This is a genomic window from Sporosalibacterium faouarense (assembly GCF_016765695.1).
Lineage (GTDB): Bacteria > Bacillota > Clostridia > Tissierellales > VENL01 > Sporosalibacterium > Sporosalibacterium faouarense.
Window position 1 is genome coordinate 1 of record NZ_JAETGO010000075.1, and the last position, 57,671, is coordinate 57,671.

Genomic DNA, 57,671 nt, shown 5'->3' on the forward strand with positions numbered 1-57,671 from the left:
TCTCTTCAGGTGGAGTGGAGTCTCCATCTGAAGTCCCGATGTTCTGCTTGAGCAGAACGAGTTCACTAGAGTTTATGGGAGAGCATTTAATCATAAAAGAAATTAAGTGATAAGTATTATCTATCACGTTAGGTGTTCATCATTTTAATTGCAAATATTAAATATATATGTTATTATTTATATTAAATTAGATGAAAAGAGGGTTGCTCAAAGATGTGTGGAATATTTAGATTTCGATTTTATACTTTATAATATAATAAAATTAATAGTATTTAAAACCTCTGCCTGTGTGTAGAGTAATCGGGATTGATCTGCCTATTTTTGAGAAGAGCTCATTAACGTATATAAAAGGGAATTGTTCAAGAGGGAAGGATAAATCTACCCTCTTTTTGTATGTCTTTAAAATAGAATAGCTATAAAGAATATTCTCAATAGATTTTAGAACTATGAATTTGTTAGCTAGGTATTTTCTTTTTATAAATTTAAAAAGAAAACCATGGAGAATAATTCTATTTTTTGCTATGATTTTTCCTTTACTTAAACACAGGCAATTTGCCTGTGTTTTTGTTTTTTATAAATTTAAACTCAGGTTAGCAATTGGTAAGAAGATGAATACTGGTTTAGGAGGCGATTGTATGATGTTTAATGGCGGTATTTTTTATATAAGATTAAGAGGTTAAGGCACGGTTCACGACGTTGTCTTTCCGAAAAAAGAAATTAATAACGTGAAAGTGAATAGTCATGATCCGTGCTATTTAGAAATTAAAATAGCTGAATTAAGGAGAATGATTAATGAACAATAAACTAAAAAATTCACAGAATTTCTTAAGGAATAACCTTTTAGTAAAAAAACTTATAGAAGCAAGTAATATAGATTCAAAGGATATAGTTTTTGAAATAGGTCCAGGAAAAGGTATAATTACAAAACACTTATCTAAAAACTGCTCAAAAGTAATTGCAATAGAATACGATAAGGAACTATATAAAAGTTTAAAGGATGAATTAAATGGATATACAAATATTGAATTGTATTTTGGAGATTTTTTAAATTTTCAATTACCATCAGAAGGTAAATATAAGATATTTTCTAGTATACCTTATAATATAACTGCTCAAATATTATCAAAAATTTTTTCAGCTGGTAATCCACCAGCGGAAGCATATTTGATTATTCAGAAGGAAGCTGCACAAAAGTATGCAGGCTTTCCATACAGTTGTGAGTGTTTTCGGTCCCTTAGTATAAAGCCATATTTTGAACTATCAATTATTTATGAGCTTGAGAGAAGGGAGTTTACTCCTGTACCAAATGTAGATAGCGTGTTTTTAAGGATAAAAAAGAGGAAAGAGTGCTTGCTAGAGAAAAAAGATGCTATAAAGTATTCGGACTTCATTTCCTATGCATTTAGTCGTCATGGGAAAGAGCTCCAGAAGAGATTTAAGAAAATATTTACCTACAAGCAATTTAGAATATTATCACAACAGTTAAAATTTGATATTTCTTCAGGTCCAACAGAAATAAAATTTAAACAGTGGATAGAATTGTTTAGGTATTATGGTAGAGGAGTATCTATAGAAAAGCAGCAATTAGTAGAAGGAGCTACAGACAAACTAATTTTTCAACAAAGTAAAATTAAGAAGAGACATCGAACCAGCAGTATTAAAAGGTAAGGTCAAAGCTAATTTTTATTCCCCTTGTATATACAGGGGGAATATCCTTACTATACTAAATTTATCTGCTTTGTTGTTTGTAAAATTTGAAAATGATAGAATAAAAGAAGAAGGAGGAAAATATATGAGAATTATTATTTCACCTGCAAAGAAGATGAGAGTAGATACAGATACTTTAGATTATTATCAACTTCCCCAATTTGTAGAGAATACAGAAATCCTTCTAGCATATTTAAAGAGACTAAGTTATGAAAAGCTAAAATCAATATGGAAATGCAGTGATAAAATAGCTACTCTGAATTATGATCGAATTCAGAAGATAGATTTATATAGCAACTTGACACCAGCTATACTTTCGTTTGAAGGCATTCAATATCAATACATGGGCTCAGAAGTGTTTGATATTAATGAATTTGAATACCTACAGACGCATTTGCGCATTTTTTCTGGATTTTATGGGATGTTACGCCCATTTGATGGTGTTGTTCCCTATAGATTAGAAATGCAATCAAAACTGAGAGGTAAGGAGTTAAACTCATTATATGAATTTTGGGATAGAAGTCTAGCAGATAGTCTTTTTTCAGAAAGTAATTGCATTATAAACTTGGCTTCCAAAGAGTATAGTAGATGTATTTCTAATTATTTAGATAAAAGTATAAGATTTATTACTTGTATTTTTGGAGAAATGATTAAAGGAAAGATAGTTGAAAAGGGTACATTAGTAAAAATGGCAAGAGGTGAAATGGTAAGGTTTATGGCAGAAAATCAAATTAAAGATATAGAGGAAATTAAAACTTTCAATAGACTAAATTATACTTTTAGAGATAAACTATCAGATGAAAACACATATGTATTTTTAAAAAAGAAAAATAACTAGATTGAAGATATTGCTTTAGTTAATAACTTAATAGATACAATTAAGATAAGAATAAAATGCAATTATAAAACACAAAATCAAAGGGGGATTATGAAATGAGATACGAAGTAAGACAAAAGGTATTTAGTTTTGGGGATGATTTTACGATTAAGGATAGTAATGAATATGACCAGTTTATAGTTAAGGGTAAAGTATTTTCATTAGGAGATAAATTAAAGGTCACAGATATGGAAGGAAATGAAGTGACAAGTATTGAACAGCAATTAATGAGCTTTTTACCAAAATACCATATATATACTAATGGTCAGCTAAGAGCTACTGTAAAGAAAGAATTGTCATTCTTTAAACCTAAGTTTTATATAGAAAGTAGCACAGGCAATTACTCTATGGAAGGGAATATTCTTGCTTATGATTTTAATATATTAAAAAATGGTGAGATTATTGCAATAGTAAACAAAGGGTGGTTTACATTCTCTGATACTTATGGAGTTGATATTGTGGATAATGAAGACCAAGGATTTATATTATCTCTAGTTATAGTCATAGATCAAGTTTTACATGATAAGAAGAGCAACTAAACTTATGACTAAAAGATCAAATACAAAGCATGATGACTAAGCTTCACATATGTACTATTTTATTGTGAATTACTAGTATAAAAACATATAAAATATAAGTTTTAATGTGTATAACCCTTCTATCTTTTAAGATAGAGGGGTTTCGTCTTTGCGAAAAACATATAATAATGTCAAAAAAGAAGGAATTATATATATGAATATGGAATATTTATTTTTAAAGGTACTACCAATGACGATATTGTCTTTATAAAATTTAAGTTAGATTAGATATAAGTAATTCTTATTGCAATAAAATAAGTATAAGACAAAATCTGATGATTGGAGGGATGAAGAATTGAAAATCACTCAGATGCGTTACTTTCAAAAAGTATGTGAATTTAATAATATAACTCGAGCAGCAAAGGAATTATATGTTTCTCAACCTGCAATATCTGCAAATATTAAAGAGTTAGAAAAAGATCTTAATGTTAAATTATTTGTTAGAAAAAATAATAAATTGATAATAACAGAGGAAGGCAAATTTTTATTACAGAAAGTAGACCATTTACTGAAAGAAATAGATGATCTAGTGCAAGAAATGCATAATCTAAAAAGCTATCGCACAATCAATGTAGGAGTACCACCTATGATTGGTGAACTAATATTTCCCCACATATTTTATGAATTCAGAGAGAAATATCCAAGTGTTAATTTAAATATTGTTGAATGTGGATCGAAACAATTAATCGATTTAGTTAAAAATAATGAGATAAATGTAGGATTTGGAATAGTTGGGGATAGTATTGATGATCATTTAAAAACTTTCAAATTATGTACAACTGAACTAGTTTTTGCCGTTAATAAGGAACATCATATGAAAGATTTTAATAGTATTAGTGTGGAATCATTAAGAGATGAATTGTTAGTTGTTATGAAAGAAGATTCATATCAGAATAAGAAAATTAAGAACATTTTTACAAGTCTTGGTTCAGAACCTAATATAGTATTATATTCAAATCAGCTCAACACAATAAAAAAAATATTATCTAATGGTGAAGTTGGGGCATTTATAATTAAAGAAATAGCAGAAAATGATTCGGAGATTATAGGTATTCCATTGGAAAAACCTATTGAGCTAGATATAAGGTTAATTTGGAGAAAAAGAAATGATAACAATAGGGATGTGAGTAATTTTATCAAGTTTATAAAAAATAACGATATTATATAAAAACCATTTATTTGAAAGTGCTTTCAAATAAATGGTTTTTTTTAAATGATGAAATTGCATACTTACAAATTTAATATACTTATGCAAGCTTTCATACTAGGTGAAAATGACTTATTTAGTCACCTTTTCCTTAAATCAGACAGTAAAGTAGATGAATACTGGAGTTACGAGGGTATAACTTTGCATAAAATTTTAAATTACAATTTCCTTAAATAATTAGCTTTAAATAGATATACCATAAGCAAAACTTATGCTTTGATAAATAAGTATTAGTGTAAACGTTTTCAAGATTGGAGTATAATTACTTTAAGAAATAGGCCTAAATTATAAATCAAATTGAGGGGGAAGAGTATAGTATGAAAAGTGATATAGCTTTAGAAAACAAAAGAAGTATTTCTCAAAAATTATTATTAATTTCATTAGCATTAATACTACTTAGTACTATTTTCGCATCCATCATTCAGACTGATGGTGGTAAGGTTACTATAACTGGTTTAACCATTCCTACACAGAATGGGCAATATGTTTCAGCTGATTTGTACAAACCTAAAAGTGCTACAAAAGATAGTAAAAAACCACTAGTTATTTTAGTTCCTGGTTTTCAAAGAAGTAAGGAAACTATGACTTCATATGCTATTGAATTAGCACGTAGAGATGTTGTTGCTATTGTAATTGACCCATATGCACAAGGGAGTTCAAGCTCATCCATGAGTAGAACACCGGCAACAGATGAAGGATATGGACTGATACCTTTGGTGGATTATGTTTATAATACTCCAAACTTAAATTACATTGATAAAACAAAAATTGGAGCTGCAGGACATTCAGCAGGAGGAAATGCTGCAATAAGAGCAGCTAACCACTTTGGAACAGAAGCCATTGCTTCTGGTCAACCAAGTAAATTGGCGGCTGTATATGTCTCAGGGTATGTTTTAACTCTAACTGATGAGGTATTATCGTCTGTGAGGTCCAATGTAGGAATTAGTTATGCCCTTCATGATGAAGGAGCTTACCGTAATGAAAAAGGCAATGGAGATATGAGGACTGCACCAGAAGCACTTCGTTTAGTTAATTCTGGTCTTCCAGTGGATGGACAAGTTAATAAAGTTGAAATAGGAAAGCTTTATGGACAAGTTTATAATAAAACTTTGAGAGTTGTTTATAATGAAAAGATTAATCATGCATTCCAACCATATACAATAGAAAATAATGCACATATCTTAGAGTTTTTTGGAATTACATTTAATTTAGATAGAAAGTTAAAAATATCTGATCAGATTTGGTATCTTAGAGAAATATTAACTTTGATTGCGCTTATTGGAGCTTTCTTATTCATAGTTCCATTTGCTAAATTGTTGCTCAAGACACCACTATTCAAATCATTGGTGCATAAAGTTCCAGATGCACTACCAAAGCAAGATAAAAAAGGAAAAATAATTTATTGGTCAGTTTTTGCATTGGGGGCTCTCATCGCATGTTTTAGCTTTATGCCATTAGCTGATTTATCGAAGACTTTGTTTACTAAAGCATCTGGCTCACAGCAAACATGGTTTTTCCCAGAACGTATGAATAATTCAGTACTATTATGGGCTGTGTTTAATGGGACTATAGGGATAATTATTTTCTATTTAACTTATAAACTATATGGTAAAAAGAATGGTATTAAGCCTGATATGTGGGGAATGAAAACAAATGTAAAAGAAATTCTAAAGACCATATTACTTGCATTAACAGTATTTACAGGGTTTTATGGGTTAGTATTTACTTGTTATAAATTATTCCATGTTGATTTTAGGTTCTTATTTATTGCAGCTAGGGCGTTTTCTCCTAAGATTTTGGTTGTTTCATTAATGTACATTCCATTTTTCTTTATATTCTATATTTCTAATTCTATAAGAGTAAATGGATCAATGAGAATTGAAGGACAAAAAGAATGGGTGAGCATGTTAATATCTGGATTGGCTAATACTGTAGGTTTAATGTTGATAATGGCCACTCAATATGTAGTCTTTGTTAGTACTGGAACAGTATTTTGGACTACTAACTGGTTATATGTAAACATTTTATTTGGATTAATCCCTATGATGTTTATTTTACCGATTTTCAATAGAATATTTTTCAAAATGACTGGTAGGGTATATTTAGGGGCAATGGTCACATGTTTTATATTTATAATGATGCTATTGAGTAATAGTGTGGCTTACATTCCACTCTAAGATAATATTATTTTCCTACTGGAATAACTAATATACACCTAGTACTAATTCTGTATTCATACTAAATAATTGTAAAGGAGAAAAAGACTATGAATTATTTTGAAGAGTCGTTGAAATTACACCAGAAGATGAAGGGCAAATTAGAAGTCGCTTCTAGAATACCTAAATTTGATAAAGATATGCTTTCTCTAGCATATACACCTGGAGTAGCACAGCCATGTTTAGAAATTCAAAAGGATATAAATAAAAGTTTTGAATTAACTAGACGTTGGAACACTGTAGCAGTAGTTACAGATGGAACAGCCATATTAGGGTTAGGAGATATAGGTCCTGAGGCTGGTATGCCAGTTCTAGAGGGGAAAGCAATACTTTTTAAGAAGTTTGGTAATATTGATGCGATTCCTTTATGTATACGCTCAAAGGACCCTGATGAAATAGTTCGTACTATTGAACTTTTAGCGGGAACATTTGGTGGCATTAATTTAGAAGATATATCTGCCCCACGTTGTTTTGAGATAGAAAAAAGATTAAAAGAAAAATGTGAAATACCAGTTTTTCATGATGATCAACATGGGACTGCAATAGCAGTTGGGGCTGCATTAATCAATTCACTCAAGTTAGCTAATAAAAAAATTGATGAAATAAGAGTTGTAATAAATGGTGCCGGTTCTGCAGGTATAGCCATAGCTAAATATATATTGAAACTAGGTGTGAAAGACCTAATTGTCTGTGATAAATTTGGAATTATTGATGAAGGTATGCAAGAACTAAATGAAGCACAAAGAGAAATAAGTTTGAAGACAAATAGATCTCATAAAAAAGGAGATTTAGCTGATGCACTTAAAAATTCAGATGTATTTATAGGTGTATCTGTAGGCAATATTGTGTCAAAGAACATGATAGAGTCTATGGCTGAAAAAGCTATTGCTTTTACATTAGCTAATCCAACTCCTGAGATCCCTAGAGATGAGGCAATAGAAGCTGGAGCATATATTGTTGGTACAGGACGTTCTGATCTTCCAAATCAAATAAATAATTTGTTAGTATTTCCTGGAGTTTTTAGAGGAGCACTTGATGTTAGATCCAAAAGTATAAATGATGAAATGTTACTGGCAGCGGGTTATGCTATTGCTAACTCTATTTCAGAGGATGATCTAAATGAAAATAATATAATTCCTTCTGCTTTAGATGAAAGGGTTCATAAAAAAGTATCAGATGCAGTGGCAAAGGCTGCTGTTGAAAGTAAAGCTGCAAAAATAAATGAGTAGTGAGAGTAAACGATGGGAGGAGTAGAGATGAGAAAAGAAATAAAGTTAGTTAGTTTTATTTTTTTAATTGTATTTCTATCTTTAAGTATAAGTGCATGTTCATATAATACACCATCTTATACTGTTAGTTTTGACAGTAATGGGGGAAGTTCAGTAGAAAGTACTTTAGTAGAAAAAGGACGACTAATAACTTCAGAGGATTTAAAACCTTCTAAAGATGATGGATCCATGTTCTTAGGTTGGTACTCAGATAAAGACCTTACAGAGAAATGGCAATTTGATAAGTATATTGTTACAGGGGATATGACACTTTATGCCAAATGGAGACTATTAGCTGATTATCCGTCAGAGCTTGCTATGGCTAATAAAGCATTTAGTAGCTCAATTAAATGGATTCAAAGTGATGTAATACCACAAAAGACAAAATTCACTGTTTTATTAGCTAAAGGTTCAGAAAAAACAGATGAAAATGGTAATATAACTTATAGTTATGGAAAAGCAGTTCCTGTAGATGGACTATTCACTGTAGCAGATGATCAATATACTGTTATTTGGACTCCAAATGAAATTCCACAATCAGGTGTATATAGAGCTACTATTAAAACAACTCAACCAAATAATAGTATAGAAATAAAAGATGTTACTTTAGAAGGAGCTGTTTTTAAAGGGGCAGGAACTTTGGATAATCCATATATAGTATCTAGTGCTACTGATCTTGATACTATAACCAAAGGTGGAGGAACTATAGGAAATGGCAAATACTATCTTCAAACAAAAGATATTATGGATGCTACTGGAAATATAGGCGATGAAACCATATTTGATGGTAACTATGATGGAAATAATAGAACAATTACAATAGTTGGAGATTCAACTGCTGGATTATTCTATCATATTAGTGGTAAGGTCAAAAACCTTAAATTATCTGGTTCAATTGTTTCAACAAATATTTCAAGTATTGGATTATTATCGAATTATAACTCAGGGATAATTGAAAATGTTTTAACATGTGAAAGAGGAGATTCAGTTAAAAGTAAGGCTGGTACTGTCGGCGATATTGATTCCAAGGATTTAGGCGGTGCAGGTGGTATAGTTGGCACTAATCTAAAGAGTGGGATTATTTTAGATAGTGAGAATAATGCCAGAGTGATGGCAAACATTGGCGCTGGTGGAATCGCAGGACAAAATTTCGGAACTATCGAAAATTCTATAAATTATGGAAGAATCGGTGCTGGTAATACTCTTGAAAGTGGAAAAAGTAAGGCTAAGGCTTTATATAGTTATATGGGAGGAATTGCTGGATTTAATTATGGTACTATTTCACGTAGTGGCAATTCAGTTAAATCAGATGCAAATAATTCTGGTAATGTTTTTACTCAGAGAAATGATGTAGATGCTGAAAGTAATTTTAATATCTCACTAGGAGGAATTGCGGGATATAATAGCGATTCAGGAATAATTAAAGAATCTTATAACACAGCAGAACGAATACATGGAGATTCTATTGCTGGTGGATTGGTTGGAACAAATGCTGGTGTGGTTGAATATAGCTATAGTACAACAGCCGTTGCAGCCAGAGAAAAAGTTGGTGGAATTGTTGGTACATTGATAGATAATGGTGTTGTTAATAATTGTTATAGTACTGGTACCGTATCAGTATTTAATACAGGAGCTAAAGCTTATGCAATTAGTGAAATAGCTAATGATTCTGTATATATTTCTGGAGATGATTATGGGTCACCTCCAAATGGAGATAATAACGTCACTGGGAATCCCACTGTTAAAGATATGATTAATACATTAGGAGATAAATTTACAAACACTGGTAAATTTACTTGGCAAAACTAAAACTTGTTTTAACTAAGGTGATATAAATTATACACATAAAAGGATAGGTTCTACTCGAGTAGAACCTATCCTTTTATATTTACGGCTAATGTTTAATAATTTCACCTGGCTTAGAAACATTTATTAATATTAAAGCAATTATTAATATAGTTATCATTAGAAGTTAAAATAGAATATTGCTATTACTATTCTGTTAGTCATATATATACTACTAGATTTAATCATTTTTAGCAGACTCAATTATCTTAAGATTATTCTTTAATCTTTCATTATCTGGAGCATAACTAAGTGCAGCTCTAGCATGTTCATAAGATTTATCCAGAAGATTCAAGTGGTATGCAGAAATAGCACATAAATCATTAGGGGTGAAATCCCAGGCATATCCCATATTGACATATGTTTTAGTCTTTTGTTTAATTCTCAAAGCATTTTCAGACAAAAAGAATGTCATTGGCCAGTCTTTTAACTTATAACACATTTTTGAGAACTCAACATAAGGTTCGCGCATATGAGGAGCTTCAGCAATCGCTCTATAAAACCAGCTGTAAGCATCTTTAATCAGATCAAGTTTCCAATAGCAATTTGCTATCCAACGCATAGCTGCACATCGCTCTTCATTCCATGTTGCAGATGGCATGTCAAGATAAGATTTGAGGGTATCAATACATTTTTGCCATTCACCCTTATACATATATTCTCTACCAAGATAATAGCGCATTCGGTCATCATCTGGCTCTTCCTTTACTGCAAACTCAAGAAGAGTTAAATAAGAACTGCGAGATTTCGAATTATCAGGATAATGATTGAGTACCATACCTTCAATGTATACCTTTTCAACAGGCTTATTACCCTCATATTTTATATATTCATGAACTGGACATTTCCAGCGAAAACCGTGTCGTTCATGAACCTTAAAGTAGTTAATCTGGATACCAGGAGTTCCATCTGGTTTGAGACTTCGATTATAAAGATATTTCCCTGATTTTGCTATTGGACCTTTATGCCTAGGCTTATGGTTTCCCCATGCTGTTTCTAACTTTTCACGCCATCCAGGATTAAACACTTCATCAAGGTCGGTACAAACACATATATCCACATCTTTTGGGACATTATCAAGAGAAATATTACGTGCTACGTCAAACCTCCATGGTTTTACTTCAGTAGTATAGACAATTGCACCTCTTTTCTGAAGTTTATCTGGAGTTCCATCGGTAGAGCCAGTATCGGTCACTACTACAAGATCGGCTTCATCCATTGAATCCATCCATTTTTCAACAAAACTTACTTCATTTTTACATATTGCATAAACACATATTTTGTATTTACTCATGACAGCACCCCATTTTCTGACTTTTCATTGAGTCTTTCTCTATCAATTCTAAATTGGATTTTAGACGTTGATTTAAGGGATTCAACTCATATGCCTTTTTAGCATAATTTAATGATTCATCATATAATCCAAGTCTATAAGCACCAATGGCACCATAATCGTAGAGGGCAAAGTCCCAACATGCTTCTTCAACAAGATAACTACCCGATTTTTTTGTGATAGATAGCCCTTTTTTAATCATTGCATAGACCATAGACCAATTTCTTTCCTTATAACCTAACTTAGCCATGTAGAGGTATGGCTCACGTACATTTGGACATTCAGCTATAGCTCTAAAGAGCCAAGCTTTTGCTTTTCTTAGATTTCCTTTCGACTCATAGCATTGAGAAATAAAACGCATAGATGCACTGCGCTCTTCATTCCATGTTGCAGTGGAAAGAGTTAGGTACTTTTTTAATACTTCAATGCATTGGTCGTACATCTCATAATACATGTACTCACGACCAAGCCAAAAAATAGTTCTATCATCTTGAGGGTTTTCCTTTGCTGAAAGTTCTAGTAGGGGTAGGTATTGACTTCGAGATTTAGTTTTATCTGGATAATGATTAAGGACTAGTCCATTCACCCATACGGTTTTATCATCTTTAGTTCCACTGTATTCTAAAATTTCATGAACAGGATGAATCCAATGGAAATTATGGCGACAGTGTATTTTTTCCATAGGATATTGTTTTTTTGGTGTTTTATCAGAATTATAGCTACTAGTGAATAGGTATCTTGCACGGGTATACTTTGAACTCCATGCTGATTCTAGTTTTTGTCTCCATCCAGACTCAAAAACTTCGTCAAGATCATTACAAACGCAGATATCTACATCTTCAGGTACGTGACTTAACGCAATATTTCGAGCTTTATCAAAACGCCAAGGTGATATAATCTTTTCATAAACGATGGCTCCCTTTTGGCGTAGCTTCTCAACAGTATTATCTTCTGAGCCTGTATCTAATACAACAACCATATCCGCTTCGCTAACAGAATCCATCCAGCGATCCACAAATTGTTCTTCATTTTTACTGATTGCATATACACAAATTTTATACTTTGACAAAACTATTCACTCCTATATTAAAAACAATAATATTTGATTCATAATAATATATGCACTACTAAAGATTCGAGTTCATAAAAGGCAAAGCTTTAAAATGTGAATCAATGAATTAAGATATTATATAACTGTTTCTTTGTGTTATCTATGATAAAAAAGAAAGTTTATATAAATGACTATGAAGACAGTGATTTTGAAAATACATGAAACATTTTTTTGATATTCTCCGTCAAAAGAATATAGATGAGAAAATTGCATATAAAAATCTTTTAAAAATATATTTGATTTGTAAATATGCAATTTCCATAGATAATAAAAATATGAAAAGTGAGGGAATAAAATGGATTTAAAATCAAGAATCTTTACAATAAGTACAGCTGCTTTATTAACAATGTCCTTTACAGTTGGAAGTTTTGCTGACAGTCCAAAGTTTACTGATTTGTCAGATATAAAGGGAAAAGATAAAATATTAGAACTTCAAGATAAAGGTTATGTAAAAGGTGTTGGCAATGATTTATTTGAGCCTAATAAGGCCATTACAACTGCAGAAAGTATACAGCTTATGGTCAATGCTTTTGAATTTAACATCGATTTAGTAAGGTTCATAAAAGCACCTAAGGCAACAGATTATTTCACTAATGCAGATGATGATGCTTGGTATGCAGATGCATTAATTATTGCTTCTGTTAATGGATTAAGCTTTGAAAATGATATTGAATTATCTCATGAAATGACAAGGGAAGAATTCACATTTCAGCTTATAAAAGCAATGGAACAAAAAGGTGATTTACCAATGATAAATATTGTGCCAATTGAAATTACAGATGAAGACCAAATGGCAATAGAATATTCAGGTGCAATTCAAAGAGCAATTATTTATGGTGTAGTAGAACTAGATTCAGATGGTAAATTTGATCCAAAGACTGAAATAAGCCGTGAAGAAGCTGCAGTGCAAATATACAATGCTTTAGAGTATTTAAAGGCACATCCAGCTCCTGTTATAGAGCCAGAAAAATAATTATTGTCTTTTTTAATATAGTAGCTTTAAAAAAACTATAAACATGAAAAAAGGATTGAACTCTGTATTATACAGTGGGATATCCTTTCTTTTTTTAAAAGTTTTATTATATAAGGTAAATTCTCTAAAAGAAACGCAAAAATATAGAATAGTAGAGACTTTTACATAAAGTACTAATTTAATAAGAATACAAAATATAACTATTAAAATAATTTTAGCTATTTTTATATTGACAATTAAAAACCTTTCTCCTATAATGAAATTATAGAAGCTTCTAGTATAACGCTGTATATGGTTTTGTGGCGTTTTGTTTATATAACTGTATAATCATATTATATGAGGAGTGATAAGATGAACGACACAATATTGAACGGTCTTAATGAAACAATAAAAAATGCAATGACTGAATTGAATGTACCTGGTGCTCAGGTAGCCATTGTAAAGGATGGAGAAGTCATTTACTCAGAAGCGTTTGGGTATGCGAATTTAGACAAAAAAATTCTAATGACAAAAGAACACATCTTACCTATAGGTTCTTCTAGCAAGTCGTTTACGGCTACAGCTGCTGTTATGCTAGCAAATGATGGGAAATTAGATCTAGATGAACCAATACGTACTTATATGCCAGAATTTAAACTGTATGACTCTATAGCTACTTATCAGGCTACACCAAGAGACTTACTTTGTCACAGGACGGGAATTCCAAGGCATGATTTAATGTGGTTTAATTGGAATGATTTAGAACGTAAGGATCTAGCTCTAAATAGAATTTCACATCTGAAAAATAGTATTCCATTTAGAAGTGGGTGGCAATATCAAAATCAAATGTTTGCTATGATAGGATACTTAATTGAAAAAATAAGTGGCAAAACATGGGAAGAGTTTGTAGAAGAGAAGATTTTTGAACCTTTAGGAATTAAAGAGTATAGTTTCCAAATTCCATATCCAGATAATAGTGGAAAATATGCAAGATTATACACACCAAATAAGGATGGTGTTAATGAGGAAAACGAACCATTAGTTATAGATGCTTTAGGACCAGCAGGTTCTATTAATACAACAATCGATGAATTAGCAAAATGGATTATTTTTAATCTTAATATTGGAAAAGTAGGAGAGAAATCATTAATAGAGGAAAATCAATTTAAAGAATTATACAAACCTAATATTCCATATCAGATACTACCATTTGAATTCCAAGAGCGTACAACAGTAGGATATGGACTAGGATGGACTATCGATTCTTTCCGTGGGCATAAAGTTGTTGACCATGGGGGTAATGTGAATGGAGGTTCTGCATTAATTTCCTTTATGCCAGATGATAGTATTGGATGTGCCATTCTTACAAATGCCAACAGCAATCTATTTGGTGATGCATTGTCCATGGAAATATATGATAGATATCTTGGATATGAAGGGGAAAAGAATTGGTTTACTGAATATCAGGATGGAATGAATGCTCTACTATCAGCCATGAAAGGACAACTCTATGCTATTTATGATACAAAGATTGAAGATAAGCCTTACAGTCATAAATTAGAAGAATATGCAGGAGAATATACTAATTCTGGTTATGGTGATATCAGCATTACAGTTAAAGGAAATGTACTGCATATGCAGTATCATAATAATTCGATGGAAGTTAAACATCTTCATTATGATATTTTTACTTTTGAATTGTTTGGAGGACCTCACTCTATTTCATTTGCTACAGGAGTAGATGGAAGTATTTCATCACTAAGTATACCCTTTGAACCTTCTGTAGAACCAATATTATTTACTAAGAAATAAATTATTAAAAGGACTGTTAGAAAGTATAGCTCTCTTTGAAAATTACTAATTTAACTTATTCTGTAAATGAAAAAAATAGTATGGTATACTATGGATGAGGCGTAGTTTGACACGCCTAAATAGTGATAGAAGAGGGAAAATTTATGTTAGGAGATATATTAAGAGAAGCTAGAAAAAATAAAAAACTTACATTAGCAGAAGTAGCAAATCAAATTGGAGTAACAACAGGTTATCTTTCAAATCTAGAAAAAAACAGACAAGAACCTTCACTCTCAGTGTTAAGAGATCTTTCTGAAAAACTGGATATAGCAACATCTATGTTGTTCATGGAAGATACAGCTGAGGATGCTATTGTACTACGCAAGGGAGAAAGGTCCAATATTAAGTTTCAAAATCTTGTTAGTGAAAGTGAAATTTTGACTCCTATGACATGGAGAAGTACAGATCCTACAGAAATAGAAGCGCTACGATTAGAGATTCCTCCCCGAAAACGTATTTGTTCAGAGGACTTATCTACTAGTTCAGGTGAATGCATTTATGTACTAGAAGGAGAACTTGAATACAGGTATGGAAATGACAGTAAGAAGATAGAGAAGGGTGGAAGCATTTATATTCCACGGAAAACTGGACACTACATTTTTAATCCAGGAGAAGCTCCAGCTACTATTATATGGATTACAAAATCCACTATAGGAGGTCAGGGCAATGGGTAAGAAAGAAGTTTCCTTTAAGCTTATGGGAGATAAAATTCGGGATTTAAGACGAGAAAAGAAGATATCTTCTACTATTTTAGCAGAGTCGATAGGAGTGACACCTGCGTATATTTCACAGATTGAACGTAATATAGTGGAGCCATCTCTTCCTGTTCTTAGAAATCTTGCAAAGGCTTTAAATGTTGAACTGTTATTTCTTTTTGAGTATGAAGCACCTACAGATGTACTTATTACATCTACTGGAAATGTTATGGAAAAGACAATTTCACAGGCAAATGCAAAATATCAGATACTTACCCCCATGAGACTTTATAATGGAGTTAAACCAGACATGTCTGTTATGATAGTGAAAATTGCAGGAGAAAAGACCGACTATGATGAAATGGTAACCCACGACTTTGTAGAGTTTTGTTATGTTCTAGAAGGGTGTATAGAATATAGAACAGATAAAAAGAATTATCATCTTTCAGAAGGAGATAGTATTTATATTAAGAGAAATGTTCCACATTTACTTTATAATCCTAGTAGGAAAGAGGCGAAGCTTTTAGCTGTGTTAGGAAATATTCACCCTCATTTACAAACAAGATAAAGAGATTTTTGGTTCTTAAAACTAACAGCATCAAAGTATGATACTTACTATCTATCTGCTAATGAAATTATCAATAAACAGTCCTTTCTTTTAATGTAATGTAGAGAAAGAGAGGAAAACAAAATGATAATAAAGGAAATTGTAGCTAAAAAAATCAAGTTGGAGTTAACGAATCCAATTTCCATCGCCATTGGTTCAATTGATTATTGTGAAACTGTTATTGTTAAGATTGAAACTGACGAAGGTCTTATAGGATATGGAGAAGGAGCCGGTATCACATTTGTGACAGGAGAAACAATTGATACAGTTATTAATGCAGTTGAAATATTAAAGAATAAACTAAAAGGTCTAAATCCATTTAGTATAGAATATATTCATAAAATAATGGATAAGACTCTTGTTAATAATACATCTGCAAAGGCAGCCATTGATATTGCCCTATATGATATTATGAGTAAATATACCAAAATGCCTTTGTATCGTTTACTTGGTGGAATTGCTAATAAAATAGAAACTGATATGACGATTGGAATTAGCACTCCAGAAGAAATGGCTAAAGAAGCGCTTCAAATTGTAAAGAGAGGATTTCGCTATATTAAGATCAAGGCGGGACTGAATTCAAATGATGATATTGAGGCAATACGACAAATAAGGCAAGCAGTTGGAAAGTCAATCCATTTGAAAGTTGATGCAAATCAAGGCTGGAGCGTAGGGGATTCTATTCGCGTAATTCGGAGATTTGACGAATATGGTGTTGATGCTGTAGAACAACCAATTCCTTATTGGGATATTGATGGACTTGCATATATTAGATCAAAGTCACCTTTAAAAATAATGGCTGATGAAAGCTGTTTTTCTCCTCAAGATGCATTAAAATTAGTGAAAAAAGATGCAGTTGATATAATTAATATCAAATTAATGAAATGTGGAGGCATATATAAAGCTTTACAAATAAATACTATAGCGGAGGCAAGCGGAGTCCAATGTATGCTTGGTTGTATGATGGAGAGCAGAATCGGTATTTCAGCGGGGATAGCTTTAGTGACTTCTAGACAAAATTTTGTTTATGGAGATTTAGATAGCTTTATGTATTTTAAAGAAGACGATATATTTCGAGGTGGATTTACCTATAAAGGACCTGATATTACATTATCAGATGATTATGGATTAGGAATTGAGATAGATTTTTAGGATTAATAAAAGGACAATCAGTAATTTGTTGATTGTCCTTTTATGGTGTTCTTGATTTATTAATATTTACATTACTTATCAAGTATAAAGCATATACAGAAAATAGGAAATAACTTTAATAATGTAATAAATAAGGAATAAAATTCTACATAGGTGATGACTAAAATTTTTAAAAAAGACATATAAGTTTTTAGATAATAATATTAAATTATCAAAAAACTATTGTATTGGCAAAATATTTATGATATATTATAGAATGTAATGAGAATCATTATCAAAAGTTAAATATAATCAAAATATATTTATTTACATCTAATAGAATTTTATAATATGAGAAAATTTAACTGAATGATAAAGTGAATAACAACAAACCAATAGAAATGTATTTTAAACGGTACATATATAGAAAAAAGTTTTGGTGTAAATATTTATAAGTAATACAAACTTTGGAGGGATAGATATGGAAAATATCATGAGCAATAAATCTATGACTGGGGCTTTAAATAAAACAGAAGGATTGGGTGGTCTAATGAAGAATCTAGCACAAGGAAGAATTAATACAGAATACACTATAAAAGATATTGATACTAATGACGAAGAACTTAAAAACTTCTTGTTTACATTAGGCTGTTACGAAGGTGAACTAATAACTGTAATTTCTGTACTTGCTGAAAATTTTGTTATTAATGTAAAAGATGCAAGATACAGTATTGATAAGGACCTGGCTAAAGCTATTATTATATAGTTTTCATTTGTTAACAAAGTTAACTTAGTTTAACATTTGCTTATAAGTTACAAATTTCATAATATTTTTATTCCAAAAAAGTTAGATAAGACTAACAATTTTTCAAAAAAATATAAGGAGGTAAATTTTGATGAATATGGAGGGAAAGATGAGAGTAGCACTAACGGGGAATCCCAATAGTGGGAAAACAACGCTATTCAATGCAATAACGGGGAGAATTGAGCATGTAGGTAACTGGGCAGGTGTAACAGTTGAGAAAAAAGAAGGGGATATTAAGAAAAATCTTAATAAAACAAATGTTGAAATCACAGCTGTAGATCTTCCGGGAGCATATTCAATGTCTCCATTCACTTCTGAAGAAAGCATCACAAGTGGTTTTGTAAAAAATGAAAATCCAGACGTTATTATTAATATCGTTGATGCTACTAACTTAAGTAGAAGTTTATTTTTCACAACACAGCTTCTTGAATTAGATATACCAGTTGTTGTTGCTCTAAATAAGAGCGATTTAACCAAGAAGAAAAAGACAGCAATAGATGTGAGTAAATTATCTAAATCATTAGGTTGTCCTGTTGTTGAAACAGTATCAACAAAAGGAAATAACAATGGCTTAGAAAAGCTTATTTCTAAAGTTGTAGAGGTGAAAGATAAAGCTCAAACTGCACCATTTGATAGTAAAGGTGTAAATATGTCAGATAAAAACTCTGTTGAAGCTTATGATAAGAAACGCTACGATTTTGTTAAGGGAATAGTTTCAAAAGTAGAGGCTAGGGAGGTAAGTAGTAATACTCAAACTAAGCAAGATGCTGCTGACAGAGTTTTGGCACATAAATGGTTAGGTATTCCTATCTTTGCAGTGATTATGTGGGCAGTTTTCTCAATTTCACAAACACATTTAGGTCCACTTTTGGCAGATACACTTGTTGGTTGGATTGATTTATTCTATGGTTGGGTAGAAGGATTACTAGGCGAAGGAACATCACCTGTACTTTCCTCAATCTTATTAGATGGTATTATTGGCGGAGTCGGAGCAGTCGTTGGTTTCTTACCACTTATCATGGTATTATTTTTCTTATTAGCATTACTAGAAGACTGTGGCTATATGGCTCGTGTTGCTGTTGTTATGGACCGTTTTTTCAAGAGAGTAGGTTTATCAGGTAAATCAATTATTCCGATGGTTATTGGTACTGGTTGTGCTATTCCAGGTGTTATGGCAACAAGAACTATTAAAAATGAAAGACAAAGAAGAACAACTGCAATGCTAACACCTTTTATGCCATGCGGTGCTAAGCTACCTGTTATTGCATTATTTGCAGGTGCATTCTTTAACGATTCGGCATGGGTTGGAACAACAATGTACTTCGTAGGTATTGCAATTATAATTCTAGGAGCTTTAGTAGTAGTAAGAATAACTGGTGAGAAGCATGCAAGATCATTCTTCATTATGGAATTACCAGAATATAAATTTCCAAGTGTTAAAAGAGCTACTATATCTATGTTTTCAAGAGCCAAAGCCTTCATTATTAAGGCTGGTACAATCATTCTTCTTTGTAACGCGGCAGTACAAATTATGCAAACATTCAACTGGCAATTCCAAGTTGTTGCTGAAGGTGCAGAGAACACAAGTATTTTGGCAAGTATAGCATCGCCGTTCGCTGTTTTATTAATACCATTAGGTTTCGGTGTATGGCAATTAGCTGCAGCTGCAATTACTGGTTTTATTGCTAAGGAGAACGTAGTTGGAACATTAGCAGTTGTATACGGAATAACAAATTTTATTGATACTGAAGAACTAGCTTTAGTATCTGATGGAGCAAATGTTGCAAGTATTATGGGATTAACTTCTGTAGCTGCATTAGCATATTTGATGTTTAACTTGTTTACACCACCTTGCTTTGCTGCAATTGGTGCTATGAACTCTGAGATGGAGGATAAAAAGTGGTTATGGGGCGGTATTGCATTCCAGTTTGGTATGGGATACGCCGTGGCATTTATTACTTATCAAGTAGGAACATTATTAACAACAGGTGCATTTGGCGCTGGGTTCCTGCCAGGATTAATTGTTGTAGCAGCAATGATTGCTTACGTTGTATATCTTATAAAAAAAGGTAATGAAAAAGCTGAGAGGAAGTTGGCATTAAGTGTTTAGGAGGGAATTATGTCAAATATAATTGTAATTCTAGTTATATTAGCAATAGTAGGTATTGCAATCAGAAAAATTGTTGTTGAAAAAAGAAATGGTGCCAAGTGCATTGGGTGCCCAGCTGGTAAAACTGGTAAAAGTGATTGCAATTGTAGCACTACAAAGTAGTATAACAATTTAAAATAATAAATCTAAAACTCTGAATAAATCTTTATTCAGGGTTTTTCTTATCTAATATATCATATAAAACATATTAAATTTGATAAATGTTCATATTGAGTTCACATGAAAATGCTAAAATGAATTAAGTGTTTAAAAACAAAACTTTAAGTCATAAACTTTCCACTAAAATTAGAAATGTTTGACTAAGAATTATAATCTAGGTTATATTTTTACTAGCACTATTAAATAGAGGTGAGGTATATGGTTAATATTTTAGTAGTTGAGGATGATAGAAATCTCCAAAAACTAATGAAAGCTGTCTTAAGACAACAAGGCTATAATGTACTAAGTGCTAATGACGGAGGAGAAGCTTTAGAAATAATAGATAAATCTCATGTGGATTTAGTTATTAGTGACATTATGATGCCTAATATGAATGGTTTTGATTTAACAGAAGCTCTTAGAAAATCCAATTATAATCTACCGATTTTAATGATAACAGCTAAAGAAACTTTAGAGGATAAAAGAAAGGGATTTCTTGTAGGGACCGATGATTACATGGTAAAACCTATTGATATGGATGAAATGGGTTTCAGGGTCGCAGCACTATTACGTAGATCTCGTATAGCCAATGAAGCCCGTCTTTCGATTGGAGAAATAGAACTTAATTATGATACTTTAACAGTTAAAAGTAAAGAAGAATCAGTTCTTCTACCTAAAAAAGAATTTTATCTTCTATTTAAGCTATTAAGTTATCCAAAGCAGATATTTACAAGACAACAAATTATGGATGAAATATGGGGTATGGATGTCGATACTGATGAGCGAACGGTAGATGTTCATATTAAAAGGTTGAGAGAAAAGTTTTCTCATTTTGAAGAATTTGAGATTATAACTGTTCGAGGATTAGGTTATAAGGTAGAAATAAAAATATGAAAAAAATCACTATAAAGTTAGCATTATTTTTCATTTTACTTATTTCTATATCCTCTATTTTAGTTTTTTTGATTTCAACTTTTTTTACAGATGGTATTAAAAATGAGGTAAAAACAAATCAAAAGGCAATTGCCACTTCTATATCAGAGTTAAAACAAAGAAGTGATTTAACCGTAGACGAGATTATTGCCATTACGTCTTCATCTATGTTTGATATTAGTATAATTGAAGATATCAATTTGGTAGAAATAACAGAAGAGGAATTAAGTCGAATTCAAAATAATGAAATTGTTTTTATATATCACGGCATATTTCATAATCCTAAGACAATATTAATGATTGATAATTCGTATATTCATATAGGGATGCACCCTAATGGCACAATATTTGAAATAGTTACGTCTCGTATATGGTTTTCAATATTTTTATATATTCTTATAGGTGCTTCATTAACTAGTTTATCAGCCAAAAAAATGGTTAATCCAATACTAAGGCTAGCTTCTGCTACTCAAGAAGTGGCAAAGGGAAACTTTGATGTACAAGTTAAAAACGAAAGTAAAGATGAGGTTGGATTACTCACAAAAAATTTTAATAAAATGACTAAGGAACTAAAAAATATAGAATATCTTCGTAAGGACTTTATTAGCAATGTATCCCATGAATTTAAAACTCCCATTGCTTCTATTCAAGGTTTTGTTAAGCTATTGCAAAAAGGAAATTTATCTGAAGATGAAAAGCAGGAGTATACTAGCATAATTGTTGAAGAAACTGAGAGATTATCTAACCTTTCTTCTAATATTTTAAAGCTATCAAAACTTGAAAATCAAGAAATCATAGATAAGAATCTTTCATTTTCATTAGATGAGCAAATTCGAAAAAGTATATTATTGCTAGAGCATCAATGGAGCAAGAAAAATATAGAATTTAATCTTGAACTTAATAAAATTCTATATTTCGGTGATGAGGAGTTATTGCAACAAGTTTGGATAAATATTATATCTAATGGCATTAAATTTTCAAATAAAAACAGTATAATTGATATAGTACTAATAAAAAGTGATTCAAATATAATAGTGAAAATAAGAGATTATGGTGTTGGTATGGATGAAAGAACTAAGAAGCGTGTCTTTGAAAAGTTTTATCAAGGCAATGAGGCTCATTCACATGAAGGAAATGGGTTGGGGTTGGCTCTAGTAAAACGTATTATTGATCTCTATGATGGAAGTATTAATGTGGAAAGTGAAATAAATGAGGGAACTACTTTTATTGTTCAATTACCTTTAGAGTGAATAAAAGTAAATATGGGCTATTAATTAGAAGAGTTCATATTGAGTTCACATTATTCATTTAAAATAGAACTATAATAATTGAGCAACGAACAATATATTCCAAGATAAATCGCTCCTACTTAAAACAAGTGGAAAGTGTAAGTTGATGAGATAGACAGTATATTTAATAATTTTGAAGAGTCTTTATTAAGATTTACACTTGTATAATAAATTAAATCTAAAGTAAAAATGAAGGAGAATTAACAATGCATACAAATATAGCAGCTAACGAAGTAGAGGAATGGACAAACATGTTATTAATTTATAAGTTTGCCATAGAAGAAGTTAATACTAAGTTAAAAATCTTGAATGAAGAATTTCAGTATATTCATAAACATAATCCTATTGAACATCTAAAAGATAGAGTAAAAAAACCGAAAAGTATAATGAAGAAACTTCAGAGAAAGGGTATAGATATTACTATTGATAATGCAAGAAAGCATATTCACGACATTGCAGGAATCAGGGTCATATGTTCTTTCACATCAGATATATATACATTATTTGAAATGATAAAGAAGCAAAGTGATATAAAAGTGATAGAGGTAAAGGACTATATAAAATCACCAAAGCCAAATGGATACAAAAGTTTGCATATGATTATTGAAATACCAGTATTTTTATCAAGAAAAAAAGAGTATGTAAAAGTTGAAATTCAAATAAGAACGGTAGCAATGGATTTTTGGGCAAGTCTAGAACATAAGATCTATTACAAATACGATAAATCAGTTCCTGATAATTTAATGTCAGAACTTAAGCAGGTAGCAGATTCAATATCACAATTAGATAGGAAAATGGAGAATATTCATAAAACGGTTAATCGATATAAGGAATCAGAAGATATTAAAGATGACACCCAAAAGCTTTTTGTTTTCTCCATGCCAATTTAATATAGAATTAAAAAAGATTAATTATAATAAAAGATAGAAGTAATTAAATTGATTAATAAAGATATATAAAGAGCATCGACTTAAAGAATCTTTTTCTTTAAGTCGATGCTCTTTATATTTGAAGCAAAAAGTAAAGATTAGGTAAAGAAAAAAGTAGAGAGAGACAAAAAGAAGGAAAACCCCAAAATTATGTAGAATAATATAAAAAAATGTCGAATAAACAGAGAGGGAGTTTAGAGTAGATAAAAAAAGAATTGAGGGGAGCTGTATATGTGAAGAAAATTTAAGAAAATAAATTTTGTATAATTAGCATAGATAATTTTCAGTCTCTTGTTAATGAATTCAAAACTTAAATCGCAGAGATATAAGGAATCTATCTAGTTAAATAAAATGGAAACAATATAATTTTTAATAATATATCACTTAGGGGGCTATGTTAATGAAATTAAGACTTAAAGATTGGAAGATAACCACAAAGATAGTATCTTCATTTATCACTTTAATGATATTATTTTTCTTTATAATAGGACAATCTTATTTATCAATCACTGATATTAATCAAGATAAACTTCCATTGTTATCATCTAATGAAGAAGTTGCCAAGGCAATGCTAGAGATGAGAAAAAATGAGAAGGATTTTCTAATGAGAGAAGTTTCAAATGTGGATTTTTTTAGAGAAGGAAAAAGCACTTATATTGAAGATTATGAAAAGAACTATGAGATACTTAATAATAATATAAAATTGATTAAGAACAATGCTGATATTATTCAAGATACTCAGATGGTTAAAAAACTTGATACAATTTTATTAGAGGCAAAAACCTATCATGATAACTTTCTTAAAGTAGTGGATAGAATAAAGAAAAGAGGATTTGAAGATTTTGGTATCGAGGGTGAGTTAAGAGAAGCAATACATAATATTGAGGATAGGATTAGTCAACAAGACCAAGTTATGTTAATGCTTCAAGCTAGACGGGCCGAAAAAGATTATTTTTTGAGACATGATTTAGAATATGTTGAAAAGCTCAATGGAATTGTAACTGATTTAAAATTCTCACTTCAAGACTCCGGAAAGGAATATGAAGTTGAGTTACTAGATAAATATTTTGAGAAATTTAATGATATAGTTGTCATAGAGAAAGAAATCGGATTAACAGAAGATGAAGGTTTAAAAGGAAATTATAGAGAGGCTATACATAAACTAAATCCTCTTCTTAATGATTTGAGTACAAGTATGAAAGCAATGATTAATGATAGAGCTAAAGGGACACAAAAAATTATGCTAGTTTCATTTATCGTTATATTTAGTATTGCCTTATTATTTAGTATATTTATATCAAGGGTGATAGCTAAGCCTATATATAAAGCTAATCAGATGCTTAAAGATATTGCAGAGGGTGAAGGGGATTTAACCAAAAACTTAGAAGTAGATACAAAAGATGAATTGGGTACATTATCATTATGGTTTAATGTATTTACAGATAAAATAAAAGAGATTATTGCACTTGTGAAAAGTAATGCAGATATTATTGCCTTGTCTTCAGAGGAAATAGCTATAGCTACAGAACAATCTAATCAAGGAATGGAAAGTATAGCAAAGGAGATTACAATAATATCGGATGGGTTACAGAATAACGCAAGCGTTATCGAAGAAGCTACTGCAGGTATAGAAGAGATAACTAGTGGAGCTTTTGTTGTTTCAGAAGAATCAGAAGAGGCAACTAAAAATAGTGAAGAGGCTCTTAATGCTGCGAGATATGGCGCAAGTAAGTTAAAAGAAGTAGTTGAAGCTATAGATAGTGTCTATCATTCTTCAAACAATATGACTATTTTGATAGAACAGTTAAAAGATTCTTCTGCTAAAATCAATGATATTGCCTCTTTGATAACTGGAATATCTGAGGAAACAAATTTGTTAGCTTTAAATGCATCTATAGAAGCAGCTAGAGCAGGTGAAAGTGGTAAAGGATTTGTAGTTGTAGCTGATGAAGTTAGAAAGCTTGCAGAGGAAAGTAAGCTTTCAGCCCATGATATTTCAATGTTAATTAAGGAGATTCAACAAAAAATAGAAACGGCTTATAGTGGAATGAAAGAAGAACAAGAATTAGTTACTACTAGTGTAAAAAAAGCAGAAGAAACGAATATAGAGTTTGAAAACATACTGGATAGAATAGCAAAGACTACAGAGAAGATGTCGATTATTTCACAATCAGTGAAACAACAGTCTGAGATAACGAAAGATATGACTAAGGCCATGGACGAGATATCAGAAGCAACTCAACAAAGTGCCTCAGCATCTCAAAAAATTAATTCAAGTATTCAAGAGCAAGTTAGCACATATGAAGAGGTTAGTGCAAGTATTGAAGAGCTAAGTAATATTTCAAAAACTTTGAAAAAACAAACTGATAGATTTAAAACAAAGTAAATGTTTTAAGTGAATTTAGCAAATCATAACCACTAGATTTACGAGTGGTTATGATTTTATTTTTTGCTATTTATTATGGTGAATTTAATATATATAAATAATGATTTGTAAAATATTTGAAAATTTCAAGGTGTAATTTACTATGAACTTATTTCATTTGCACATTGGGTAACCTATATGCCTATCATTAATAATTACTAAAAAATTAAGGCAAAATAATAACATATACTGGAGTCTTTTATGAATATTTTATTGAAGAAAGCATTAAGCTAAAGATTACATTCTTAATTTGAAACTATTCTTCGGCTTCAGCATCTGCTTTAGTTTGATGGATAGTTCCATGAGGATGCTCAGGAGGAGCATAAATAGTGTATAGTTTAAGAGGTTTATATCCAGTATTGATTATATTATGCCATGTTCCTGCAGGAACCATTATTGCATAGTCATCATAGACTTGTGCTTGAAAATCCAACCTAGTTTTATCTTCTCCCATTTTGACAAGGCCTTGGCCTTCTTCAATGCGTATGAACTGATCAACAGTGGGATGGACCTCTAAACCTATATCTTCTCCAACATTAAGACTCATCAAAGTGACCTGTAAATGCTCTCCGGTCCATAAAGCAGTACGAAAATTAATATTCTCTTTGGTGGCTTTATCAATATTAATAACAAAAGGATTTGGTCCATAGTCCTTAATCTTAGTAGGAGGGTTCATAGAATATGGATTGTATATTGGCTGGTTACTCCAATAAGGATATGTTCCATATCCATTGTACATTGATCTATTCATATAATGATGACATGGATATGTCCTATAGTACATATTACTCATTCCTTTCATAGACTTTATACTATAATATGCACAATATTAAATATGGTTCTTTAATTAGTTTATAGGAGATGTAGATAGTTTAATTTTCCTATTTTGTGACAGCAGTCACATATTAAAAAGTGCAATAAATGGTATATTAAATATAAGAGAAATAATTATTTTAATAAAATATTAGCAGTCATAAAATTATTAGATTTTAAAAAGACTATTGTTTAAGTAAAAAATCAATAGAAAGGGTGTTAGCTAAATGAATAAAGAAATTAATTATATCACCATTGACGGCCGTGGAGAACATGAAACATTTAGAGATTGTATAACTAAAGCAATTCAGGATTTAAAACCTAATGAAGGAATTCATATTATTAAAGATTTTGAACCATTTCCCATGTATAAAATGATGGAAGATAAAGGATTTGATAAGTATGTGGAAAAAATAAGTGATGAAGAATATCATGCATATTTTACTCCAAAGAAAAAGTTAAAAAAACTTCAAATGGAAGAGTACTTAAACATTGACGAAAGTAAAATGAAAAAAATAATTGATATTAAACTAAATTATTTAAAGGGAAATATTTCTCTAGAAGAAGCTAAGAAGAAAATGAAAAATAATATTAAAGAGGTAACTGCACAAGAATTTGCTATCTGTGAACAATATCTCCAGCAGCATGGAATTTCAGATGATGAGTTAGCTGAAAGAATGGATGAAATATTAGAGATTTTCGATGGAATATTAGTAACTAATAAATTAAATCTGCCATCTGGACATCCTATTAGAACTTATCTTGATGAAGTTGACGCAATCAGAAAAGTACTAGATGACATGAAAGAAATGCTTAAGAGGAAGTTTATAAAAAATCAATGGGCAGAGTTATATGATAAATTAAATGAAATAAATATACATTTTTCAAGGAAACAAAATCAGTTGTTTTCAGCCTTAGAAAAAAAAGGCTTTGATAAGCCTTCAAAGGTTATGTGGACATTAGATAATAATATAAAAGATATTATTAGTAGGTCTAAGAAATACTTGGAGTTTGACAAAGATAATGAATTTTTAAAACTACAGGACGAAGTAATTGAAATGGTAGAAGATATGATGGTAAAAGAAGAAGAAATTCTCTATCCAACATCTATGGATTTACTTTCTCATGAGGATTTTGTTGAAATGAGAAAAGGAGATGATGAAATAGGATACTGCTTAATAGAAAAACCTCTTCCCTATGATAATGAAGAAATAGAAGACAAGGATAAAATCTCTAGTGATAGTGAATTAGTGAAGGATTTATCAAATGTTCTTCAAAAGCATGGAATCCTTAATTCTACATCAAACAATGATGCTTTAGATGTTAGTCAAGGAAAGCTGACTCTAGAACAAATTAACCTTATATTCAAACATTTACAAGTAGATTTGTCTTATGTGGATGAAAATGAAATTGTAAAATTCTATAGTGATACTAAACATAGAGTATTTCCAAGAAGTGCAGGTGTAATTGGAAGAAAGGTTCAAAATTGTCATCCAAGGGAAAGTGTAGACACAGTTGAAGAAATTATTGAAGCCTTTAGAAATGGAGAGCACGATGAGGCAGAATTTTGGCTAGAAATGGGTGGAAAATTTATATATATCATATATAATGCGGTAAGAGATAAAGAAGGGAACTTTAGAGGTGTACTAGAGATGATGCAAGATGTAACTCATATTAGAAGTCTTGAAGGAAGTCAAAGATTATTATCGTGGAGTGATAAAAAACAAGATGATAGTGGACTAGATAATAGTGGACTAGATAATAGCATAGATAGTGAACAAGAAAAGACAAATAATCAATATGGCATTTCAAAGGAAACAATAATTGGCGATTTGGTTAAAAAGTATCCCTTTATAAAGGAATTTTTATTCAACTTATCTCCTAAATTCAGCAAATTAAAAAATCCTGTAATTTTTAAAACAATGTCATCAATAGCTACCCTGGAAATGATTAGTGAAAGGGGCAATTTTGAGCCTCAATATCTCATAAATAAAATTGTGGAAGAAATAAACTCAAAAACGAAGGAAGTTTGAAAGAGAAAATGAAAAGAATCTTACTGATTATTATTGGAAGTATAAGTTTAGTGTTCGGAATTATTGGTATTATTTTACCCATAATTCCAACTACTCCTTTTTTGTTATTCTCACTTTTTGTATTTATGAAGAGTAGTAAAAAGTTATATGATTTCATACTTTCGAATAAATACTTAGGGCCCTATGTTCAAGAGTATGTTTCAGGAAAAGGAGTATCTATGAAATCAAAGAAAAAAGCCATATTTTTAATCTGGATAACTATAGGCTTTTCTATTGTATTTGTTATTGATAAAATTATTCTTAGATTAATGCTTATAGTTATAGCTGTAACTGTTTCCACATATATTTGGACCAGAAAGACTTTAAAAGTAGACAGCTACGAGTAAATTTATTTTATTTGTAGCTATTTTACTTTTAATTAAAATAATAAACATGAAATAAAATTATGGAACAAAATACTTTTGGAATCGTCTAAAGTTGTAAGAAGAAAATGATAAGAGGTGTGGTTCTGTGAAAAAAAAAGTTGTTAGAAATGTTGTTATATCAGGTGTTTTATCTGCAGGATTAGTAATTCCATCAGTTTCTCTAGCTACAAATATGTCTTCTATAGATAATAATGATAGAATTACTAATATTGAAAAGACAGCTATAGGTGATGAAAATGATACTATAGTTACTAAACCAAAGTTTGATGAACAATCTATTGTAAAAGGTAAGCTAGAAACTAGAGGAAGCTACGAGATTAAAGATGGTAAGGTCATATTTGATTTTGAATTAATGAACCATTATACAGATGCTATACAATTGGAATTTGGTTCTGGACAGCAGTATGAGATTATTATAACTGATGAAGCAGGAAAAGAAGTATACAAATATTCTGAAGGTAAGTTCTTTACAATGGCTCTTGTGTATAAAAGCATTAGTCCAGGCGAGTCTTTGAAATGGCAAGATTCATGGGATATGACTAATAAAAAAGGAGAAAAGCTAACTACAGGAAAATATAAGGCTAAAATTACTGTTGCAGCGAGGACCGGAGAAAATGATAGAAAGACTGGTCGAAACTCATTAACGACTATAATAGATTTTAGATTGCAAGAGTTTAGTAAGGAAGAAGTTAAACAGATAGCTAAGAATTTTTTGCCAGAAGGTACTGAGTTTACAACTCCTAAAGAGTCGCAGCAAGGTGAAAGCTTTACTCAAATAGATTTAAATAAAGATGGTAATGATGAAATTGTAGCATTTTATAAAGGACAATCTAGTGTTGGTGCTATTGTAATAGAGCAAGATGCATTAGGTTGGAAACTAAAAAACAAAATCGAAGGATATGGTAATAGTTTAAATTATGTTGGTTTCCACGATATAGATGGAAATGATAAACTAGATATACTTATTGGTGGACAAGACGAAAATAACAACAATAAATTATTAATTTATAAGCTTAATAATAGAACATATGAAGAAATTAACAGTTTATATTATGAAAGATTCTCAATAGGGAATTTGGATGAAGATAGTAAATTAGATATAGCCACCTTGATAAGTTTAGATAATGAAATGCCTTCAGTGAAACTACAAGTATATAGCTTATTTGATAATGCCTATAAACTAGAATTTGAAAAAGAATTTAAATATAGTTCTTTCCCATATAATATAGCAATAGGTGGAGTTAGTCGAGAACAGAAGGGTATCTTTGCTGATATGGTTGTGGGAGCCCATTCGGCAATTACAGAGGTTTTCATTAAAGAAAATGGAGAATATAAAAGCGCATTAAAGGAAAAAGGTGATGATGAATTGCAGCTCACTTTCAAACCTTATCCGCTTGAAAGCCAGGATGTAAATAACGACGGTGTAATAGAGATTGGAATACAATCTGCACCACCAGAAACCGATGATTTGCCTATGGCAGCAATACCTTGGATTAATTGCTGGTACAAACTAGATGATGAAGGAAGATTAGTATCTGAGCCAGTTATGAAGGACTATTCTAATTATAGTGAAGGGTATAAATTTAGCATACCTAAAAGCTGGTATGGAAAGTTTACAATTAAAAGAGAAATAGTAGAAGAATCTGGGATTAATTCAGTTCAATTCATGTATTTAGCTAAGAATAATCAGAAAGCAAGATTCTTTACATTACATCATATAGCAAAATCAGATTGGGAGCATGATAAACAAAGGTTTCAAGAAAAAGGAAAATCATATTTTATATTAGGAGAAAATAATACAAATATGTTTGTAATTGAATTGCCACAGGGAAATAAAGTACTCCGAGATGACAATCTTAATGAATACAAGAGTATTTTCCTCGATAGAGAGGGTATTATAGATAGCTTTGTAGCTTATGGAGATAATGGAAATGCAATAACATGGATAGGTGATAGTTTAAAATAGCCTTGAAGAAATATAATGGATTATTAATAAGTCGACTAGGAAGAGTTTACCTTGTCGACTTATTGTTATTTAGTCATAACGATTTAATCATGGTCTATACTTGACTCCTTTTCTAAAATAATTATAATGGTTATTAAAGATAGGAGTTATTTTTATAAATAATTATTAAAGAGGTGTTTTAAATGGAAAATGGATATACTCATATTTACACAGGGAACGGTAAGGGTAAGACAACTGCTGCATTAGGGTTATCACTAAGAGCAATTTGTTCCGGCAAAAAGGTATATTTTGGACAATTTGTAAAGGGAATGAAATATAATGAAACGAAGGCAGTAGATCATTTACCTAATTTTGAAATACATCAGTTTGGGAGAAATTGTTTTATTTATAATGATCCAACTCAAGAGGATATAGACGCAGCAAGAAAAGGGCTTGAAGTATGTAAGAAAGTATTATCTGAAGGGAAATACGACATAGTAGTTCTAGATGAGTTAACTATAGCGTTGTATTATAAGCTATTTTCTGTAGAAGAAACTATAGATATGCTAAAAAATAAAGCATCCCATGTAGAGGTTATTATAACCGGGCGGTATGCACCACAAGAATTGATAGAGTTAGCAGATTTAGTAACAGAGATGCAAGAAATCAAACACTATTATCAAAAAGGTGTTGAAGCAAGAGAAGGAATAGAAAGGTGAGGTAAATGGTATAAAGATAATCACAATAAAAAACTAAAGCTATAGCCATACTTTTATCTATAGCTTTAGTTTTTTATTGTATTTTTTTAGAATAAAATTAAAGTATTAATTATTATAGTTCATATTGAGTTCATATTATTACTTTACAATAAAATCATATTAAAAATTGAGGGGAGTAAAAAGTGAAACTTCAACTCTTTTTTTATATTTATTATTACTAAAAAGTTATTATGGAGGTTTTAAATTTGAATGTTATAGTACAACCATTAGGTGCGCTTCTGAAAATGATTTTTGATGTGGTTGGGAATTATGGTATCTCAATAATTACATTTACAATAATTGTAAAACTTGCAATGATTCCTTTGACAATAAAACAATCAAAATCTATGAAGAAAATGCAGGAAATACAACCACAGATTAAAGAACTACAAGAAAAATATAAAGATGATAAAGAGCAAATGAATATTAAAATGATGGAATTTTATAAGGAGAATAATGTAAGTCCCTTTGGAGGTTGTTTACCATTATTAATTCAGTTTCCAGTTATAATAGGATTATTTACAGTACTAAGAAATCCTATGGATTTTGGTTTTACTCAAGAAGTGGTACAAGCAGCTTTTTTATGGGTACCTAACCTATCTCAATCGGACCCATGGATACTACCTTTATTAGCGGGAATAACTACTTATTTATCTAGTGCAATAATGCCAAATACAAATAATCAACAAAAGACACAACTAAATGTTATGAAATATATTATGCCCGTTATGATCTTTATTTGGGGGAGAAGCTTTCCTGCTGGATTAGCTCTATACTGGGTGACCAGCAATATATTCCAAGCAGTTCAGCAAATATTAATAAATAAACCTAATTTAAAACAAGTTGAGATTACAAGATAGTAAATAAAGTGATGATTAGACTTAATTATAAATATTTTAAGCTTAACTTAACATATTTATCAATGATAGAGGGCTAAGGAGTGTTTAAATATTGCATTTAAGATATCATAGAGTAAAGAAACATATTCAAAGTAAGAAGGATCCAAGTAATTATATTAGGAAATTTGTTTCACAAGGATTATATGGAACACTAATAGTGATGTCTCTAATAGTAGCTCTAGATAAACAACAAAAGACCCCTGGTCAAGTAATAGTATCATTACTTACAACAGTGTTAGCTTTTGCCATAGCTCATTTCTACTCAGAAATGATTGCAGATAGAATTGTATCAAAAGAAAAACTTACTATAAAAAAGCTGAAAAATTTGTTTTATGAAATAGCACCTATCGGAATAGGTTCTCATATACCTACTATTATTTTTTTCTTTGCCCTATTTGGATTTATTTCAATTGAAAAAGCATTTTTGTTTGCAAAGGTTGCAGGGCTAGGTGCTTTATTCCTATATGGATTTTTAGTAGGTAAATATTCAAACAAATCAAAATATAACTCTTTTTTTATTGGAGCTATTAATATGCTAATTGGAGCTATAGTTGTTGTAATAAAAGCTTTAGTACATTAAGGTTAATGGAAATTAGAATATTTCACTAAATTTAAAAATAAGTCTATAAAAGGCATTAGCTTAGTTAGATTATCTAATTTTGAGTTAATGTCTTTTATATTTGATACATAATTTTTAAAATATGAAAAAAATTTAAAGTGTAATTTAATATAAAATTCTATATAATTTAGGGTATCTAAATAAATAATATTAAGGAGAAATTGAATATGAAAGATACCCATTTAAATGCAAATAAAAAAGAGGTTAGAAGAAAAATCTATTCTATGATTTTACCCATTACTATGGAAAATATATTGGTTATGGTGGCAGGCTTTGTCTCTATGGGTATGCTAGGGCGTATAGACACATTAGCTATAGGTGCCTTTGGATTAAGTGATAGATTGACTAAAATAATATGGGCACTGTTTAAAGGAGTTACAATGGGAGCAAGTGTATTTGTTGCTCAAGCCTATGGATCTCAAAATCATAGTAGATTGAAGAAAGTTATTCAGCAGACACTTTTGTCGTCAATCATCCTTGTAATTTTGTTACAACAATTTGTATTTTGGAAAGCACCAATGCTATTAGGGATTTATAATCCCGATCCTAATTTGATGCATGACTCCATTGCTTATTTGAGAATTGTCTCATGGGGACTACCATTCTTAGCTATTATGTTAGTAGTAGCAGGTGTGCTACAAGGAATGGGTAATGCAAGAACACCTATGTTGATTGCACTAATTATGAATATAACTAATATTATTTTTGGGTATGGTTTTATATTTGGCAATTTTGGGCTGCCTAAATTAGGTCTCAAAGGAGCTGCCATTGCTACTATAATATCCCAGGTCACAGCAGCTATGTTAGGTATTTACGTATTATTTAACAAAAAAGGTGTATTAAGTACATTACTTAATAAGAGATTTTTTAAGCTGGATATAAAAGAAGTATTATCTATTTATAAAGTAGGAATGCCATCGGCATTGGAGTCGATTTTCTGGCAGGTATCATCTATTATTTTAACTAAAATTATTATGACATTTGGAAATACTGCCTTGGCGGCTTATCAAGTGGGTTTACAGGCAGAATCAATTTCATATATGCCAGCTGCTGGCTTTAGTATTGCTGCCACTGCATTTATAGGTCAAGCATTGGGTGCAAGAAAAGAAAAATTAGGCAGAACCTATCTAAAAGAAACTATTAAAGGATCAATGATTATAACCAGTTTGAGTGTAATTTTATTGGTAGGGTTTCCCCATATCATTCTTGGACTTTTAACTAACCAAGCAGATGTAATTAAATTAGGCTCTATATACTTAGTATTGATGGGAATAGTTCAAATTCCTCAAAATTTATCAGGAGTTTTAAATGGAGCTTTAAGGGGAGCAGGTCATACAAGGGTGCCCATGTTTGTAGCTGGAGCAGGGTTATGGATTGTTAGAATCCCTATTTCTTTAATCTTAACTTATTGGCTTCATATGGACATTGTTGCAATTTGGGTTGTTATGTGTTTTGATTTAGTATTTAGATTTGTACTTAGTCTAATTCTATATAAAACGAAGAATATTTATAAAACTGAGCTTGTACTAGAGAAAAACTAATAGATGGATTTTATCTTGCCGACTTATTTATAAGGAAATCTCCGTTTATTATTATCATTATGAACTGAATAAGCTGCAATAAAGCAAGTCAAAGGAATAGTGAATATTAGACCAATACTGCCACATAAAGATCTAATTATCTCTACTGCCATAAGCTCAGTATTTATTGAATATAAAAAACTAGAATTAGAAGATAAGTATATTATTAATAAAGGCATAAAGCTACCAACATATGCTAAAACAAGGGTGTTTACCATTGTTGACATTACATCTTTTCCTATTTTTAATCCAGATTGAAGTAATCCTCCAAATTTTATATTTGGAGATTGACTTTTAATTTCAAATATTGATGATGTTATTGACATACTAACATCCATTACTACACCAATCGTTCCAATTATAATAGCACCCATATATAATCCTCTATAATCCAATTTAATACCTAGGTTTGACACAATGAACATAACATCTTCACTAGCAAGACCTGTTATTTTGGTAGAGTTTATATAAATATGTGACAATATACCTGCAGTGACAGTTCCACCAATTGTACCTAAAATTGCAATTAAACTTTTTTTAGTAAAGCCTGAAATCAATATAAAACTTACAACGCTTATTAATATAGCACAAATTATTGAAAGTACTACAGCGTTATATCCTTTTAGAATATAAGGGATTAAGAACTTTATAATAATAAATCCAGAAAAAATAAGTGCAGTTAGTGATAGCACACCCTTTAATCTTCCAAAAACAATTAAAGACACTAGAAATATTATACCTAAGGTTTTTAACTGTTCAACTCTCCAAATATTTATTAGGCTTCCTTGTAAAGAGTTATTTTCTAAATAAACTTCAATTAAAACTGTATCTCCTCTTTCTAAAACATAGCTATGAGTTGAATATTCAATTATAAGTCTTTCTAGTGTGATAATCTGATCTTTATATTTTCCCTCTAAAATTCTAACTTTTACTAATTGATTGTTAATATCAGTCCCTGCAAAAGAAGGATTCTTTTCAATAGAAATAACTTCTGCTTTAACTTGATTAGGATTTGAAGAAGCCCATACAGTACTAAAAATTATCATTAAAATTATTATTATAGAGAAAATTCTTTTAGTCAAAAAAACACCTCCCTTTAATAATTATGAAAGGAGGTGGACAAACAGAACTAGTTTTAGTAAGAAAAAAGCAGTTACTTTTTTTCTGTATGCATGAATTTCTCCATGGCTTTGATAGAGTCATTACTTATTACATGTTCAATTGCACAGGCATCAGTTTCGGCAATTGAAGGATCTACTCTTAGAATTTTAGTCAAGAATCCCTGTATTACATGATGTTTTTTTGAAACAGTTTTGGCTAGCTTATAGCCTTCTGGAGTAAGGACTACTTCTTTATATTTTTCATTTATTATAAGACCCTTTTCTGCGAGGGTAGACATGGCACTGCTAGTACTTGCCTTTGTAACTCCCATACGGGCAGCTATATCTGAAACACGTGCTCCATTTTCTTGAATCGATAGTTCATATATTGCTTCAAGGTAGTTTTCCATTGTAAATGTAAGTTTTTCCACTTATATCCCTCCAAACTATTACATTACTGTATAATCCCAAATTTATTATAAGTTATAATTTAAACTCAATAACATTTCAATAATATTGTTGTAATAATATTTAATAACATTAGTATATACTAATATACTTAGAAAATAAAGATAGAGTGATAATTAAGTTTATGGTTTGTTGTAAATTTTGGAAACCATATGATATAATGTTAGAGTACTCTAACATTATATCATATATATAAGTATATAATTCTAAAATAGAATATTACAAAAAGTCATCAAGAATAAGAGTATTTTTATAATTATATAGGGAGTGGTGAAGTAAAATGGAAGATAGATTAAAAGGAGATGCCTTTTATTGTGATAATATGATTACTGTAAAAGAAGATGCTGAGTGTACAATATATAAAATGAAGGATGGTAGTGGAGAAGGGACAATGACTTGTTATAAGGTTTTTCCTGGTATTGATTTGATATATAATGATTTTCATATGCAAAATTGCTTATCAAAATTTCAACCAAAGGTAGAAATGTTAGGAATTGATCACTGCAAGGAAGGACGTATAGAATGGCAATTTAAAAATGGATCATACTTGTATTTAGAAGAGGGAGATTTTCAGATAAATTTAAAAGAAAGTCATGACATTGGTTTTGGATTTCCTCTTTCTCATTATCATGGAATTACTATTGCAGTATATATTGATAAAGCAACAAACTCACTCTCAAAAGCTTTTGGTGAATTTTCCATAGATGTAAAAAAGCTTTGTGAAAAATTTTGTTCAAATAATAAAACGTTTATTATGCGTGCAGATAAATCAATAGAACATATTTTTTCTGAGCTTTATACAGTACCGGACACAATTAGAAATAATTATTTTAAGATTAAAGTTCTTGAACTCCTTTTGTTTCTCAGTGCTCTAGATGAATCAGAAGATAGTGAAGAAAGAGTTTATTTTCCTAAAAGACAAGTTGAGAAAGTAAAATTAATAATGAAATATATAACAAAAAACTTAGATAAACATTTTACTTTAGATGAATTATCTACAATATTTGAGATGTCTCTCACATCTTTAAAACTGTGTTTTAAGGGGGTATATGGGAAATCAGTTTATGCATATATACGTTCTTATCGTATTCATACAGCTGCTATAATGTTGAAAGAAACTAATGCTAATATTACTGATATTGCCGGTAGGGTAGGATATGCTAATCCTAGTAAATTTTCTGCAGCTTTTAAAAAAATAATGGGTATGGCTCCTTCAAAATATCGAAAACAAGTTGTCTAATTGGAGTATATTTTGACTACATGGAGCAGATGGCTATATAGAATTTTGTTATAATAACGCTATACGATAATGATTCTCAATTGATGCTGAAAGGCGCTTTTATTATAGCTAAAAGTTAGAATGCTCTAACTTTACAAACGTAATAAACTACAAAACTTTTTAGCTATTCAATAAGCTTCATTGAATTATTGAAAGGAGTGTGAACAATGAATCAAACTAGTTCGAAAAATGGGATATCCAGACTTTTAGAGCTTGCTTCAAGTAAAAAGCCATTGGTGATAAGCTCTGTAGTTTTATCTGCTTTAGCATCCATTGTTTCTTTTATACCCTATATAGCAATTTATTTTATTATTAAAGAGATGCTAAGTGTTTATCCTGAGTTTACAAACTTAGATTTAGAAAGAACACTTGGCTTTGGGTGGATTGCACTAGGAGGAGTATTAGGAAATGTTATACTCTATTTCTTAGCCTTAGTGTGCTCCCATCTAGCTGCATTTGGAACACTATATGAGTTGAAGGTGAACTTCGCTTCCCATATTGCTAAGCTTCCCCTTGGATTCCATTTAAACTATGGAAGTGGGAAATTGCGTAAAGTTATGGACGAAAATATTGAAAAAATTGAAGGCTTTATTGCCCATCAGCTTCCAGATATTGTAGCCTCCATGGTAGCGCCTATTGTGATGTTTATTGTCTTACTCACCATTGATTGGCGTTTTGGTATAGCAGCGGCTTTTGGTATCATAATTGCCTTTGTATTACAATTTAGAGCTTATGGAAACGATGGAGCAAAGGCAATGATGGAAGAATATCAAACTGCTTTAGAAGAGATGAATAATGCATCAGTGGAATATATCCGCGGGATTTCTGTTGTTAAAGCCTTTAAGCAGACAGTATATTCATTTCGCAGATTACATGAAACTATCAAAGCTTATACTAGGTTTGTATTGCCTTATACTTTGAGTTGGGAAAATTACATGTCAGGATTCTTAACAATTGTAAATAATATTTATCTTTTTATCATACCAGTAGGAGTACTAATTGGCTTGAATACAACGGACTATTCTCAATATGCATTAACCTTTATTTTTTATCTTATCTTTGTCCCATCTATTTCATCGGTGATGATGAAAATTTTATATGTTTCTAGTAATATGATGCAGATTTATAGCGGGATTGAAAGGATGGATAACGTTCTTAATACTTCAGTTTTGCCAGAAGCTAGTGCTACTGAAACCTGCAGGAATCATGAGATTGAATTTAAAAATGTTTCTTTCTCTTATGATAAAGATAAAAGTACAGCAGCATTAACCGATGTGTCATTTAAGGCTGAACAAGGAGAGGTTACTGCAATAGTGGGTCCTTCAGGTAGCGGTAAAAGTACTATAGCTCATTTGGTTCCTAGATTTTTTGACATTTCAGAAGGCTCGATTAGAATTGGGGAAGCAGATATTCGAAATATAAAAATTGATTATTTGATGAATAAGGTAAGCTTTGTATTTCAGGATGTATTTTTATTTAAGCAAAGTATTATGGATAATATAAGAATTGGTAATCAAGAAGCAACGGATGAGCAGGTGATTGCAGCAGCTAAAGCAGCACAGTGTCATGAGTTCATTATAAAGTTGCCACAAGGCTATAATACTGTAATAGGTACACGAGGAGTGCATCTTTCAGGTGGGGAACAGCAAAGAGTTGCTATAGCTAGGGCCATTGTCAAAGATGCTCCTATTATTGTCTTAGATGAAGCTACTGCTTTTGCAGATCCTGAAAATGAATATTTAATACAGAAAGCCTTTGAAAAACTGATGCAAGATAAAACTGTTATTATAATTGCTCATAGATTGTCTACTATACGTGGAGCTAATAAGATTATTGTAATGGATAAAGGTAGATTAGTAGAGAAAGGGACTCATAGTGAGCTATTGGAGAAAAAAGGAAAGTACAATGATATGTGGGAAATGTATACAAAATCATTACAGTGGAAAATAGATAGTACAAAGGGGGTTGAGATGAATGTTTAATTTAAAAGACAAACTAATGCTTACCGACAAAGGGTACTCAGATTTAAAGAAGGCTATTGCAGCTTGTACCCTTACTAATCTCTCTCTAATGCTACCTTTTGGAATTACTATTCAGATATTTGCAGAATTATTAAAACCTTTAATGGGACAGCAAATATCTTGGATGAAAATGTGGATTTATTTTGGGCTAGGTATAATAGCGGCAGGGATTGTATTTTTATCAAATAAAAATGACTATAAAAAAACATATGTGGCTTCATATAAGGAATCGGAGGCCGTTAGAATCCGTGTTGCTGAGCATATTAGAAAGCTTCCCATGAATTTCTTTAATACAAAGAATTTATCAGAGCTTACAACTAATATTATGGGAGATTGTGCAACAAGTGAGCATGTGTTGAGTCATATTATACCTCAGCTTATGGCAAATGGCATCTCTATTTTAATAGTTTGTATTGCACTTGCTATTTTTGATTGGAGAATGGCATTGACTGTTTTTTGTACAGTCCCTATTGCTTTTCTGATTATTGTATTAAGTAGAAAAATCCAGAAGAGATTAAGTGAGAGGCATATAGAATCAAAACTAGAAGCATCAGATAAAGTGCAAGAATACTTAGAAGGGATTAAAGTAATTAAGTCTTGCGGATTAGAGGGAGCTAGATTTAATACATTAGACCAAGCCTTAAGATTAATGAAGGATATGGCTATAAAAATGGAGTTTGGAACAGGAATATTTGTTACAGGAGCACAAATTATTGTGCAGATGGGTATAGGGCTTACAGTTTTTGTAGGAACTTATCTTTTAACAGGAGGTAAAATTGAACTAATTCCCCTACTTATGTTTTTCTTAATCGTAGTAAGGATATATGGACCAATACTTACAGAGCTCACCCTTCTACCTGAGTTACTGTATATGCAAACTTCTACTAAACGAATGAGAACTTTATTTACAACACCTATTATGGAAGGAGATAAAGAAAAGCAAATTATTGATTACAACATAGATTTTCATAATGTATCTTTTAGCTACACTGGAGAGCTCTCTACCGATAAAACAGTCATTGATGATATGAATATTTCTATACCATCTAATGGCATTACTGCGCTAGTGGGTCCATCTGGAAGTGGTAAAAGTACCCTTGCAAAGCTAATAGCCAGATTCTGGGATGTTAATAAAGGCGTAATAAAAATAGGGGGAATTGATATCAGAACTCTAGATCCAGAACATCTAATGGGATATATGTCAATTGTATTTCAAGATGTTGTACTTTTTAACGATACCGTTTATAACAATATTCGCATAGGGAATTTGAATGCTACTGATGAAGAGATTATGGCTGCAGCAAAGGCGGCATGCTGCGACGAATTTGTAAGTAATCTCCCAAATGGGTATCAGACTATTTTAGGAGAAAATGGAAGCACTATTTCTGGAGGAGAAAGGCAAAGGATATCAATTGCACGGGCATTACTAAAAGATGCTCCCATTGTTCTTCTTGATGAAGCAACTGCTTCTCTAGATCCCGAAAATGAAGTGTTTATTCAGCAGGCAATTTCAAAGCTTATAGAAGGAAAAACAGTAATTGTGATTGCTCACCGATTAAGAACTGTAGCTGGTGCAGATAAAATAATTGTACTTAATAAAGGGAAAGCTGTGGAAGAAGGAACACATAGTGAATTGATTAATAATAAAGGATTATATGAGAAGCTTTATAATCTGCAGCAAAAAAGTTTGGGATGGAGTGTATAAAATAATGAAAAAGAATGAGAAGTTTAGGCTCTAAGCTTCTCATTCTTTTTCTTATCTAATATTAAATTATAGCTTAAGCCAGACAGAACTAAGAGTCCTCCCATAACTTTACCAATAGATACTTGGTTTAAGCTAAGATAATCAATAATAATTCCAGCAAATAATTGACCTATAAAAATGAGTAAGGTTAAATAGAAAGTGGGAATTTTATGGGTCATATAGCTTGACAATCCAACAACTAATACTCCAACCAATCCACCTAGATAAGCCCATAAAGGCAAAGAGCTAAAAGATAAATTGTTGATTGTAAAGGGTTTATTTACCAGTAGAAAAACTATTAATGCAACGAATAAACCAATTATATAGTTGAAAAAAGTGCCTTGGAGAAGTCCAATGTGCTTTGCTAGATTAGCATTTATTATTCTAGCTAATACGATTGAGACCCCAGCTAGAATTGATAATAAAATGGCTATATAAAACATGTTTTTACCCCCTTAAGAAATAGTCATGATAAAGATTCCTAAAATAATTAACGATAATCCAATGTACTTTTTCTTGTTAAATTTATCAACTTTCATTCCCAACAAACCAAAGTGATCAATAATAATAGATGTAAGGGACTGACCAAGTAACCCTAGAGCTAAAGGAATTGATACTCCCAATATTGAGAATCCAAAATTGTTAAAAAGAACTGTAAAAACCCCTATTGCACCAGCACTATACAAATATAAAGGAATTTGATTATGGATCTTAATTTTTGATCTGCTTATTATAATCACTGCAACAATTGAAAAAAGTCCAACAATATGAATGATAATTGTTGATACATAGTTTCCAAAGAAATTAGCTAATGTTCCATTTATCATAATCATTAGAGAAATTAATGCTCCTATGAATGCTGAAACCAAATTGTTCATATTAATTCTACTCCCTTCACTAAATTCTAAGTTCAATTTATCATGAAATTGTTGTAATTAGTTATGACATATGTCATACTAAATACGATAAAATTTTTTAGATAAAGAAATTAAATACTAAATTTATAAAAAATATATCTAATTTGTAAATATGCAATCTCCTCAGATAATAAAAAGTAGAAGGTGAATATATGATAAAGGTTAATAATTTAAGGATTATGAATTACTATATTAAGAAGCATAAAATTGATGAAATTTTTTCAAGGGATATGAGTAACTTTATGGAGCTTTTTTTATTTAAAAAAGGCGAGCATATATGTAAAGAAACAGATGAAATTAAGAATATATTCTTTTTTGTAGAAGGTAAAGCAAAGGTATACGTTACATTAAGCAATGGTAAGTCATTATTGCTTTGCTTTTATGATAGCTTTAGAATATTGGGAGATGTAGAAGTTGCAGGGATAAAGAAAGCATCAACAAATGTACAAGTTATTGAGGATTCTTATTGTATAGGAATATCAATGGAAAGGGCAAAGAAATATTTACTTAATGATGCTAAGTTTCTAAGAATAATCTGTAATTCCCTCGGGAAAAAGTTAAACAGGAGTTCAAAAAATAGCTCAATAAATCTTCTTTTTCCTCTTAAAAACAGACTATCAAGCTATATACTCGCTACTGGAAAAAACACAGGAGATAGTAGCCCTGGTAAAATTGAATTTCAAGGGAATTTAACTGAGATAGCTGAACTATTAGGAACCAGCTATAGACATTTATTAAGAACCTTAAATGAACTTGTTTTAGAAGGAATATTAGAAAAAAGAAGTAAATCTTTTAGAGTAATAAATGAAGAATTATTAAGGGATTTAGCAGCAGATTTATATAGATAAGAAATAGATAACTCCATAATGCTTATGTTATTGTAAAATGTTGAAGCAATAAGTCATAATACTAAATATTTCTTAGGCTTAAATTTTATATGGTAAGAAAAGGATTTTTTTATATTTCTGTTGAATCTTTAAGTGAAGAAGTTATATAGAGATATTTCTACTAATGACGACAAAAAAAGTCGAGTCATTTTAAAGGAATAGAATATACAATGTATTTGGAGGGAGACAGAACATATGAAATGGGTAGAACGAATTAACGATGTAGTAAATTATGTTGAAGATAATCTAGATAAGGAGATTTCTTACGATAAGATTTCTGAGCTTGCAGTATGTTCAATATATAATTTTCAAAGAATGTTCTCTTATATAGCTGAGAAATCATTAAGTGAGTACATAAGAAATAGACGACTAACATTAGCAGCATTTGATATTTTAAATGGTAAAGAGAATATTATTGAAATAGCAATGAGGTATGGGTATACTTCCCATGACTCTTTTACTAGAGCTTTTCAAAAGTTTCATGGTGTTCTACCATCAAAGGTAAGGACAGATACGGTTTCACTTAAATCTTGCCCTAAGATTTCCTTTCAAATAAAAATAAAAGGAGATAGTTATATGAATTATCAAATTGAAGAGTGGCCAGCTTTTACTGTATCAGGAATAAGGAAAAGGATTATAACAGATGAAGCATTTAAGATCATACCACAAATTTGGGAAACAGCTAGAGCAAACGGCACTATGCAGCAATTATTTGAGCTTTTATGTAAAGCTGATATGAGGCCTGCAGGACTGATTGGACTAAGCGTTGGGGGACAATGGGGAGAATCAAAAGAAATGGATTATTATCTAGGTATAACCACCCATGTTGAAGTTGATAACTGTAAAAAGGTTAATCCACCTAAGAATATGGAGGAGTTTAAGTTTCCTAAAGCAAAATGGGCAATATTTGAAGCAAATGGGACATTACCAGAAGCTGTCCAAAGTATCTATAAAAAGTTCTATACCGAATGGCTACCTAATTCTGGATATGAACTGGACGATCTACCAGTAATAGAAAGTTATCTACAGAATGATAAACAAAAAGTGTGGATTGCAATAAAATAAATTAGAATTGAAGTGATGAAAAAGTGAAATATAATTTTGCAGGTGAATTATTGAAAGAAGGGAAACGTACATTTATTCCAATCCCTTTCAATGTATGGGAAGAATGTAATCAAAAAGGTATGCTTCCTGTAGTGGTGACAATAAATAATATAACTTTTGAATGTAAGCTTACACCTAAAGGAAAAGGATATTATTATATACCAATTAACAAGGGGATAATTAGTCAGTTAGACAATGTTGAGGACTTAGATATGTCCTTTGAAATCATTACTGGATTAACTCGTATAAATAAGAATAGTCCATATACCATTGAAAATCCTATAAGAATAATAGACAGTATAAAAAGCATTATTCAACCGCAAGATGGAATGTGTGGACAAACATGTGTTGCAATGTTAGCAGGGATAACAGTGGAGGAAGTAGTAAAGGTTATGAATGCAAGGAAATGGCAAGCCTCTATTAGTAAAGTGATTGAGACCTTAGACTATTATGGAATTTCTCATTCTTCTAAAATGGTTTATGGCAAAACAAGGTTTGAAAATCTTCCTAAATGTTGTATTTTAAATGTTCATTTAGAAAGGTGCAATCACCTTTTATTATTTTATAATGGTAAATATTATGATCCATCTTTAGGAGTATTAGAAGAATATGATAAAGAGAAAATCATTGGATATTTAGAAATCTTTCTGAGTTAATTCTTGTGAAGGGAAAAGAATATATGGAATTGTAGGAATAAGATAGCTAAGGTGAGCTCATATTAGTTATCTTATTCCTATTTTAAATTAAAGGAATTTTATACATAAAATAGAAATTATATTAATAACTAGATTTTTAGAGAGGGAATTACTTATGAAAGTAACTAATAAAACTGTAAACTATACTATGGGAATTCTTTTGATTCTTATTGCAATTTTAATATTTGTACTATTTTTTATAAATGATGAATCCACTAATATTAGTGCAAATAAACCAAAACATCATTTTTATTTTATAGGGCAAAATCAAGTGGACCCCTATTGGAAGAATATAAGAAAGGGAATAGAAGACGCTTCAAATAAATACAATGTAGTGTTTGAATACAATTCACCGAGATTTACCAATTCTGATGAAGAAACAATGTTTTTAGATATAGCCATTTCTTCCAATGTGGATGGCATTATAGCTAATGGTGTCAATACAGATAAGTTTACTGAGCTTATAAGAGAAGCATTCTATAAGCAGATACCAATTATCACTATAGAAAATGATAATAAAAACAGTAAGAGAAGTACATTTGTTGGAGCCAATAGTTATTTATTAGGAGAAGAAGCAGGTAGATTGATGGCTAAGGCAACAAAAGGAAAAGCCAATATTGCTATTATAGTCAATAATGATAACAATAAAAACTCAATAAATCATAATTTAAGAATCAATGGGTTTTTAAGTATCATCAAGAATTACAAAAATATGGAAGTGGTCGATATATATACTTCTGAACTAGGTATATTAAGTGCTGAGGAGATTACTCAGTCAATAATTAATGACAAGAATATAGATGCTATTTATACTACTAATACAGTTGATACCATTGGGTCAGCTCAGCTTATTGTTGACTTGAATAAGGTCGAGAAAATAAAGTTAATTGGCTATGGAGACACCGATGAAATAGCTAGATATATAGAAAAGGGGATAATCTATGGAACAGTAATGAGTGATCCATATAAGATAGGATATGAAAGTGTAAAAACACTATTAGATATAAAGGAGAATAATAGAGTAACCACTTTTATTGATACTGGGATAGAGGTTATAACCAAAGAAAACCTATCAGAATATAAAGATATAATAAAAGTGAATTAGTGGGTGAAGACATGAAAAGAGAGTTATTTCATTTTCGAGGTATAAGAAAAAAGTTGATTTTATTTTATTTAATAATAACATTGATACTGACTATTACAAGCTTATTTTCTTACTACAATGCTAAATCGGTTCTTAAAAGGCAAAAGAGTATAATTGAAGATTATGTATTTCTAAATTCTTTTAACAATGATATAACCAATTTAGAAATAGAGGTTGAGAAATATCTTACAACTAAGTCATCAGAGTCTCTTATCAATTACTATAATATTTATAATGAAATAAATACAAAAGTTTCCAATATACCTAGGGAAGTTGTTAATGATAAGAAAAGTTTGATGCTTAAAGATATAGGTTATATGATTGAAAATCTACTTAAAGAAACAGATAATGCTATCCAAGCTAAAAGAGGGAGGATAAGTAGCCAATATACTGAACACTTTAAGAGAGCTAACGAAATAGCAGGCTATATTAAATTCTATATAAATAGTGTTATAAATGACAAATTGCAGAACCTATCAATTGAATACAGTGTCATAAATAATAAAGTAAATTATATAAGTGTGTTAAATATAATAATTATAGTATCTTCAGTAATAATAAATACTTTTATTGCTGTAATCTTTACATATAAATTAACAAGGCCAATAATTAAATTATCAAGCTCAGCTGAAAAAATAGCCAACGGTAATTTTGATATAAAGCCTGTAATTATCAATACAGATGACGAGATAAATATCCTTGCTAAAGCTTTCAATAAAATGACTGTTAATATAAAGAATCATATAGAAGAAATTAAGGGACAAGTTATGATGGAAAAGCTCTTAAAGGAAAAGGAAATGCAAAATATTAAAATGAAAAGTCTATTAAAGGATACCGAGCTTAAAATGCTACAGTCTCAGATAAATCCTCATTTTCTATTTAATACTCTTAATGCAGCAGCTCAGCTTTCCATTATAGAAGGAGCTGAACATGCTTCTGAGTTTATAGAAAAGGTAGCTGAATTATTTAGATATAATTTGAAAAAGCTAGATCAACCAGTTACTTTAGAAGATGAAGTGAGAAATGTTAAGACATATATGTATATCTTAGGGACAAGATTTGGTGAGAAAATAAAATATTCTTATGAAGCTGATAAGAGTGTTTTAGATACAGTTATTCCTTGTACAATATTGCAGCCAATTGTTGAAAACGCTTATATTCATGGATTAGAGGATCTTGAAAGAAATGGAAGGATTGATATCAAGGTAGAAAGAATAGATGATAAAGTAAAGATTGAAATTAGTGATAATGGCAAGGGAATGACGAAAGAAAATATTGATTCTATTTTATCACCGGAAAGTTTATTTAATATATCAAAAAATCACGTAACTGGGATTGGAATGCATAATGTAATAGATAGATTAAGGCTTTTTTACAATATAGAAGATATAAACAAAATAATTGAAATTGAAAGTAAACTTAATATTGGAACAAAAGTAACATTAAAATTACCTTATATTAAGGAAGTGATACAGTGATTAGAGTACTAATTGCAGATGATGAACATTTATCTATTGATTATCTAAAGCTTATTATAGAAAAGAATATTGAAGATGCTGAGATTATTGCAATTGCAAAATCAGGGAGAGAAGCTATTGAAAAATCTATAAGTCATAGTCCAGACATAGTATTTATGGATATAAAGATGCCTGGAATAAATGGTATTGAGGCTATTAAAGAAATAAGAAAGACGAATGTCAATATTAATTTTATAATAACAACTGCTTATGAATATTTTGATTATGCAAAAGATGCGGTAAATCTAGGGGTTTATGACTATCTTTTAAAGCCCCTTAATAAAGTAAAGCTTATAGATACATTCAATAATTTAAAAAATTTAATAGAGGAAAGACGGAAATCTCTTCAAAACGAGGTTCTTCTTAGGGAAAAAATGAATAAAATAATACCACGAATGGAGAGTCAATTTGTATATACACATATAGTAAATGAAAGGAAAATCAGAGATTTAGATTTTTATGAAAGTATATTTGATATGAAGTTATATAAAGGATATATAATGGTTGCTACCTTAGAAGAATACAAAGCAAAAAGTAAAGAGGAAAATTATCACAAGAATATTTTAATGCATGAGTTTTATGATTTATTTAATATGACTATAAAAAAATACACTCACTGCTTGGTTGGACAACCTTTATTAGATAGAATAATAGTCTATGTACCTGTAGAGAAAGAACTAGATGAATATTTGATAAGAAATATTGCCATTGATATCGCAAATAAGATATTAAAGAAGATTAATGAAAGTTTAGAAGGAAACTATAAGATAGGTATTGGTAGGGCTTATAATATTGATAATTTACTTAAGTCATATAATGAAGCATTTACATCAACCACCCTAAGTTCTAATAATGAGATTACACATATAGATGATATAGTTCTGAATAGTGAAATTGATGAATATCCATTGGATAAAGAGAAAACTATGATTAAATACTTTATATCTAGAGATATTGATGGAGCAATTAAGGTTCTTGAAGAGATATTTACTTGGATGATCATAAATTATAAGGATGATATAGATAAAATTAAATCTAAGCTTATTGAATTACTCATAGTTATTAAAAGAAATATTCCTTATAAAATCAATGAAAGTGATTATAAAGAGCAAATATTTATTATGAAGTTATTAAAAACAAAAGAAGTGAATGAGTTAATGCCTAACTTTTCTACCTATATAAAGCAAATGCTATTAGATATAAATAATAATAGAGAGAAACAGTTAGAAGGAATAATAATAGAGGCAATAGAATTCATTAAGGAAAATTATAATAAGAATGTAAGCTTGAGGGACGTGGCAAAAAATTTAAACATGAGCTATCATTATTTCAGTAAATTTTTTAAGGAATCCATCGGTAAGAACTTCGTTGATTATGTTACTGACATTAGAATGTCAAAGGCCAAGGAGCTACTGGAAAATGAGGATTATAGTATTAAGGCAATAAGCTTTGATATTGGATATAATGATCCTAATTACTTTAGTAAAATATTTAAAAAATACTTTGGAATGAGTCCCACAGAATTTAGACAAAATTCTGTTTAATGAGGTGATCCTATGAATAGAAATCTATTAAAAAGAATAATAACCTTATCTCTGTTTTTAATACTTATCACACTTGCAGTTATAACATACAATGACGTTAAGAAGCTTTCTTCAAATCAAGATGATAGTATAGCTGTTATAGATTCTAATAATAATAAGATAAAGGTTGGTTTCTCTTTAGGAACCTTGAAGGAAGAAAGATGGATACGAGATAGGGATATATTAGTAGCAAAGTTAATAGAATTTGGAGCTGATGTTTTAGTACAAAATGCTAACAATGACGATGAAGACCAATTGAAGCAGGTTAAGTATTTAATAAGTCAGAATATAGATGTACTTATCCTAGTTCCAAACGATTATGAAAAAGCAAAGGAATCAGTAAGAATAGCGAAAGAAAATGGCGTAAAGGTAATCTCCTATGATAGACTTGTTTTAAATTCGGATGTAGACTTATATATATCCTTTGACAATGAGAAGGTAGGAGAGCTTATGGCATCTTATCTTGTAAAACGGATACCTAGAGGGAATTACCTTATTATAAATGGTGCAAAGAGTGATAATAATACTAGTATGATAAAAAAAGGCTATGATAAAGTCTTGAGTAGTAAAATTAAAAATAAAGATATAAATATATTGAAGGAAGAATGGTCAGTGAACTGGATGAATGAGTACGCATTCAGAGTTACCGACGAATTAATACAAGATAATGAAGAAATAGACGCCATCATAACAGGAGATGACAATCTAGCAGGAGGAGTAATCAAAGCTTTATCGGAACATAGGATGGCTGGTAATGTATTAGTAACTGGTCAAGATGCTGACTTATCTGCTTGTCAAAGGATTGTTGAAGGGACCCAAGCCATGACAGTATATAAACCAATTGAAAAATTAGCTGAGGCAACAGCATCATTTGCCATAAAACTTGCTAATAATGAAAATGTAAACGTGGAAAAAACCATTTTTGATGGTAGCTTTGATGTTCCCTATTGTGTTTTAGAGCCTATACTGGTGGATAAATATAACATGGATGATACTATTATTAAGGATGGATTTCATCTTAAAAATGAAGTATATAAAAATTTTACTGATTAATAGAGAAAGTTACAGGTCAAATTGGCCTGTATTTTTTTATGTTAAAAAATTACTATTGCAATTTGAATATTCTGAAAATAATAAAATTATCAAGCAGTTAAAAAAAATAATCTAGATACATAGAGTATAGGCTTTAGTATAATTAAAATACGAACGTTGGAAACGTTTTCTAATAAAAAGGGGGAAATACTAAAATGAAAAAAGCATTATCATTGTTAATTGCTATGATTTTAATTGTTACTTTGATTGGTGGATGTTCTCAAAGTAAAGAAACATCAAGTGATAAGGTCAAAGTAGGTCTATCATTACCAACACAAAGAGAAGAAAGATGGGTAAGAGATAAGGATAAGATGATAGAAGTAGCTGAAGAAAAGGGAATAGACCTATTAGTTAAAGTTGCTGATGCTGATATGCAAGAACAAATAACTCAAGTTGAAGCATTATTGAGTCAAGGCATTGATGTATTGATACTAGCACCTCATGATGCATCTGCAGCAGCTACATTAGTTGAAAAGGCTAAAAAAGAAGGAGTACCAGTAATTTCTTATGACCGTTTAATAACAAACACAGATAAATTAGATTATTACTTATCATTTGATAATGTTAAAGTTGGTGAATTGCAAGGCAAATTCATAACTGAAAAGGTTCCAGAAGGTAAATACATTATAATGTCAGGTGCACCAACTGATAATAATGCTAAGCTATTCAAACAAGGTGCTATGAAATACATACAACCATTAATAGATGATGGAAAAATAGAAGTTATTGCAGAACAGGCTGTTGAAAATTGGGTTCCAGAAAATGCTCTTAAGATAGTTGAGGCTGCCTTAGCTGCAAATAATAATGAAGTTGATGCAATATTAGCACCAAATGATGGTACAGCAGGTGCAGCTATCCAAGCATTAACTGCTCAAGGACTAGCTGGTGAGGTACCTATTACTGGTCAAGATGCTGAGAAAGCAGCAGCTAAAAGAATTTTAGAGGGAACTCAATCAATGACTATATTTAAAGACACTAGAGCTTTAGGTGAAGAAGCAATAGATATGGCTATAAAGTTAGCAAATGGAGAATCAATTGAAGCTAATGGGGCAGTAGACAATGGAAAAATTGAAGTTCCTTCAGTATTATTAACACCACAAGTTGTAGATAAAGATAACTTAAATGAAACACTAGTTGATAGCGGATACATTAAAGAGTCTGAGCTTGAATAATTAGTCTGTTAGAGGAATAGCTTAAGGGTTATTCCTCTATCTTTTAGAAAGGTGGTCTAGTTACACATGAGCGAATACATATTGGAAATGAAAAATATTATAAAAGAATTTCCAGGAGTTAGAGCACTAGATGATGTAAATTTTAAAGTAAAGAAGGGGGAAATTCATGCTTTAGTTGGAGAGAATGGAGCAGGAAAATCAACTCTTATGAAGGTCTTAAGTGGAGTATATCCAAATGGGACCTATGAAGGAAAGATAATTATAAATGAAGAAGAAAAGGAATTTAGTAATATAAAGGATTCAGAGAGAGCTGGAATAGGTATAATTTATCAAGAACTGACTTTGGTTAAGCAAATGAATATATGTGAGAATATATTTTTAGGAAGTGAATTTTCTAAATATGGAGTAATTGACTGGAATAGAGCAATGTCAGAGACAAAAAAAGTATTAAAGGAAGTTGGATTAAATGATAGTCCAGATACTAAAATAGTCCATTTAGGGATAGGAAAGCAGCAACTGGTAGAAATAGCAAAGGCTATATCAAAGAAGGTAAATATTCTGATATTAGATGAGCCGACTGCTGCCCTTAATGAAAATGATAGTGAGAATTTATTAGATATAATAAGAAGTTTAAAAGATCAAGGAATCACCTGCATATATATTTCTCATAAACTGAAAGAAGTAAAGGAGATAGCAGATACTATTACTATATTACGGGATGGTCAGACAATTGAAACCTTTGAAAATAATAAGGATGCTACAATGGATAGAATTATAACAGATATGGTTGGCAGGGAGATGACTCAATTATTTCCAAGGGAAGAGCATATACCTGGAGATATAGTACTTGAAGTGAACAATTTCTCAGTTTACAATCCCGAGCTTCCAGATAAAAGGGTTATAGATAATGTCAGTTTTAAAGCAAGGAAAGGAGAAATACTAGGAATAGCTGGTCTTATGGGGTCAGGAAGAACAGAGCTTATGATGAGCTTATTTGGAGCCTATGGAATCAATAAATCAGGTGAAGTAACTATAGATAATGAAAAAGTAAAGATAAAGAGCCCAGAGGATGCTATAAAAAAAGGTTTCTGTTATCTATCTGAGGATAGAAAAAAGAGTGGATTGGTTCTTATGATGGATATAAAGGAAAACACAACTCTTGCAAGTCTTAGAAAGATTTCATCTATTAGAGGAATAAATGAAAATGAAGAAATAAAAGTAACGAATAATTATGTGGATGTTTTAAAAATAAAAACACCTTCTATAGAGCAAAAAGTTAGAAATCTAAGTGGAGGAAATCAGCAGAAAGTAGTTATATCAAAATGGTTAATGGCTGAGCCTAAGATACTTGTATTAGATGAGCCTACTAGAGGCATAGACGTTGGAGCCAAATATGAAATATATAATATTATGAACCAGTTAGTTGATAAAGGTGTTAGTATCATAATGATCTCTTCGGAGTTACCAGAGGTATTGGGTATGAGCGACAGAATATTGGTTATGAATGAAGGGAAATTTACGGCTGAACTAGACTTTAAAGATGCAGACCAAGAAAAGGTTATGTATTATGCAACTGGTGGGCAAATCATAGAAGCCACTAATTAAAGGAGGAAAATTTATGGAAAGTAAAGCAAAAATAAAACAAGGTTCTATAGATATAATAAGAATGTCCTTAAAAAACAACATAAGACAATATACCATGTTTATTGCACTTATAGGAATTATGATTATATTTTCCCTTTTAAGTGACGTTTTTTTTACACCTAGAAATCTGTCAATGCTATTTCTACAAACCGCTCATATAGCTATATTGGCTTGTGGAGTTGTACTGGTCATAGTTGCAGGTCATATAGATTTGTCAATTGGCGCAGTAGTAGGATTGACTGGTGCAATTACGGCAATTCTTCAAGCTAAGCTTGGACTTGGCGTATTTCCAGCAGTATTATTAACTATAGGATTTGGAGCACTAATTGGACTTTGGCAAGGATATTGGGTTGCCTATAGAGAAGTACCAGCTTTCATTGTAACCTTGGCAGGTATGATGATATTCAATGGCTTGTTATTAGGAGTTAGTAATGGTGAAACTATTGCTACTAGTTCTTTTTTCAATAAAATTGGCCAAGATTATATACCCACACTATTTGTAGAAAATAATCCTAAAGATATGCTTCCCCACGATACAACAATTATCATTATGGGTCTAGTCATTATAGGATATTTATTCCTTGAGATAAGAAAGAGGAAAGAAAGAAAAAAATACGACTTTGATATATTACCTATGAATTTATTTGTATTGAAGGTGGGTCTTGTAATTGTATTAATAGCATCAATATTTATAATTTTATCTCTATATCTTGGAATTCCTTATTCAATACTTCTATTAATGGGAATTGGAGGTCTGTATACTTATTTAACTAATAAAACTACTTTTGGTAGACATGTATATGCTATAGGAGGAAATAAAGAAGCTGCAAAGTTATCAGGTATAGATATAAAGAAAAGAACCTTATGGATATTTATTTCATCTGGAATACTTGGTGCAATAGGTGGTATGGTATATACTGCAAGGGTTGGATCTGCTGCAGCTTCAGCAGGTCAAGGTATGGAGCTTGATGTAATAGCAGCTGCTATAATAGGTGGTACATCTACCCTTGGTGGAGAAGGTACTATAGTAGGAGCGATAATAGGAGCATTGGTAATGAGTACACTGAATAATGGTATGTTATTACTAGATGTGGGAGTGACACAGAGATTAATAGTAAAGGGACTAGTTTTGCTACTAGCTGTTTGGGTAGATATATCTTCACGTAAAAAATCTAGCTAATATAAGCCTTTTAAATACCCCTTATTATATAAGTCAGGCAGTAATGCCTGACTGTTTTTAATTAAGATAATAAATTTTGTCTTTGATAATGGTGGAATTTAATATATAATATTAAAATAGAATTTGAAAAATATGGATTTCATTACAAAGATAGGGGGAAGTATCATGTTAGTGAATCGTATATATTTTATTGTTATTACTTTTATTATTATGATTTCTTTATCATTTTTGATAGAGAATACTGTTGTGGCTGGAATAATTACATTTGCAGTTGTAATGATAGGCTATATAATAATTAGTCTTATGCGTAATAAGAATAGAGTAAGCTTATTAGAAGAAGAATGTGATCCACAAGCTTTTCTAGAAGCGACTGAAAGACAAAGAAAAATTACGGGTAGGAATCCCAAGATGAATACATTGCTCAATATTGATAGATCAGCAGGACTTATTTTAAATGGAGAATTCGAAAAAGCAAAGGATACCTTATTATCAGTTGATAAATCATATTTATCAGAAAAAAATGGGTCATTGTTTGTTTATAATGTCAACTTAATATCATGTCACTATGAACTTGGAGAGAATGAAAGTGCTGAAAGACTATTTGAAAAAGAAATGCCTTTACTGTCACCAACAAACAAAAGAATGAAATTATCAATTAAGCTTTTAAATGCTGACAGACTTTTAAGATTAAAAAGATTTGAAGAAAGTGAAATAGAATTTAAAAGACTTTTAGAAGAGAAGATAAGTAAAAGAGTGGAATTAAGTATACTTCATAGTTTAGCACAAATTGATGAGCATAAAGGCAATCTTAAGGATGCAATTTATAAATATGATGAAGTATCAAATAATGGGAATAAATTATGGATTGCTGAGCAATCGAGAAAAAAACTTACTGAACTGAAGTAATTAAATTAAGAATATTGCATAAGTATATAAATGAGAAAGTAAAAATAATATTTCATCAGCATTTTCTAATTAAGTATTTTTAAATAAAGAAATCAATTAGAGTTTAGAAAATAACAGATTCTTTTAAAAATATTCAATCAATATATTGCAATGGAAAAAAATGTGTGTTACTATATTATTAAATTGGTATATACAACATAACAATAATACAAACCTCTTATATTTCTTTCTATATATCTACTAATGATTTGTAATAAATATATGTCTAACCTATCAGAGCGATTATAATATATATATTTCCTAAAATTTCAAATAATCCTTATTTTTTGCTTTTTTAATAAAATCCTAGACCAGTTTAACTTTCAAATATTTAGCTATATCGTCAATAGAAAATACCATAGTCTAATATTGAAAACAAGTAAGTTTAGTTGTTTTATTATGTCTCACTTTATAGGGGATGGAAATCTATATAGATTTATAGTTATATAGATTGACATAAGATCAAAAGCAAGGAGGTGGAAGTGTTTTTTAGTTTTTAGTTCTTTATTTTAAATTATAAAAATATTAAAGGGGGTTAAATTGTGCACGATTATGGTTTTCTAATACCATTATTACTAGGGCTATGGGCATACATATCAATAATTGCTCAGCTTACAGGTTTATGGTGGGCAGAGGCACTAATAAGTGGAGCTCTTACAGGTCTTATTGTTGGTGATGTTAATTTAGGATTACAAATTGGTGCTACTCTGACTCTTATGTCATTAGGCATGTGGACATATGGTGGAGCAACAATGCCAGACTTTAACACAGGTGCTATTATAGGTACAGCAATAGGGGCTCTAGGTTCAGGACTGGAAGGTGGATTAGCAATAGCTATTCCTACTTCGATTTTAATGACGCAGCTTGATGTTCTTGCCCGTGCAACTACAACTGTTTTTATTCATGGAGCAGACAAACATTTAGAGAAAGGAAATCTAAAAGGAATTACAAAAATGCATTTGTTGGGTCAAATACCTTGGGGACTAAGTAGGGGCATACCAGTATTTTTAGCAGTATGGCTAGGTGCTGGACCTATACAAAAAGTTATTGAGTGGTTCCCAGAGTGGTTTATGGGTGGTATGCAATTAGCAGGAAAAGTTTTACCAGCCCTTGGATTTGCACTATTACTTAATCAAATTAATGTTAAGAAGTACTGGCCATTCCTATTGGTAGGATTTGCTTTATTTGCTTATATTAATATGCCTATTATGGGTATAGCAATGTTAGGTTTGGCTATTGCAATCGTTTATATGCGCTTAGAAGGGGGGTCTTCTAATGCCTAGTACTGATATGGAAAAAACAACAAAAACTAAAATAGATAAAGCTACGTTAAAAAAGGCAATGTGGAGAGATATTTTTACATTACAATGGTCATGGAACTATGAAAGAATGCAAGCATTAGGATTCTTATGGGCTATTTTACCAGTTTTACAGAAGGTATATAAGAAAGGTGAAGAATTAAAAGAAGCAATGCAAAGGCATCTTCAATTCTATAATACTAATCCAGTGGCATCTCCTTTAATTTTAGGTGCTTCTATCGCCTTAGAAGAAGATAAGGCAGGGCAAGCTGCTAGTAGTATTAAGGTAGGACTAATGGGTCCATTGGCTGGTATAGGAGACACTATACAAGCAGTTTTATTTAGACCTATTATAGCAGTTATAGCAGCTTCCTTAGCAATGGGAGGGAGTATGTCTGGTCCACTCTTAATTTTCCTAGCTGGTATTCTTTGGATGGCAGTTAAGGTACCTTTATTCTGGTTAGGCTACAATAAGAGTACAGGATTAATAGGTGAAGTAGCAGGTAAAGGTCTACTTGATAAAGTTACTAATACTGCAACGATTGCTGGATTAATTGTTATCGGTGGATTTATACCGAGTATTTTAAGTCGATTAACAACACCATTACAGTTTGCTAGAACAGTTACTGTTGATGGTGAAGCGGTAGAAAAGGTAATTAAGGTTCAAGAGGTATTAGATGGTATAGTACCTTTCTTGATTCCAGTATTAATCGTTGGATTAGGGTATTATTTAATAAAACGT

Annotated in this window: 49 protein-coding genes (1 of these 49 running past the window's edge); 42 read left to right on the forward strand and 7 right to left on the reverse strand. The window is 30.7% G+C overall.

The annotated features are described in order from the left end of the window. The first annotated feature begins 792 nt into the window (after window positions 1-792). The 7 genes from erm to JMO20_RS14150 all read left to right on the forward strand — a co-directional run bounded on the left by erm (window position 793) and on the right by JMO20_RS14150 (window position 9,662). Window positions 793-1,668: a 23S ribosomal RNA methyltransferase Erm gene (erm, locus tag JMO20_RS14120; RefSeq protein WP_202710339.1), complete on the forward strand. Its 876-nt coding sequence runs from the start codon at window positions 793-795 to the stop codon at window positions 1,666-1,668. A 124-nt stretch (window positions 1,669-1,792) separates the two neighbouring features. Beyond that, a complete protein-coding gene (gene yaaA, locus JMO20_RS14125) occupies window positions 1,793-2,545 on the forward strand; it encodes a peroxide stress protein YaaA (RefSeq protein ID WP_202710340.1) in 753 nt (250 codons plus the stop codon). Window positions 2,546-2,640: 95 nt separating this feature from the next. Next, window positions 2,641-3,123 carry an LURP-one-related/scramblase family protein gene (locus tag JMO20_RS14130; protein ID WP_202710341.1) on the forward strand — a complete coding sequence of 161 codons (483 nt, stop codon included), beginning with the start codon at window positions 2,641-2,643 and terminating at the stop codon, window positions 3,121-3,123. A gap of 334 nt (window positions 3,124-3,457) precedes the next feature. Beyond that, window positions 3,458-4,330, forward strand: coding sequence for a LysR family transcriptional regulator (locus JMO20_RS14135; RefSeq protein ID WP_202710342.1), 873 nt, complete (start codon window positions 3,458-3,460; stop codon window positions 4,328-4,330). A gap of 356 nt (window positions 4,331-4,686) precedes the next feature. Beyond that, the gene (locus JMO20_RS14140) at window positions 4,687-6,546 is read left to right on the forward strand and encodes an alpha/beta hydrolase family protein (protein ID WP_202710343.1); all 1,860 of its coding nucleotides are present in this window, start codon (window positions 4,687-4,689) and stop codon (window positions 6,544-6,546) included. Between the two features lie 89 nt (window positions 6,547-6,635). Beyond that, window positions 6,636-7,814 carry an NAD(P)-dependent malic enzyme gene (locus tag JMO20_RS14145; RefSeq protein ID WP_202710344.1) on the forward strand — a complete coding sequence of 393 codons (1,179 nt, stop codon included), beginning with the start codon at window positions 6,636-6,638 and terminating at the stop codon, window positions 7,812-7,814. Window positions 7,815-7,841: 27 nt separating this feature from the next. Further along, window positions 7,842-9,662: an InlB B-repeat-containing protein gene (locus tag JMO20_RS14150; protein WP_202710345.1), complete on the forward strand. Its 1,821-nt coding sequence runs from the start codon at window positions 7,842-7,844 to the stop codon at window positions 9,660-9,662. Between the two features lie 217 nt (window positions 9,663-9,879). Here JMO20_RS14150 and JMO20_RS14155 read toward each other — a convergent pair whose 3' ends face one another. Then, window positions 9,880-10,992, reverse strand: a complete 1,113-nt coding sequence (locus tag JMO20_RS14155; protein WP_202710346.1) for a tetratricopeptide repeat-containing glycosyltransferase — start codon at window positions 10,990-10,992, stop codon at window positions 9,880-9,882. Further along, complete coding sequence (locus JMO20_RS14160) at window positions 10,985-12,100, reverse strand: tetratricopeptide repeat-containing glycosyltransferase (protein ID WP_202710347.1); 1,116 nt, start codon at window positions 12,098-12,100, stop codon at window positions 10,985-10,987. The genes JMO20_RS14155 and JMO20_RS14160 overlap by 8 nt, the downstream gene beginning before the upstream one ends. A 337-nt stretch (window positions 12,101-12,437) precedes the next feature. Here JMO20_RS14160 and JMO20_RS14165 point away from each other — a divergent pair, with 337 nt between their 5' ends. The 12 genes from JMO20_RS14165 (at window position 12,438) to JMO20_RS14220 (ending at window position 26,028) form a co-directional block, all read left to right on the forward strand. Next, a complete protein-coding gene (locus JMO20_RS14165) occupies window positions 12,438-13,115 on the forward strand; it encodes an S-layer homology domain-containing protein (RefSeq protein ID WP_202710348.1) in 678 nt (225 codons plus the stop codon). A gap of 351 nt (window positions 13,116-13,466) precedes the next feature. Then, entirely contained in the window at window positions 13,467-14,906 is a 1,440-nt protein-coding gene (locus JMO20_RS14170) for a serine hydrolase (protein ID WP_202710349.1), read from the forward strand. 143 nt (window positions 14,907-15,049) lie between these two features. Next, window positions 15,050-15,619 carry a helix-turn-helix domain-containing protein gene (locus JMO20_RS14175; RefSeq protein WP_202710350.1) on the forward strand — a complete coding sequence of 190 codons (570 nt, stop codon included), beginning with the start codon at window positions 15,050-15,052 and terminating at the stop codon, window positions 15,617-15,619. Beyond that, entirely contained in the window at window positions 15,612-16,208 is a 597-nt protein-coding gene (locus JMO20_RS14180; RefSeq protein WP_202710351.1) for a helix-turn-helix domain-containing protein, read from the forward strand. Before JMO20_RS14175 ends, JMO20_RS14180 begins: the two co-directional genes overlap by 8 nt. A gap of 123 nt (window positions 16,209-16,331) precedes the next feature. Next, window positions 16,332-17,399 (forward strand): mandelate racemase/muconate lactonizing enzyme family protein, encoded by a 1,068-nt coding sequence (locus JMO20_RS14185; protein ID WP_202710352.1) that lies wholly within the window; start codon window positions 16,332-16,334, stop codon window positions 17,397-17,399. A 460-nt stretch (window positions 17,400-17,859) separates the two neighbouring features. Continuing rightward, window positions 17,860-18,144, forward strand: a complete 285-nt coding sequence (locus JMO20_RS14190) for a FeoA family protein (protein WP_279380140.1) — start codon at window positions 17,860-17,862, stop codon at window positions 18,142-18,144. 130 nt (window positions 18,145-18,274) lie between these two features. After that, window positions 18,275-20,293 (forward strand): ferrous iron transport protein B, encoded by a 2,019-nt coding sequence (gene feoB / locus JMO20_RS14195; RefSeq protein WP_279380142.1) that lies wholly within the window; start codon window positions 18,275-18,277, stop codon window positions 20,291-20,293. 9 nt (window positions 20,294-20,302) lie between these two features. Beyond that, window positions 20,303-20,455: a FeoB-associated Cys-rich membrane protein gene (locus tag JMO20_RS14200; protein WP_202710353.1), complete on the forward strand. Its 153-nt coding sequence runs from the start codon at window positions 20,303-20,305 to the stop codon at window positions 20,453-20,455. 255 nt (window positions 20,456-20,710) lie between these two features. Beyond that, window positions 20,711-21,385, forward strand: coding sequence for a response regulator transcription factor (locus JMO20_RS14205; RefSeq protein WP_202710354.1), 675 nt, complete (start codon window positions 20,711-20,713; stop codon window positions 21,383-21,385). Continuing rightward, entirely contained in the window at window positions 21,382-22,674 is a 1,293-nt protein-coding gene (locus JMO20_RS14210; RefSeq protein WP_202710355.1) for a sensor histidine kinase, read from the forward strand. The genes JMO20_RS14205 and JMO20_RS14210 overlap by 4 nt, the downstream gene beginning before the upstream one ends. Window positions 22,675-22,919: 245 nt before the next feature. Continuing rightward, on the forward strand, window positions 22,920-23,603 hold the full coding sequence (locus tag JMO20_RS14215; RefSeq protein WP_202710356.1) for a GTP pyrophosphokinase: 684 nt from the start codon (window positions 22,920-22,922) through the stop codon (window positions 23,601-23,603). Window positions 23,604-24,042: 439 nt separating this feature from the next. After that, entirely contained in the window at window positions 24,043-26,028 is a 1,986-nt protein-coding gene (locus JMO20_RS14220) for a methyl-accepting chemotaxis protein (RefSeq protein WP_202710357.1), read from the forward strand. Between the two features lie 295 nt (window positions 26,029-26,323). Here the strand turns inward: JMO20_RS14220 and JMO20_RS14225 are convergent, their stop codons facing one another. Then, on the reverse strand, window positions 26,324-26,851 hold the full coding sequence (locus JMO20_RS14225) for a cupin domain-containing protein (RefSeq protein WP_202710358.1): 528 nt from the start codon (window positions 26,849-26,851) through the stop codon (window positions 26,324-26,326). Window positions 26,852-27,107: 256 nt separating this feature from the next. Between JMO20_RS14225 and JMO20_RS14230 the strand changes: the two genes are divergently transcribed. The 7 genes from JMO20_RS14230 to JMO20_RS14260 all read left to right on the forward strand — a co-directional run bounded on the left by JMO20_RS14230 (window position 27,108) and on the right by JMO20_RS14260 (window position 35,100). Further along, window positions 27,108-28,913, forward strand: a complete 1,806-nt coding sequence (locus JMO20_RS14230) for a PAS domain-containing protein (protein ID WP_202710359.1) — start codon at window positions 27,108-27,110, stop codon at window positions 28,911-28,913. Further along, window positions 28,910-29,299 carry a YbaN family protein gene (locus JMO20_RS14235; protein WP_207753512.1) on the forward strand — a complete coding sequence of 130 codons (390 nt, stop codon included), beginning with the start codon at window positions 28,910-28,912 and terminating at the stop codon, window positions 29,297-29,299. Before JMO20_RS14230 ends, JMO20_RS14235 begins: the two co-directional genes overlap by 4 nt. A 124-nt stretch (window positions 29,300-29,423) precedes the next feature. Beyond that, on the forward strand, window positions 29,424-31,304 hold the full coding sequence (locus tag JMO20_RS14240) for a BsuPI-related putative proteinase inhibitor (protein WP_341534035.1): 1,881 nt from the start codon (window positions 29,424-29,426) through the stop codon (window positions 31,302-31,304). A gap of 182 nt (window positions 31,305-31,486) precedes the next feature. Then, window positions 31,487-32,002, forward strand: coding sequence for a cob(I)yrinic acid a,c-diamide adenosyltransferase (cobO, locus tag JMO20_RS14245; RefSeq protein ID WP_202710361.1), 516 nt, complete (start codon window positions 31,487-31,489; stop codon window positions 32,000-32,002). A 245-nt stretch (window positions 32,003-32,247) separates the two neighbouring features. Then, window positions 32,248-32,901: a YidC/Oxa1 family membrane protein insertase gene (locus JMO20_RS14250; protein WP_202710362.1), complete on the forward strand. Its 654-nt coding sequence runs from the start codon at window positions 32,248-32,250 to the stop codon at window positions 32,899-32,901. Between the two features lie 91 nt (window positions 32,902-32,992). Beyond that, on the forward strand, window positions 32,993-33,520 hold the full coding sequence (locus JMO20_RS14255) for a hypothetical protein (protein ID WP_202710363.1): 528 nt from the start codon (window positions 32,993-32,995) through the stop codon (window positions 33,518-33,520). A gap of 206 nt (window positions 33,521-33,726) precedes the next feature. Continuing rightward, window positions 33,727-35,100 (forward strand): MATE family efflux transporter, encoded by a 1,374-nt coding sequence (locus JMO20_RS14260; RefSeq protein ID WP_202710364.1) that lies wholly within the window; start codon window positions 33,727-33,729, stop codon window positions 35,098-35,100. A gap of 23 nt (window positions 35,101-35,123) precedes the next feature. On the opposite strand, the gene JMO20_RS14265 is transcribed toward JMO20_RS14260, so the two are convergent. Continuing rightward, on the reverse strand, window positions 35,124-36,221 hold the full coding sequence (locus tag JMO20_RS14265) for a YibE/F family protein (RefSeq protein WP_202710365.1): 1,098 nt from the start codon (window positions 36,219-36,221) through the stop codon (window positions 35,124-35,126). A 71-nt stretch (window positions 36,222-36,292) separates the two neighbouring features. After that, window positions 36,293-36,670: an iron dependent repressor, metal binding and dimerization domain protein gene (locus JMO20_RS14270; protein ID WP_202710366.1), complete on the reverse strand. Its 378-nt coding sequence runs from the start codon at window positions 36,668-36,670 to the stop codon at window positions 36,293-36,295. A gap of 317 nt (window positions 36,671-36,987) precedes the next feature. On the opposite strand from JMO20_RS14270, the gene JMO20_RS14275 reads away from it, so the two are divergent. From JMO20_RS14275 to JMO20_RS14285, 3 genes are all read left to right on the forward strand, one after another. Continuing rightward, the gene (locus tag JMO20_RS14275) at window positions 36,988-37,947 is read left to right on the forward strand and encodes a helix-turn-helix domain-containing protein (protein WP_202710367.1); all 960 of its coding nucleotides are present in this window, start codon (window positions 36,988-36,990) and stop codon (window positions 37,945-37,947) included. A 206-nt stretch (window positions 37,948-38,153) separates the two neighbouring features. Then, complete coding sequence (locus JMO20_RS14280) at window positions 38,154-39,968, forward strand: ABC transporter ATP-binding protein (RefSeq protein ID WP_202710368.1); 1,815 nt, start codon at window positions 38,154-38,156, stop codon at window positions 39,966-39,968. After that, window positions 39,961-41,712, forward strand: a complete 1,752-nt coding sequence (locus tag JMO20_RS14285) for an ABC transporter ATP-binding protein (protein ID WP_202710369.1) — start codon at window positions 39,961-39,963, stop codon at window positions 41,710-41,712. Before JMO20_RS14280 ends, JMO20_RS14285 begins: the two co-directional genes overlap by 8 nt. A 23-nt stretch (window positions 41,713-41,735) precedes the next feature. Here the strand turns inward: JMO20_RS14285 and JMO20_RS14290 are convergent, their stop codons facing one another. Both JMO20_RS14290 and JMO20_RS14295 read right to left on the reverse strand, forming a co-directional pair. Continuing rightward, window positions 41,736-42,194 carry a DMT family transporter gene (locus tag JMO20_RS14290; RefSeq protein WP_202710370.1) on the reverse strand — a complete coding sequence of 153 codons (459 nt, stop codon included), beginning with the start codon at window positions 42,192-42,194 and terminating at the stop codon, window positions 41,736-41,738. A 12-nt stretch (window positions 42,195-42,206) separates the two neighbouring features. Beyond that, window positions 42,207-42,629 carry a DMT family transporter gene (locus JMO20_RS14295; protein WP_202710371.1) on the reverse strand — a complete coding sequence of 141 codons (423 nt, stop codon included), beginning with the start codon at window positions 42,627-42,629 and terminating at the stop codon, window positions 42,207-42,209. Between the two features lie 191 nt (window positions 42,630-42,820). On the opposite strand from JMO20_RS14295, the gene JMO20_RS14300 reads away from it, so the two are divergent. The 13 genes from JMO20_RS14300 to JMO20_RS14360 all read left to right on the forward strand — a co-directional run. Then, on the forward strand, window positions 42,821-43,516 hold the full coding sequence (locus JMO20_RS14300) for a cyclic nucleotide-binding domain-containing protein (protein WP_202710372.1): 696 nt from the start codon (window positions 42,821-42,823) through the stop codon (window positions 43,514-43,516). Window positions 43,517-43,750: 234 nt separating this feature from the next. Next, entirely contained in the window at window positions 43,751-44,620 is an 870-nt protein-coding gene (locus JMO20_RS14305) for an AraC family transcriptional regulator (protein ID WP_202710373.1), read from the forward strand. A gap of 23 nt (window positions 44,621-44,643) precedes the next feature. Further along, entirely contained in the window at window positions 44,644-45,315 is a 672-nt protein-coding gene (locus JMO20_RS14310; RefSeq protein WP_202710374.1) for a DUF1905 domain-containing protein, read from the forward strand. Between the two features lie 154 nt (window positions 45,316-45,469). Then, window positions 45,470-46,459, forward strand: a complete 990-nt coding sequence (locus JMO20_RS14315; RefSeq protein WP_202710375.1) for a substrate-binding domain-containing protein — start codon at window positions 45,470-45,472, stop codon at window positions 46,457-46,459. A gap of 11 nt (window positions 46,460-46,470) precedes the next feature. Further along, the gene (locus tag JMO20_RS14320) at window positions 46,471-47,976 is read left to right on the forward strand and encodes a sensor histidine kinase (protein WP_202710376.1); all 1,506 of its coding nucleotides are present in this window, start codon (window positions 46,471-46,473) and stop codon (window positions 47,974-47,976) included. Continuing rightward, window positions 47,973-49,559: a response regulator gene (locus JMO20_RS20650; RefSeq protein WP_202710377.1), complete on the forward strand. Its 1,587-nt coding sequence runs from the start codon at window positions 47,973-47,975 to the stop codon at window positions 49,557-49,559. Before JMO20_RS14320 ends, JMO20_RS20650 begins: the two co-directional genes overlap by 4 nt. A gap of 12 nt (window positions 49,560-49,571) precedes the next feature. After that, complete coding sequence (locus JMO20_RS14330; RefSeq protein ID WP_202710378.1) at window positions 49,572-50,651, forward strand: sugar ABC transporter substrate-binding protein; 1,080 nt, start codon at window positions 49,572-49,574, stop codon at window positions 50,649-50,651. A gap of 194 nt (window positions 50,652-50,845) precedes the next feature. Beyond that, window positions 50,846-51,862, forward strand: a complete 1,017-nt coding sequence (locus tag JMO20_RS14335; RefSeq protein ID WP_202710379.1) for a sugar ABC transporter substrate-binding protein — start codon at window positions 50,846-50,848, stop codon at window positions 51,860-51,862. Window positions 51,863-51,928: 66 nt separating this feature from the next. Then, window positions 51,929-53,467 (forward strand): xylose ABC transporter ATP-binding protein, encoded by a 1,539-nt coding sequence (locus tag JMO20_RS14340; protein ID WP_202710380.1) that lies wholly within the window; start codon window positions 51,929-51,931, stop codon window positions 53,465-53,467. Between the two features lie 13 nt (window positions 53,468-53,480). Then, window positions 53,481-54,686 (forward strand): sugar ABC transporter permease, encoded by a 1,206-nt coding sequence (locus JMO20_RS14345; RefSeq protein WP_202710381.1) that lies wholly within the window; start codon window positions 53,481-53,483, stop codon window positions 54,684-54,686. Window positions 54,687-54,851: 165 nt separating this feature from the next. After that, complete coding sequence (locus tag JMO20_RS14350) at window positions 54,852-55,592, forward strand: tetratricopeptide repeat protein (RefSeq protein ID WP_202710382.1); 741 nt, start codon at window positions 54,852-54,854, stop codon at window positions 55,590-55,592. Between the two features lie 581 nt (window positions 55,593-56,173). Further along, a complete protein-coding gene (locus JMO20_RS14355) occupies window positions 56,174-56,914 on the forward strand; it encodes a PTS sugar transporter subunit IIC (RefSeq protein ID WP_202710383.1) in 741 nt (246 codons plus the stop codon). Beyond that, on the forward strand, window positions 56,907-57,671 hold the 5' portion of the coding sequence (locus tag JMO20_RS14360) for a PTS system mannose/fructose/sorbose family transporter subunit IID (RefSeq protein WP_202710384.1). It continues 75 nt past the right edge of the window; only the first 765 of its 840 coding nucleotides appear in the window; it begins with the start codon at window positions 56,907-56,909; its stop codon lies off the right edge, out of view. The genes JMO20_RS14355 and JMO20_RS14360 overlap by 8 nt, the downstream gene beginning before the upstream one ends.

Bases quoted from the DNA above. Each gene is read 5' to 3' on its own strand.
- erm (WP_202710339.1), top strand. From the start codon at position 793: ATGAACAATAAACTAAAAAATTCACAGAATTTCTTAAGGAATAACCTT.
- yaaA (WP_202710340.1), top strand. From the start codon at position 1,793: ATGAGAATTATTATTTCACCTGCAAAGAAGATGAGAGTAGATACAGAT.
- JMO20_RS14130 (WP_202710341.1), top strand. From the start codon at position 2,641: ATGAGATACGAAGTAAGACAAAAGGTATTTAGTTTTGGGGATGATTTT.
- JMO20_RS14140 (WP_202710343.1), top strand. From the start codon at position 4,687: ATGAAAAGTGATATAGCTTTAGAAAACAAAAGAAGTATTTCTCAAAAA.
- JMO20_RS14145 (WP_202710344.1), top strand. From the start codon at position 6,636: ATGAATTATTTTGAAGAGTCGTTGAAATTACACCAGAAGATGAAGGGC.
- JMO20_RS14150 (WP_202710345.1), top strand. From the start codon at position 7,842: ATGAGAAAAGAAATAAAGTTAGTTAGTTTTATTTTTTTAATTGTATTT.
- JMO20_RS14155 (WP_202710346.1), bottom strand. From the start codon at position 10,992: ATGAGTAAATACAAAATATGTGTTTATGCAATATGTAAAAATGAAGTA.
- JMO20_RS14165 (WP_202710348.1), top strand. From the start codon at position 12,438: ATGGATTTAAAATCAAGAATCTTTACAATAAGTACAGCTGCTTTATTA.
- JMO20_RS14170 (WP_202710349.1), top strand. From the start codon at position 13,467: ATGAACGACACAATATTGAACGGTCTTAATGAAACAATAAAAAATGCA.
- JMO20_RS14175 (WP_202710350.1), top strand. From the start codon at position 15,050: ATGTTAGGAGATATATTAAGAGAAGCTAGAAAAAATAAAAAACTTACA.
- JMO20_RS14180 (WP_202710351.1), top strand. From the start codon at position 15,612: ATGGGTAAGAAAGAAGTTTCCTTTAAGCTTATGGGAGATAAAATTCGG.
- JMO20_RS14185 (WP_202710352.1), top strand. From the start codon at position 16,332: ATGATAATAAAGGAAATTGTAGCTAAAAAAATCAAGTTGGAGTTAACG.
- JMO20_RS14190 (WP_279380140.1), top strand. From the start codon at position 17,860: ATGGAAAATATCATGAGCAATAAATCTATGACTGGGGCTTTAAATAAA.
- feoB (WP_279380142.1), top strand. From the start codon at position 18,275: ATGAATATGGAGGGAAAGATGAGAGTAGCACTAACGGGGAATCCCAAT.
- JMO20_RS14200 (WP_202710353.1), top strand. From the start codon at position 20,303: ATGTCAAATATAATTGTAATTCTAGTTATATTAGCAATAGTAGGTATT.
- JMO20_RS14205 (WP_202710354.1), top strand. From the start codon at position 20,711: ATGGTTAATATTTTAGTAGTTGAGGATGATAGAAATCTCCAAAAACTA.
- JMO20_RS14210 (WP_202710355.1), top strand. From the start codon at position 21,382: ATGAAAAAAATCACTATAAAGTTAGCATTATTTTTCATTTTACTTATT.
- JMO20_RS14215 (WP_202710356.1), top strand. From the start codon at position 22,920: ATGCATACAAATATAGCAGCTAACGAAGTAGAGGAATGGACAAACATG.
- JMO20_RS14220 (WP_202710357.1), top strand. From the start codon at position 24,043: ATGAAATTAAGACTTAAAGATTGGAAGATAACCACAAAGATAGTATCT.
- JMO20_RS14225 (WP_202710358.1), bottom strand. From the start codon at position 26,851: ATGTACTATAGGACATATCCATGTCATCATTATATGAATAGATCAATG.
- JMO20_RS14230 (WP_202710359.1), top strand. From the start codon at position 27,108: ATGAATAAAGAAATTAATTATATCACCATTGACGGCCGTGGAGAACAT.
- cobO (WP_202710361.1), top strand. From the start codon at position 31,487: ATGGAAAATGGATATACTCATATTTACACAGGGAACGGTAAGGGTAAG.
- JMO20_RS14260 (WP_202710364.1), top strand. From the start codon at position 33,727: ATGAAAGATACCCATTTAAATGCAAATAAAAAAGAGGTTAGAAGAAAA.
- JMO20_RS14275 (WP_202710367.1), top strand. From the start codon at position 36,988: ATGGAAGATAGATTAAAAGGAGATGCCTTTTATTGTGATAATATGATT.
- JMO20_RS14280 (WP_202710368.1), top strand. From the start codon at position 38,154: ATGAATCAAACTAGTTCGAAAAATGGGATATCCAGACTTTTAGAGCTT.
- JMO20_RS14285 (WP_202710369.1), top strand. From the start codon at position 39,961: ATGTTTAATTTAAAAGACAAACTAATGCTTACCGACAAAGGGTACTCA.
- JMO20_RS14290 (WP_202710370.1), bottom strand. From the start codon at position 42,194: ATGTTTTATATAGCCATTTTATTATCAATTCTAGCTGGGGTCTCAATC.
- JMO20_RS14295 (WP_202710371.1), bottom strand. From the start codon at position 42,629: ATGAACAATTTGGTTTCAGCATTCATAGGAGCATTAATTTCTCTAATG.
- JMO20_RS14300 (WP_202710372.1), top strand. From the start codon at position 42,821: ATGATAAAGGTTAATAATTTAAGGATTATGAATTACTATATTAAGAAG.
- JMO20_RS14305 (WP_202710373.1), top strand. From the start codon at position 43,751: ATGAAATGGGTAGAACGAATTAACGATGTAGTAAATTATGTTGAAGAT.
- JMO20_RS14315 (WP_202710375.1), top strand. From the start codon at position 45,470: ATGAAAGTAACTAATAAAACTGTAAACTATACTATGGGAATTCTTTTG.
- JMO20_RS14320 (WP_202710376.1), top strand. From the start codon at position 46,471: ATGAAAAGAGAGTTATTTCATTTTCGAGGTATAAGAAAAAAGTTGATT.
- JMO20_RS14330 (WP_202710378.1), top strand. From the start codon at position 49,572: ATGAATAGAAATCTATTAAAAAGAATAATAACCTTATCTCTGTTTTTA.
- JMO20_RS14335 (WP_202710379.1), top strand. From the start codon at position 50,846: ATGAAAAAAGCATTATCATTGTTAATTGCTATGATTTTAATTGTTACT.
- JMO20_RS14340 (WP_202710380.1), top strand. From the start codon at position 51,929: ATGAGCGAATACATATTGGAAATGAAAAATATTATAAAAGAATTTCCA.
- JMO20_RS14345 (WP_202710381.1), top strand. From the start codon at position 53,481: ATGGAAAGTAAAGCAAAAATAAAACAAGGTTCTATAGATATAATAAGA.
- JMO20_RS14350 (WP_202710382.1), top strand. From the start codon at position 54,852: ATGTTAGTGAATCGTATATATTTTATTGTTATTACTTTTATTATTATG.